Origin of the sequence: Paraburkholderia sp. J69-1 (assembly GCF_905220255.1) — a bacterium.
Classification (GTDB): Bacteria; Pseudomonadota; Gammaproteobacteria; order Burkholderiales; family Burkholderiaceae; genus Paraburkholderia.
Genome location: NZ_CAJMZG010000013.1, coordinates 113,728 through 170,818 on the forward strand (window position 1 = coordinate 113,728; position 57,091 = coordinate 170,818).

The following is a 57,091-nucleotide window of genomic DNA, read 5'->3' on the forward strand; positions in this document are numbered from 1 at the left end:
GATCGAACACAACGGTCAATACATCAAGATTCCTAAACGTCCGATTCACCCGAAGCCGTATCAGGATCCGCATCCGCCGATGTATATGGCCTGTACCAATAGCGATGGTTTGCTGCGCGCCGGTCAACGTGGGCTCGGTGCGCTGGTGCTGGGTTTTGGCGGCCCCGACGAAGTGGCGAAAAAGAACGCGCTCTATCGCGAAGCGTGGCGCGCGCGCAAGGCCGAAGATCAGGTGGGTTTCCGTCCGACCGAACATCTCGCGGCGCTGTGCCCGGCCATCGTCATGGCGGACGGCCAGCAGGCCCGCAAGATCGGCATTCGCGGCCAGCGCTACTTCATGGAGTCGCTCGCGTACTGGTACACCGGCGGCGAGCGTCCCGATCCGTCGAGCTGGGGCGACGATCTTGTCCAGGCGGACGGCGGCCAGATGGTGATCCGCTCGCGCTTCGCCTCGGAAGAAGTGGTGGTGGACTTCAGCGATCCGGCGTTGTCGATGATGAACCCGAATCACGCTTACGGCACGGTCGATGACTGCATCGGTTATGTAGGACGCCTGATGGAAGCGGGCGTGGACGAAGTGCTGTTTCTCTGCCAGATGGGTACGGTGCCGCATGAAGCGCAGCTTGAAACCATCCGCAATATCGGCGAACACGTGATTCCGTACTTCAACCGCGTGAAGGCGCGCGCGGTCGCCTGAGACCGACACCGGCAAGCCGGCCACAACATCAAGAAGACACAAGGAGACAGCGGTGCATCGAGAACACGATTCGAACGCCCTTGCGGCCGAACTGATCGCACGCGCACAGGCGCTCGCGCCCGTGCTGGCGCAGCGCGCCGATGCCGCGGAAGCCGAAGGGCGCATTCCGGCGCAAACGCTCGCGGACCTGCAGGCGGGCGGCTTCTTCAAGGTGCTGCAACCGAAGCGCTATGGCGGCTACGAACTGGAGCCGCAGGTGTTCTTCGAAATCCAGATGGCGCTCGCGCGCGGTTGCATGTCCACGGCGTGGGTGTATGGCGTGGTCGGCGTGCATAACTGGCAGCTTGCGCTATTCGACGAGCAGGCCCAGCGCGATGTCTGGGGCGACGATCCTTCTACGCTGATCGCCTCGACCTATATGCCGGTGGGCAAGGTCACGCCGGTGGAAGGCGGCTTCCGGCTTTCGGGGCACTGGAAGTTTTCGAGCGGCAGCGAGTTGTGCGAGTGGGTTTTCCTTGGCGCGCTGGTACCGCCCGCGCGCGATGGCGAACCGCCCGAATATCGCACGTTCCTGCTGCCGAAAAGCGCGTATCGCATCGAGCGCGACTGGGACGTGCTGGGTCTGCGCGCGACGGGCAGTCACGACATCGTAGTCGAGGACGTGTTCGTGCCCGCCTATCGCACGCACAAAGCGGTGGACGGCATGATGGGCACGAGCCCCGGGCTCGAGGTGAACGATGCGCCGCTGTTTCGTCTGCCGTTCGCGCAGATTTTCGTGCGTGCGGTGTGCACGGCCTGCATCGGCGCATTGCAGGGCGCGCTCGACGACTTTACCGCTTATGCGGCGAATCGCGTGAGCGCCAATAGCGGCGCGAAAACGACCGATGATCTGGGCGCGCAGTCCGCGTGCGCGAACGCCTCGACGGCCATCGACGAAATGCAGGTGCTGTTGCGCCGCAATTTCGCGGAATTGCTGGCAGCGGCCCAGGGCGGCCCCGAAGTGCCGATCGAGCGACGCGTGCTGTTTCGCTATCAATCGGCGCAGGTGGCCGAGCGTTGCGCGCAGGCGGCCAACACGCTGCTGCGCTATGCGGGCGGCAATGGCATCTATCGCCGCAATCCGCTCGTGCGCCGTTTTCTCGACCTGCACGCGGCGCGCGCGCACTACGCGAATAACGTCGACCGTTTCGGCCAGAACCTGGGTGCAGTGATGCTCGGCCGCCCCAATACCGACTTCTTTATCTGAGGGCGGCGATCATGAGCGAGCAGCCCATGCAGACCGAAACATTCGACGTGGTGATCGTCGGCTCCGGCGCGGGCGGCCTGCTTGCCGCGTGCCGTGCGGCCGATCAGGGGCTTTCCGTGGTGGTGATCGAAAAGAGCGGGGAGTATGGCGGCACGTCGGCGGTGTCGGGCGGCGGCATCTGGGTGCCGTGCAATCACCATATCGCCGAAGCGGGCGGCCAGGATACGCGCGAAGCCGCGCGGGTCTATCTCGACGCCTGCACGGCGGGCGCAAGTTCGCGCGCACGACTCGATGCCTATCTGGACACCGCGCCGGAAATGCTGCGCTATCTGGAAGCGCGTACACCTGTGCGTTACCAGTCGCTGCCGCATTACGCCGATTATTTTCAGGCGCTGCCGGGCGCCATGCCCGGCTATCGCGCGCTCGATCCGCTGCCGTTCGACGGCGCGCGATTAGGCCATGAGTTTGCGCGTTTGCGTCAGCCATCGCCTGGCACGTTGATTGGCGCACGTGTGGCGGTGACTTCGAAAGAGGCGCATACGCTGCTGTCGAAAGAGCGCGGCTTCATGATGCTCGCGCTGCGCCAATTCGGCCGTTACTGGCTGGATATTCGCGCGCGGCTGCGTTCGCGGCGCGACCGGCGGCTCACGCTTGGCAATGCGCTCGTAGGTGGGCTGCGCTACGCGCTGCTCGAACGCAAGGTGCCGCTTTGGCTCCATACGCCAATGCGCGATCTGATCGAATTCGATGGTCATATCGATGGCGTGCTGGTCGAGCGCGAGGGGCAGATGCTGCGCGTGCTCGCGCGGCGCGGCGTGATCCTGGCTTCGGGTGGTTTCGAGCGCAACCAGTCTTTGCGCGAACGCTATCTGCCGCACCCGACCGATGCGCAGTGGAGCGCCACGCCGCCGCACAACACCGGCGACGGCATGCTCGCGGGCGAACGCGCGGGCGGCGCGCTCGCACTGATGTCCCATGTGTGGGGCGCGCCTACGTTGAACGTGGCGGGCGAAGAGAAGCAGCGCGCCTTATTCGTCGAGCGCAATCTGCCGGGCTGCGTGATCGTCAACGGCCTGGGTCAGCGCTTTGTCGACGAAGCCGCACCGTACTCTGAATTCATCTACGCGATGTATCGCGATCATGCAAAAACCGGCGCCTGTCTGCCCGCGTGGATGATTTTCGATGCGCGCTTTCGCAAGCGTTATCCGTGCGGCCCGATCATGCCGGGTTCGATGATGCCAGATTCGCGTATTCCGAATTCCTATCGATCGTTGTTGCATCGAGCGGATTCGCTCGACGCACTCTCGGCACAAATTGGCGTGGACGCGGCGGGACTGCGCGAGACGATTGCGCGCATGAATGACTATGCAGCCAGCGGTATCGACGAAGAATTCGGTAAAGGCGGCAATCTGTTCGACACGTATTACGGCGATCCCGCTGTGAAGCCGAATCCGTGTCTCGCGCCGATTGGCACAGCGCCGTTCTACGCCGTGCGCATCGATGCGGGCGATATCGGCACCAAAGGCGGCCTCGTCACCGACGAACACGCACGTGTATTGCGCGCCGATGGCAGCGTGATCGCCGGGCTCTACGCGATCGGCAATACGAGCGCATCGGTGATGGGCGCGAGTTATCCGGGCGCCGGTTCGACGCTCGGTCCCGCAATGACCTTTGGCTATCGCGCCGCCGATCATTGCGCGGCGCAAGCCGGCGCTTCCTTCTCTGTTTCAGCCTCGCGCACGGATCGCGAGTTTCGTGGAGTCACACAATGAGCGAACTTTCAATCGAGCCACTGCGCGCCGATATGCTGCTGGCCATGCGCCGCCTTGCGCGGTCGGTCGCGGTCATCAGTTGCTGCGACGGCGAGCGGCGTTATTCGATGTCGGCAACCGCAGTGGATTCGCTGTCGACCGAGCCGCCTTCGCTGCTTATCTGCATCAACCAGTCGTCGTCGATGTATCCGCCGCTCGCGGCCGGTGCGGACTTCTGCGTCAATCTGCTTGCGGCGAGCCAGCAGGATATCGCCATCGATTGCAGCGGCCGGCTCAAAGGCGAAGCGCGCTTTACGAGCGGCGACTGGCAGCGCTCGGAACAAAGCGTGCCGTATCTGGACGGCGCCCAGGCAAACCTGCTTTGCACGCAGGACGGACGCTTCGATTACGGCACGCATACGGTGTTTATCGGCAAGCTGCGCGAGGTGAAGCTTAGCGGCGACATCGAACCGCTGCTTTACGTCGATGGCGCTTATACGACCGCTACGAACGCCGCTACCAGCGCATGAACTCGAGCGCCACGCCTGTGGAAACACCACTCGTTATCGCCGATGCGAATGCGCATCGCTGGGACGACACCTGCGGCGTGCTGATTGCTGGCTTTGGCGCAGCGGGTGCTTGCGCCGCGCTCGAAGCGGCACAGGCGGGCGCACGCGTGCACATCGTCGAGCGCTTCGAAGGCGGCGGTGCGAGCGCAAAGAGCGGCGGCGTGATTTACGCGGGCGGCGGCACGCCGTATCAACGCGAAGCGGGCTACGCGGATACGCCCGAAGCCATGGCCGCGTATCTGCGCAGCGAAGTGGGCGATGCGGTCACGCCTGCCGCGCTCGAACGTTTCTGCCACGGTAGCGTGGCGCAACTCGCATGGCTGGAACGGCACGGCGTTCGCTTTAGCGCCACGATGCCCGAGCGCAAGACGTCGTATCCGCCTGAGCGCGCCTACCTGTATTACTCGGGCAACGAGGCCGTGGGCGACGCACCCGAGGTGCCGCCTGCGCCGCGCGGGCATCGCGTGGTGGCGCGCGGCATGTCGGGGCGCGCGTTGTTCGCCACGCTGCGTCGCGCCGTGGAAGCGGAACCGAATGTCGAGATCGAGCAGCACGCCAGCGTGCGCCGCCTGATCGTCGATACAACGGGGCGCGTGATGGGCGCGCAGGTCTGGAGCGTGAAACCAGGCCGCGCCCGCAGGCATCATGCCCGGCTCGCGCGTTGGGCCGACAAGCTGCACAACGGCTTGCCCGCGCTGGCCGATCGCCTGCGTGCCGCCATTCTCAAGCTGGAGCAGAACGCAGGTGAGGTACGCGACATCCGCGCCAACGCCGTTGTGCTCACAACGGGTGGCTTTATTTTCAACCGCGAGATGGTGGCGCAACACGCGCCGCATTACCTCGCGAACTGGCGGCTTGGTACCACCGCCTGCGATGGTTCGGGAATTCGCCTGGGTGAATCGGCGGGCGGGATTGCCGATTATATGGAGCGTGTTTCCGCGTGGCGATTTATCAACCCGCCGTTTGCATGGGCGCGCGGCTGCGTGGTCGATGCGCGTGGCGAGCGCTTCTGCAACGAGGAAGTGTATGGCGCGAAACTCGGCCATGCGATGTGCGAGAGGCGTGACGGCCGTGCGTGGCTGATTCTGGATTCGGCGCTCGTGCGTGAAGCGTTGCGCGAATGCGTGCGAGGGCGTCTGTGGGCATTCCAGAGCGTGCCCGCTTTGTTGCTGATGCTTGCGAACCGGCGGCGCGCCGATACCCCGGCGGAACTGGCATCGCTGATCGGCGCCGATCCGCTCACGCTCGAACGCACGCTGGCCAACTATCGCGCGGCCTTTGCGCAAGGACGAGATAGCGAATTCGGCAAGTCTGCCGCAATGCTCTCGGCGTTCGCGAGTGCACCGTACTACGCGCTAGATATTTCCGCCGATAGCCGCGTGTTTCCCTGTCCGGCGATCACGTTGGGCGGGCTGCGCGTGGACGAAACCACCCATGCCGTGCTGCGCGCGAACGGCGACGCCATTGGAGGGTTATACGCCGCAGGGCGCGCCGCACGCGGGCTGGCATCGAATCACTACGTAAGCGGCCTGTCTTTGGCCGATTGCATCTGGTCGGGCCGTCAGGCCGGCCGCGCAGCAGCACGTGAAGTGCTGGCCGCGCACGACGCTTCAAACAATAACGTTGCAGGCGCAACCGTTTTACCCCTTCATCCACTGACACACTGACAAAGAGAGAACGAAGATGGGAGACAGACTCAAAGGCAAGATCGCCATCGTGACGGGCGCAGCAAGCGGCGTGGGCAAGGCCGACGCACTGCTGTTCGCAGCCGAAGGCGCGCGCGTGGTGCTGACCGACGTGAACGAGGAAGCGGGCCACGCGGTGGCCGCGCAGATCGGCGATGCGGCGCTGTTCGTGCGTCACGATATTGCATCGGAAACGGGCTGGAACGACGTATTCGGCGCGACGCAAAAGCACTTCGGCACGCCGGACGTGCTGGTGAATAACGCCGCCATCCTGCAGCTTGGCAGCATCGAAGACGCTACGCTCGAACAGTGGCAACGCATCATGCGCATCAATGCCGAAGGCTATTTCCTCGGCTGCCAGGCGGCGGTGCGGGCGATGAAGGAGAAGGGCGGCGCGATCGTCAATATGTCGTCGGTGGCGGCGCTGGGCGGTCTGGGCGCATTCTGCGCGTACTCGGCGAGCAAGGGCGCGGTGACGGCGCTCACGCGTGCGATCGCCGCGCACTGCAAGACGCAGGGCTACAAGGTGCGTGCCAATACGATTCACCCCGACGGCATTCTCACGCCGATGACCGAACCGTTCTTCGGCTCGGCCGAAGCGGGCCGCGCGCAACTCACGGAGTCGGTCGATCCGCGTTCGCGCATGTGCCTGCCCGAAGATATCGCGCAACTGGTGTTGTTCCTCGCTTCCGATGCGTCGCGCTTTATCAACGGCAGCGAATACCGCATCGACAATGCGCAGATGATCATGGGCGTTGCCTGACGCATGCACGCGAGTCCTGCCATGACCGAAGCGCGTTTTCATCGGCTGCGTGTGGCCGAGGTGATTGCCGAAAGCGCCGATGTGCGCTCGTTCGTGTTCGAACTGCCGGGCGCGCTCGCGGATGCATTCGCCTACCGGCCGGGGCAGTTTCTCACGCTGCGCCTGCCGCACGGCGAGGCATCGCTACAGCGCTGCTATTCGTTGTCGAGCGCGCCGGGCGTGGACGCAGCGCCGAAGATCACGGTCAAGCGCGTGCGTGACGGGCGCGCATCGAACTGGCTATGCGATGCCGTGCAGCCCGGCGATGAAATCGACGTGATGACGCCCGCGGGTGTCTTTACGCCGCGCTCGCTCGACGAAGATCTGCTGCTGTTCGCAGGCGGCAGCGGCATTACGCCGGTGCTGTCGATCCTGAAGGCGGCGCTGGTTGGCGGACGCGGCATGCTCACGCTGATCTACGCGAACCGCGATGAATCGTCGGTGATCTTCGGGGCGGCGTTGCGCGAACTGGCGCAGCGCCATCCGGGCAGATTGCGGGTGATTCACTGGCTCGACAGTGTGCAGGGCGTGCCGCAGCAACGTCATCTGGAAGAACTCGCGCGGCCGTGGAGTCAGCAAACCTGCTTTATCTGCGGCCCGGCGCTCTTTATGGAAAGCGCTTTGGCGGCGATGCTGGCGCTGGGTTTGCCGCGCGCGAAGATTCACGTCGAGCGCTTTGCTTCGTTGCCCGATCGCGTTGAGAAAGTTGCGGCCACAACCAGAGAGCCACGCGAAGGCACGCAGGCGCAAGTCGAAACGCAGCTCGATGGTGCGAGCCATCGTTTCACCTGCGAGCCTGGCGAGACCTTGCTCGACGCGATGGAGCGCGCCGGTCTCGCGCCGCCCAGTTCCTGCCGCAACGGCTTGTGCGGCGCCTGCATGTGCCGTGTCGAAGCTGGCGAAGTCGCGCTGAATGCCGAGGCCGCGCTGGACGAAGAAGAACGCGCCGACGGCTGGACGCTGGCATGCAGCGCCAGGCCCGCGAGCGCCCAGATCCGCATCGTATTCCCCGATTAGCGTCACGCTATGTTCCGATTTATCCGCGCCGCCGCAGCTTGTCTTGCGGCGGCGCTCGTCTTTCCGGAGACCCTGGATGAAGCCTAACGGCATTTTCACAACGCCCGCGCTGATCGCACGCGGCGCCGCGCGCTACGGCGCACGCATGGCGATCGAATCCGAAGCGCTCAGCCTCAGCTATGCGCAACTCGACGCCGCGCGGATCGAAGCCGCACGCGCGCTGATGGCGTGCGGCATCGAGCCCGGCAACCGCGTGGCGATCTGGGCGCCCAACCTGGCGGAATGGATCGTCGCGGCGCTGGCGATCCAGAGCGCGGGCGCGGCGCTCGTGCCCGTCAACACACGCATGAAAGGCCTTGAAGCAGGGGCGATTCTCGCCGATAGCGGCGCGCGCATCCTGTTCTGCTGTGGCGAATTTCTTGGCGAGCAGTATCCGTCGATGCTGGCGCCGCATCGGCCCGCATCGCTGGAACGCGTGATCGTATTCGATGGCGATGTCGAGCACGGCTGCGAAAGCTGGCCGACCTTTTTGCAGCGCGCCGGGCAGACGCCGCTCGACGCGGTTCACGCACGCGAAGCACAGGTTGGCCCGGATAGCCTGATGGACGTGATGTTCACCTCCGGCACCACGGGCCGCCCGAAAGGCGTGATGACGACGCACGGCCAGAACCTGCGCGGCGTGCACGACTGGGCGCAGATTGCCACGCTGCGCGAGGGCGACCGCTATCTGATCGTCAATCCCTTCTTTCATGCTTTTGGCTACAAGGCAGGCTGGCTTGCGGCGCTCGCGAGCGGCGCGACCGTGCTGCCGCATGCCGTGTTCGATCCGCAGGCCGTGCTCGAACGTGTGGTGCGCGAACGTATTTCCGTTCTGCCTGGGCCGCCCACGCTCTATTACGCGCTGCTCGATGCGCCGAACCTTGCGGGCCGCGATCTCGCGTCATTGCGCGTGGCGGTGACGGGCGCGGCCGCGATTGCACCCAGCCTCATCGAACGCATGCGCGCGGAACTAGGCTTCGAAACCGTGCTGACCGGTTATGGCCTCACGGAGACCTGTGGCTTCGCCACGCTCTGCCGCCACGGCGACGATGCCCAGACTGTCGCGCAAACCTCGGGCCGCGCGATGCCCGGCGTCGAGATGCACATCGCGGGCGTGGACGGCGCCGCGCTCGCGCCGAACGAAACGGGCGAAGTCTGGGTGCGCGGTTATAACGTCATGCGTGGCTATCTCGACGATCCGGCCGCTACGTCCAATGCGATCGATCCGCAAGGATGGCTGCATACCGGCGATATCGGCTCGCTCGATGAAGGCGGCAATCTGCGCGTGACGGATCGCATCAAGGACATGTTTATCGTCGGCGGTTTTAACTGCTATCCGGCGGAGATCGAGCGTCTGTTCGCGGCGCACGAGGCCGTCGCGCAGATCGCCGTGATCGGCGTGCCGGACGCGCGCCTGGGCGAAGTGGGGCACGCGTGGGTCGTGCTGCGTGCGGGCGCGCAAGCCGATGGCGAAGCGCTCGCGCAATGGGCGCGCCGCAACATGGCCAATTACAAGGTGCCGCGCCGCATCGAAATCGTGCCCGCTCTGCCCACCAGCGCAGCCGGAAAGGTACTCAAGTACCGTCTGCGCGAAGCCTTCGCAGAGGGCGCGAGCGCGTAGTCGAAGCCGGAACATCATAGTCTCAACAGACGATGTTCGTACCGCCCCTCGCGGCCAGAATAGACCTCACTACAACGGGTTTTCTGGAGGGGCGAAGATGAGCGATGTGCGGGCATTGGGCTACGTCGTCGTGCAGTCGGCGGATGCGGGCAAGTGGCGCGAGTACGCGCGCGACGTGCTGGGCATGCAAGCGCACGAGGCCGGTGAAAAAGATAGCGGCGCGTTGTACCTCAAGATGGACGAGCGCGACTTCCGCTATCTGATCGTGCCGGGCAAGGAGGATCGCTACTTCGCCTCGGGCTGGGAACTGGCCGATGAAGCGGCGCTCGCGTCACTGGTGACCAAGCTGGAAAACGCGGGCGTGGAGCCTCACCGCGCGAGCGCTCAGGAAGCCGCGTTGCGCCGCGTGCAGGCGATGGTCTGGTGCCTCGACCCATCGGGCAACCGGCATGAATTCTTCTGGGGCGTGCGGGCGGACTTTCGCCGCTTCGTTTCGCCGGTGGGCGTGCCCGGCTTCGTGACCGGCGCCATGGGTCTGGGACATACGGTGTTGCCCGCGCCGGCCTTCGACGCCACCGATGCGTTTTTGCGCGACGTGCTCGGCTTCGCGCTCTCCGATATCTACCGCGTGCGCTTTACCGCCGATCCCGCGGAACCCGAAAAGCGCATTCACTTTCTCCATTGCGGCAACGCGCGCCATCACAGCCTCGCGATCATGGACCTGGCCGTCCCTTCGGGCTGCATCCACGTGATGGCCGAAGTGGGATCGATGGACGAGGTGGGCCGCGCGCTCGACCGCGTGGCCGCGCATGGCGTGAAGATGTCCGCCACGCTCGGCCGTCACTGCAACGATCGCATGACGTCGTTCTATATGAAGACGCCAGGCGGCTTCGACCTTGAATACGGTTTTGGCGGTCTGGAGGTGGACTGGAGCGAGCACAGCGTCTATGAAGCGACGCGCGTGAGCCTCTGGGGCCACGATTTCAGCATCGGCTTTTAAACAGGGAAGCGAATGAAAACGCTCGATAAACGTCTGAGTGCGCGCGATGTGGTGGCGCAGCTCGAAGACGGTATGACCATCGGCATCGGTGGCTGGGGACCGCGCCGCAAGCCCATGGCACTGGTGCGCGAGATCGTGCGCTCGCCGCTGCGCGATCTCACGGTGGTGGCCTACGGCGGGCCGGATGTGGGCTTGCTCTGCGCGGCTGGCAAGGTGAAGAAGGTGGTGTTCGGCTTCGTGTCGCTCGACGTGATTCCGCTGGAGCCGCATTTCCGCCGTGCCCGCGAGAACGGTGCGATCGACGTGCTGGAACTGGACGAAGGTTTGCTGCAACTCGGCTTGCGCGCTGCGGCTGCACGTCTGCCGTTTCTGCCGACCCGCGTGGGGCTCGGCACCGATCTGCTGCGCCACGCACCGCAGCTTCGCACGGTTCGATCGCCTTATAAGGATGCCGAAACATTGTTGGCGATGCCGGCAATCGAACTCGATGCCGCGCTACTGCACGTCAATGTCGCCGATGCAATGGGCAACACCCGTATCGATGGCCCCGATCCGTTCTTCGACGCCTGGTTTGCGCGCGCGGCCAGGCGCACATACGTGAGTTGCGAGGCGCTGGAAACGTCGCTTGCGAGTGTGGACCTCGAAGCTGCGCGTCGCAATCCGTTCGAGCGTTCGCTGGTGAGCGGCGTGGTGCATGCGCCGTGCGGTGCGCATCCCACTTCCTGCGCGCCTGCCTACGGCTGGGATCTGCCGCATTTGAAGGCTTATTGTGCGGCAGCCGCCGACGAACAGCAGACAGCGGCCTATCTGCGCGACGTAGTCGGCCCCGACGAATCCGCGTGGCTCGCAGGCGCGGGCGGTCCCTCCCACGTAGCGGCATTGCCGCTGCCGATTCTCTGATAGGAGCGCGCGTGAACGACGCTTTGGAATACTCCCTCGCCGAACTGATGATCGTCGCCTCGGCGCGGCTCTGGCGCGACGACGGCGAAGTGCTGGCGACCGGCATCGGCACCGGACCGCGTCTCGCAGCGGGTCTCGCACGTCTCGCCTACAACGCCGGGCTGATGCTCACGGACGGCGAAGCGTATCTGGTCGAATCGCCCGTGCCGCTGGGCCCGCGCGATGACGCGTACCGTGTGGCCGCAAGCGGCTGGATGACCTACGAGCGCGTGTTCGATTGCGTCTGGCACGGCCGCCGCCACGCGCTGGTCATGCCTACGCAGATCGACCGTTACGGGCAGGCGAATATCTCCTGGCTGGGCCGCGATTATGCAAAGCCGAAGACGCAATTGCTGGGCGCGCGCGGTTTTCCCGGCAACAGCATCAATCACGCGAATTCGTTCTTCGTGACCAGCCACACGACGCGAACCTTCGTGGCAGACGAAGTCGATATGGTCTGCAGCGTGGGCTACAACCCGGCGCGCGAGATCGAAGGCATGCGTGCATTCACGGATTTGCGCGCCATCGTCACCGATCTCTGCGTGATGGACTTCGGCGGCGCGGATCATGCGGTGCGGGTCCGCTCGCTCCATCCGGGCGTGAGCATCGACGAAGTGCAGGCGGCAACCGGCTTCGCGCTTCACCAAGCCGATGACATCAGCGTCACTGCCGCGCCGCGCGCCGAAGATCTGCAGATCCTGCGCACGCTCGATCCGCACAATCTGCGCGCGTCGATCCTGCGCGACAATCCTGCGCCCCGGCGCGCGTAACGCGAAGCGAGGCCAACATGCAGCAGACGCTTGCGCAAACCGAAGACGTGGTGCTCTACGCCGTCGATAACGGCATCGCGACCATCACGATGAGTCGCCCTGCGTATCACAACGCGCAGAATTCGCAGATGACCTATGCGCTGGACGCCGCGTTCCGGCGCGCGGCGCACGACGATGCCGTGAAGGTCATCGTGCTCGCCGGTGCGGGCAAGCACTTTTCGGCGGGGCACGATATTGGCACGCCGGGCCGCGATATCGACGTCTCGTTCGAGCGCCAGTCGCTCTGGTACGACCACGTTGGCAAGGAGGGCGGCGAATTCCTCTATGCGCGCGAGCAGGAAGTGTATCTGGGCATGTGCCGGCGCTGGCGCGATCTGCCCAAACCGACCATTGCGATGGTGCAGGGCGCGTGTGTGGCGGGCGGCTTGATGCTCGCGTGGGTGTGCGATCTAATCGTCGCATCGGACGATGCGTTCTTCGCCGATCCCGTCGTGCGCATGGGCATTCCCGGCGTGGAGTATTTCGCGCATGCCTACGAACTGAATCCGCGTATCGCCAAGGAGTTTCTGTTTCTGGGCGAGCGGATGAATGCGCAGCGCGCGCAGCAGATGGGCATGCTCAACCGTGTGGTGCCGCGCGAGACCTTGAGCGCTACGGTTCAGGAGATGGCGGAAAAAATCGCTGCGATGCCGCGCCTCGGACTCGCATTGACGAAGCAGGCGCTCAATCATGTCGAGGAATTGCAGGGCAAACGCGCGGCAATGGATGCGGCTTTCGCCTGGCATCACTTCGCGCACGCGCATAACGAACTCGTGAGCGGCGACCGTCTTGGCGGTTATGACGCGCGCAAAATGGCGCAGTCGCAGCGCGCTTCAGCAGACGATAAGGAATCCAGATCATGAGCGCGACGATCTCCGTATTGCGTACGCCGCTGACCGATCTGCTCGGCTGTCGTTATCCGGTCATTCAGACGGCGATGGGATGGGTGGCCGATGCGAAGCTGGTCGCGGCGACCTGTAACGCGGGCGGCTTCGGCTTTCTCGCGGGCGCGACGCTTGAAGCCGATCGTGTCGAGGCCGAGATTCTGCGCGTGAAGTCGCTCACGGATCGTCCGTTCGGCATCAACTTTCATATGTTCCAGCCGAATGCGGCGCAAGTGGTCGATCTGGCGATTCGCCACCGGCTGCGTGCGGTGAGCTACGGGCGCGGGCCGGATGCCGCGACGATCCGTCGTTTGAAGGATGCGGGCGTGCTGTGCATTCCCACGGTCGGCGCGCCGAAGCACGCGGCTAAAGCCGTCGAACTCGGCGCGGATGCGGTCACGGTGCAGGGCGCGGAAGGCGGCGGCCACACGGGGTCCGTGCCCACCACGCTGTTGTTGCCGCGTGTGCTGGACGCCGTGCAGGTGCCGGTGATCGCGGCGGGCGGCTTCTTCGATGGGCGCGGTCTGGCGGCCGCGCTCGGTTACGGCGCGGCGGGCATCGCCATGGGCACGCGCTTTCTCATGACCGCCGAATCTCCCGTGCCGCAGGCAACGCTCGCGCGTTATGTGGCCGTGAAAGATCCGGCGCAGATTCGCGTTTCCGCGGCGCTCGACGGCCTGCCGCAGCGCATGATCGACAACCCATATCTGCTGCATCTGGAAGCGCTTGGGCCGCTGCGCCGCACGCTCTTTGCGCTTCGCGCGGCGCAGGCGTGGCGGCGGCAGAACGGCTTGTCGCTGGCGCAGATGGCGTCGATCGGCATGAAGGCGCTGCGCGAACACGGTTATACGGCGAGCCAGACGTTGATGGCGGCGAATGCGCCATATCTGATCCAGCGCGCGATCGTCGATGGCATGCCCGACGAAGGCGTGCTGCCGGGTGGCCAGGCCGCCGCGATGATCGGCGCAATCGAACCGTGTGCGGCGGTGATCGATCGCATCGTGCAGGAGGCCGTCGAACGTATCGAGGCAATCTGCGCCTTGCGGGGCGAACTCGCCGAGAACACGCACTGACGCATTTCACGAAACAGGGACGGGTAACATGACACAAGCAAGCCATGACGAAGGGGCCGCGCGCCGACCGGCATTCACGATCGCGCGCGTGGGCACGCAGGGCGCAGTGGCCGAATTGACGCTCGACCGGCCGCCGGTCAATGCGCTCGACAGCGAAGACTGGTACGCGCTGGCCGCCGCCATCGACGCACTGGGCCGTGACGACAGCGTGCGCGTGATCCTGCTGCGCGGCGAAGGCCGGGGCTTTTGCGCGGGCGTCGATATCAAGGAACTGGCGGCGTATCCCGAGCGTATCGTCGCTGTGAATGCGGGCAATTACGCGACGTTTCGCGCAGTGCATCGCAGCACCAAGCCGGTGATCGTGGCGGTGCATGGATTCGTGCTGGGCGGTGGTATCGGCATCTGCGGGGCGGCGGATATCGTGATCGCTTCGCAATGCGCGCGCTTTGGCGTACCCGAGATCGACCGCGGTGCGATGGGCGGCGGCGCGCATCTGCAGAGAATGTTCGGAGTCCAGAAGGTTCGTGCGATGTACTTCACCGGCGATATGGTCGATGCGGACGAAGCCTGGCGACTGGGCGCCGTGGAGCGGGTCGTGCCGCGCGAAGGACTGCGCCACGCGGCGCTTGAACTCGCGCAACGCATTGCGGAAAAGAGCGGTGCGATGCTGGCGCTCGCCAAGGAAGCGCTCAACGGCGTGGAAGACGGCGACCTCGAAGACAAATATCGCTGGGAACAGGGCTTCACGTTGCAGGCCTATATGACGAACGATTCGACCGAAGCACGCAGCGCCTTTGTGGAAAAGCGCAGCGCGCAATTCGACGACGCACGCCAATCGCGCGAGGGCCGCGCATGAAACTCGACTACACGCCGCAACAGCGCGCCTTCCGCGAGGAGATTCGTGCATGGCTCGCCGATCACGTGCTGCGTGCGCCGCTGCCGAGCTTCGACACGGAAGCGGGTTTCGCGGCCCATCGCGACTGGGAGCGCACGCTGCATTCGGGGCGCTGGAGCATGGTCACCTGGCCGCGCGAGCTGGGCGGACGGGGCTGCGATCTGATCGAATGGCTGATCTTCGAAGAAGAATACTGGCGCGCCGACGCACCGATGCGCGTGAACCAGAACGGCATCTTCCTGCTTGGCCCCACGCTGATGGACTTCGGCACCGAAGAACAAAAGGCGCGCTTTCTACCGGCGATGGCCTCCGGCGAGCATGTCTGGGCGCAGGGTTGGTCGGAGCCGAACGCCGGTTCGGACATGGCCGCGATTCGCGCAAGCGCGCTGCGCGACGGCGACGATTATCTGCTCAACGGCCAGAAAATCTGGTCGACGCGCGCGGTCTGGGCCGACTGGTTGTTTGGCCTCTTTCGTACCGATCCGCAGTCCACGCGCCATCATGGCCTCACTTTCCTGATGGTGCCGCTGAACGCCCCGGGCATCACGGTACGGCCGATTCGCCAGTTGAACGGGCAGACCGGTTTCGCCGAAATCTTCTTCGACGATGTGCGCGTGCCGGCAGCAAACCGCATCGCCGGAGAAGGCATGGGCTGGCAGGTGGCGATGGCGACGGCGGGCTTCGAACGCGGCTTGATGCTGCGCTCGCCCGCGCGATTCCAGCGCACCGCCGAAGCATTGCGCGATCTACTGATTGCGCACCCGGAAGCGGCGCGGCGCGATCCGTCGTTGCGCGAGCGCGTGGCGTCGGGCTGGATGGACGCACAGGCTTACGCGCTATCCACGTACATGACGGCGAGCCGCTTGCAGAAGGGCGGGCATATTGGCGCGGAATCGAGCACGAACAAGGTGTTCTGGTCGGAACTGGATCTGCGCATGCATCAGACGGCGCTCGATATTCTGGGCGCGCAGGCGGAGGTGGTGCCGCACAGTGTGCAGGACCGCGTGCGCCTGGGCAACTGGCTCGACGGCTTTCTGTTTGCGCAGGCAGGGCCGATCTACGCAGGCACCAACGAAATCCAGCGCAACATCGTCGCCGAACGCATGCTGGGCATGCCGCGCGGTTAATCCGGCAGTTGAACAGCGGAATACACGACACACCATTCGATATGGATTCCTGATCAAAACATGGACTTTTCATTCGACGATGACCAGGAAGCGTTTGCCGATAGCGCACGCCGCTTCCTGATGACCGAGCTGACGCCCGAACTCATTCGCGAGCTTTGGGAAAGCGAAACCGGCCGCTCGGAGCGGCACTGGGCGCAGCTTGCCGAACAGGGCATGACGGGCGTCACGGTGCCCGAGGCGCAAGGCGGTCTGGGCATGAGCACCAACGAATGGGCCTTGCTCGCGCAAACTTGGGGATATTTTGGCGGACCCGATCCGCTGATGGATACCGCGCTGGTGGCTGTGGCGCTGTTGAATCGTCTGCCCGAAAGCGACTGGCGCGACACCTTGCTCGCGCAGATTGCCCAGGGCGGCGCACGCGTTGCGCTTGGACATCCCGTCAATCCGTATGTGGCCGATGCACATGTTGCACACGTGCTGCTGTGCGAGCGCGACGGCGAGTTGCATCGCGTAACGCCCGCAGCCTGCTCGCTTCAGGGAGTGGAAAGCGTGGACCAGTCGCGGCGTTTATTCGCGCTCGGCTGGACACCCGATGCATCCACGCGCATCGCCAATACGCAAGAAGCCGCACCCTTGCTCGACACCATGCTCGATCACGGCGCGTTTGCCGTAGCGGCGCAATTGCTCGGCCTCACACAGCGCGTGCTGGACGCGGCGATCGATTACACCTCGCAACGCAAGCAGTTCGGCAAGCCTATCGGCGCGTATCAGGCCGTCAAGCACCTGCTTGCCGATGTCGCGATCCGCTATGAATTCGCGCGTCCCGTGGTGTATCGCGCTGCCTGCGCGCTTGCGACCCACGACCCGCAACGTGCGCTTTATGTCTCGCACGCGAAGCTCGCCGCGCTATCCGCAGCACAGCTTGCCGCGCGCAACGCAATTCAGGTGCACGGCGCGATGGGCTACACGTGGGAGCTGGATCTGCAGATTTTCGTCAAGCGCATCTGGGCGCTGGCTGGACATTGGGGCGATACGACGTTCCACCGTGAACGCGTCGCGCGCACGCTGATCGATGCGCGCGCACCTATCGGTCCGGCTCGCACTTTCGAACTGGAGTGAAGATGAAACAGGCCTATATCGTCGATGCGCTGCGTACGCCCACGGGGCGGCGCAAAGGTTCGCTCGCTGCGGTGCACGCAGCGGATCTCGGCGGCTTCGTGCTGAAGGAGCTGGTCGCGCGTAACGCCATTCCTGCCGAAGATTATGACGACGTGGTGTTCGGCTGCGTGGACACCATCGGTCCGCTCGCGGGCAACATCGCGCGCACGTGCTGGCTGGCTGCGGGCTTGCCGCTCACGGTGCCGGGCGTGACGGTGGATCGCCAGTGCGGCTCCTCGCAACAGGCTGTGCATTTTGCGGCGCAGGCCGTCATGAGCGGCGTGCAGGACGTGGTGATCGCAGGCGGTGTGCAGACGATGACGCAGATTCCTATTTCGTCTGCGATGACGGCGGCGGTGTCGCTGGGTTTTAGCGATCCATTTTCGGGCAGCACGGGTTGGCGCGCGCGCTTTGGCGATGCGCCCGTATCGCAGTTCGACGCGGCGCAGCGGATTGCGGATCACTGGGGGCTTTCGCGCGAAGTGATGGAGCGTTACGCGCTGGAGAGTCATCGGCGTGCGGTTGCTGCGATCGAATCGAAGCGTTTTGCCCGTGAAATCGTGCCGTGTTTTGGGCTTGCGCACGACGAAACGCCGCGCCCCGATACGTCTCTGGAGAAGATGGCGACGCTCGAACCGCTAATGCCTGGCGGCTCGTTGACGGCAGCCGTGTCGAGCCAGACCTGCGATGCCGCAGCGGCGCTGTTGATCGTTTCCGAGGACGCATTGCGCCGTTATGGTCTCGTACCGCGCGCGCGTATTCATCACCTGAGCGTGCTTGGCGACGATCCGCTCTGGATGCTCACCGCGACGATTCCGGCCACGCGCCATGCGCTGAAAAAAGCCGGGCTTTCGCTGGCAGATATCGATGTCGTTGAAATCAACGAGGCATTTGCGTCGGTGGCATTGGCCTGGCTTGCGGAATCGGCTTATGACCCTGCACGCACGAATCCGAATGGTGGCGCGATTGCATTGGGTCATCCGCTGGGTGCAACGGGCGCGCGCCTGATGACGACCTTGTTGCATGAACTGGAGCGCACGAACGGACGATACGGACTCCAGACAATGTGCGAAGGCGGCGGACTCGCAAACGTGACGATCATCGAACGTCTTTGAAGCGACGCTTCGAAACGAAAGAGCACTACACAAGAGGTCAGGCATGGGAATCTGTACAGGACGTACCGTCATCGTCACGGGCGCAGGCGGCGGGTTGGGGCGCGAATATGCGCTCGCACTGGCGACGCAAGGCGCGGCGGTCGTGGTCAACGATCTGCGCGCGGAGGCGGCGCAAGCCGTCTGCGACGAGATCGTGCAGGCAGGCGGCCGCGCGCTCGCCAACGCCGCCGACATCACGCGCATGGACACGGCGCAACGTATCGTCGATGCGGCACAAGCGGCGTTCGGCGCCATCCACGCGCTGGTGAATAACGCTGGCGTGTGCCGCGACCGCATGTTCACGAGCATTACGGAAGACGACTGGGACACCGTGATGCGCGTGCATCTGCGCGGCCACTTTTGCCTCGCGCAGATTCTCGCGCGTGGCTGGCGCGACGCGGCCAAGGCTGGCACGCCGGTATCGGCGCGCATTATCAATACGAGTTCCGGGGCTGGCTTGCAAGGCTCGATCGGACAGTCGAACTACGGCGCGGCGAAGGCGGGCATCGCCGCGCTCACGCTCATGCAGGCCGCGGAGTTGCAGCGCTATGGCGTCTGCGCGAACGCGCTGGCGCCATCGGCGCGCACGGCCATGACCGAAACCGTCTTTGCAGACATGATGAAAAAGCCCGAGGACGGCAGCTTCGATGCCTTCGATCCGGCAAACGTTGCGCCGCTGGTCGTGTGGCTTGCGAGCGAGCAGTCGGGCGATGTCACGGGCCAGGTTTTCGAAGTCGCAGGCGGCATGATCTCGGTGGCCGAAGGCTGGCGCAGCGGCCCGCGCGTGGATCGCGGCGCGCGTTGGCCGGCGGGCGAAGTGGGCGCTGCCGTGACGGCGCTGCTCACGCAGGTTCGCCCGGCGCAGCGTGTCTATGGAAGCTGATGCCATGGATCTCGGGCTGAGCGAAGAGGAAGCGCTGATACGCGATAGCGCCGCCGAAGTGCTGGCGCAGCAAAGCGCATCCGCCGATGTACGTCGCGCATTGGAGCGTCATGCGGGCTACGACGCGGCGCTCTGGCAGACGATCGCCGCGGAACTGGGCTGGTGTGGCTTGAGCGTGCCTGAACGGGCGGGCGGCGCGGGGCTGGGCGCGAAGGCACTTGCGCTGGTGATGGAGCAATTGGGGCGTCGGCTTGCGTGCGTGCCGTACTTCGGCACGGCGGTGCTGGCCGCGCAGTCGTTGACGCAATGCTTGCCGCACGAGCGTGCCCATGCAGAACCCAACGAAGAGATCGTGCGCTGGCTCGCGCGGATTGCAGCGGGCGAGACGCGGGCCGCGCTGGCGCTGGCGCAGTCGGCGCCATTCGATGCAGGCGACGCGCAAACGTGGTCTATCGAGGCTCATAAAACGGCCGACGGCTACAAACTCAGCGGAAAAGCGGGCGCAGTGATCGACGGCGTGATGGCCGATTTGCTGCTCGTGCCTGCACGCGATGGCGCTGAGATTGCGCTGTTCGCCGTGGAGACGACCCAGCCTGGCGTTTCGCGCCGGCCGCTAACGACGCTGGACGGCACGCGGCCCTTCGCGTCCATCGCGCTTGAAAACGTGGGCGTTGCGCGTTCGGCCTGCCTCGCGCGCGGCGAGACGGTGCGTGATGCGCTCACTCGCACGGCATGGTTCGCCGCGCTGGCGCTTGCCGCCGAACAACTCGGCGCGGCGCAGCAATGTCTCGATCTCACGCTCGCTTATACGTCGGAGCGCGTGCAGTTTGGCCGCACGATCGCTTCGTTTCAGGCGGTCAAGCATCGCTGCGCGGACATGCTGATCGCGGTGGAAGCGGCTCGATCCGCAGTGCTCGGCGCGGCGGCCGTGTGGGACGCGACGCAGGGCGCGCCCACGGCCGCTGCTTTCGCCGAGGTGGCCGTCGCTAAAGCCAGCGCTAACGATGCGCTGCGCTACTGCGCGCAGGAAGCCATTCAATTGCACGGCGGAGTAGGATTTACCTGGGAGTACGATCCACAGCTTTATTTCAAGCGTGCGCAGGCATCTGGCGCGCTGTTTGGATCGACGCCGCGTTTGCTCGACTGGCTGGCGCACCACGTAATCGACGTTGCAGGAGCACACGCATGAACGCACGCATCGATGAATACCGCAGCGAGCGCCATCTGCGCGAATCCATCGCCGCATGGATGGAAGCGCATCTGTGTGGCGAATTCGCCTGCCTGCGCTTTCGCGGCGGCCCCGGCGACGAAGACGCATTTCCCGCGTTGCGCAAGGCATGGGAACGCGAACTGGCGGCGGGCGGCTGGACGGGGCTGGGCTGGCCGGTGGAAGCCGGCGGGCGCGGCTGGAGCGTGGCCGATCAGGTGATTTTTCACGAGGAATATGCACGTGCAGGCGGACCCGGCCGCATGGGCCATATCGGCGAAGGGCTGCTCGGCCCCACGCTGATTGCCTGCGGTAACGCCGACCAGCACGCGCGTTTTCTGCCCGGCATTCTCGCCGGCACGCAGTTCTGGTGTCAGGGCTATTCGGAGCCCGGCGCGGGGTCCGATCTCGCCAACGTACGCACGCGCGCCGAACGCCAGCCGGACGGCGCCTGGCGTATCGACGGGCAGAAGGTCTGGACTTCGCTCGCGCACGACTCCGAGTGGATTTTCGTGCTCGCGCGCAGCGATCCGCAATCGCGCGGCAACAAGGGGCTGTCGTTTTTCCTCGTGCCGCTCGATCAGCCTGGGATCGACATTCGCCCGATCCGGCAGATGAATGGCGGTGCGGAATTCAATGAAGTCTTTTTCGACGCTGCGCGCGCCGAAGCGGCCGATCTGGTGGGCGAACCCGGCGACGGCTGGCGTATCGCCATGACGCTGCTCGGTTTCGAGCGCGGCATTTCCACGCTGGGTCAGCAGATGCAGTTTATTCGCGAGCTCGACTGGGTGATCGAAGCCGCGCGCGAGGCTGGCATGGCAAACGAGCCTTCGATTCGCGCGCGTATCGCCCAGGCGTGGGCCGGGCTGCGTGTCATGCGCCATAACGCGGTGCGGATGCTGGGCGCGGCAAACGCAGACGGCGCTCAGGACAAGGCGGCGCTGATCTACAAGTATTACTGGTCGAACTGGCATCGCGATCTGGGGCAACTGGCGATGGACGTGCTGGGCGAGCAGGCGAATTTCGTCGACGCCGCCGATGCGGGTCATACGAAACGCAGACGCCTGCAAGGCGTATTTCTCTTCTCGCGCGCCGACACAATCTACGCCGGCACCAACGAAATCCAGCTCAATATCATCGCCGAGCGCGGGCTCGGCATGCCGAAAGAACCTCGAGGTCAAGCATGAACGCAGAACATCGTCTCGCCGTTGCACCGGCCTATGTAGCAGGGCATCAACTCCTCGCAGGCAAGAGCGTGCTGATTACGGCCGCTGCGGGCGCGGGCATCGGCTTCGCGGCGGCGAAGCGTTGCGCGGAAGAAGGCTGCCGCGCGCTGATCGTCTCCGATATCCACGAGAAGCGCCTGAGCGATGCGGTAGCGAAGTTGCGCGACGAAACTGGCCTTGCCGACATCCACGGCCAGCTTTGCGACGTCTCGAACGAAGCCGACGTGCGCGCGCTGGTGGCCTATGCGGAAGCGCAAACGGGCGGCGTGGACGTGCTGATCAACAACGCGGGGCTGGGCGGCTCGTGCCGTCTAGTCGATATGGACGATGCGCAATGGTCGCGCGTGCTCGACATTAGCCTGACTGGCACGTTTCGCATGATGCGCGCGATGCTGCCGCCGATGCAGGCGCGTGGGCGCGGTGTGATCGTCAATAACGCTTCTGTGCTGGGCTGGCGCGCGCAGGCGGAGCAGGCGCACTACGCCGCGGCCAAGGCTGGCGTAATGGCGCTCACGCGCTGCACCGCGCTGGAAGCAGCGCCTTATGGCGTGCGCATCAATGCGGTTGCGCCCAGTATTGCGCTGCACGATTTTCTGAAGAAGTCGGCTCCGGCCGAATTGCTCGAACAACTGGCGTCGCGCGAAGCTTTCGGGCGCGCCGCCGAAGTCTGGGAGGTGGCCAACGTGATGGTGTTTCTCGCAAGCGATTACGCGTCGTATCTCACGGGCGAAGTGCTTTCCGTGAGCAGCCAGCACGCATGATGAACGCTACCGATCTTTATGAAAGCGGCGCGCCGGTGCGTGTATTTGCGCAACCGGGCGACTTGCTCGATGCGGTGGGCGAGCGCCTGGGCGAGAGCCCGTGGTTGGCCATCGACCAAACGCGCATCGATCTGTTCGCCGATGCCACGCTCGATCATCAATGGGTTCACGTCGATCCCGCGCGTGCGGGTAGCGGGCCATTCGGCGGATGCATCGCGCACGGCTATCTGACGCTTTCGCTCGTCAATTATTTTCTGCCGCAGATCGTGCGTATCGATGGTGCAAGCATGGGCGTGAATTACGGCTGCGAGCGCGTGCGTTTTCCCGCGCCGGTACGGGTGGGCGCGCGCGTGCGCGGGGTGGCTGAACTCTTGCGCGCCGAGGCGCTGGAAGGCGGCGTGCAGGCGTGGATACGCGTGAGCGTGGAGATCGAAGGCGAGTCGAAACCGGGCTGCGTCGCCGATACCATCAGCCGCTATTACTTCTGATTTCAACCCAATTCTATTGGGTCATTTGCAACAGGAAAGCATTCGATGAACGAAGCCGTGATTGTTTCGGTGGCGCGTACTCCCATCGGCAAAGCCTACCGGGGCGCCTTCAACGATACCGAGGCGCCCGCGCTGGGCGGCCATGTGGTGCGCGCCGCCATCGCGCGAGCGGGGCTGGAAGGCCGCGAGATCGACGATGTCATCATGGGTTGCGCCGCGCAACAGGGTACGCAGGGCTATAACATCGGGCGGCTTTCAGCGGCGGCCGCCGGCTTGCCAGCGAGTGTGCCGGGCATGGCGCTCGATCGCATGTGCTCGTCGGGCTTGATGTCGATTGCCGTGGCTTCGCGCAGTATCGCGAGCGGCGACGCCGATATCGTCGTGGCCGGCGGCGTGGAGTCGATCACGCTCACGCAGAATCGCCATAAAAACAGCTATCGCGCGCGTGCCGAAAGCGTGCTTGCGCATCAGCCCGCCGCCTATATGGCGATGATCGAAACGGCGGAAGTGGTGTCGCGCCGCTACGGCATCAGCCGCGCGGATCAGGATGCGTTTTCGCTGGAAAGCCAGCGTCGTACCGCAGCCGCGCAGGCGGCTGGGCGATTCGATGCGGAGATCGCGCCGATGCACGTGCGCCGCGCCTTGTTCGACAAGGAAGGCAACATCACAGGTCACGAAGATCTGCGGGCCACACGCGACGAATGCAATCGCGCCGATACCAGCGCCGAAAGTCTGGCCGCGCTCAAGCCGGTATGGAGCGGCGGCGAGGCCGTGGCACAAGGCGAATTCATCACCGCGGGCAATGCTTCGCAGCTTTCGGACGGCGCGGCGGCGGTGGTGGTGATGAGCGCACAAAGCGCGCGCGCGCGAGGACTTGCGCCGCTCGGCATCTTTCGCGGTCTTGCGGTGGCGGGTTGCGAAGCCGACGAAATGGGGATCGGCCCGGTGTTTGCGGTGCCGCGTCTGCTCGAAAAGCATCGCCTCAGCGTGAGCGATATCGGCATCTGGGAACTGAATGAAGCATTCGCTTGCCAGGCCATCTATTGTCGAGATCAATTAGGTATCCCAATGGAGCGATTGAACGTCGATGGCGGGGCGATTTCGCTGGGGCACCCGTTCGGCATGTCGGGCACGCGTATGACGATGCATGCGCTGATCGAAGGGCGGCGGCGCGGTGCGCGGCTGGCCGTGGTGACCATGTGTATCGGCGGCGGGATGGGCGCGGCGGCGTTGTTCGAGATTCCCGCATAAAACGCAGCGCAGCATCAAGAAAGCAGCACACGACAACATCGAGGAGACACCCCATGAAAACTTCGCTTCCGGGCTTGCTGATGTCGGCGGCGGTGCTGGGCGCGGCGCTCTTCGCGTTTGCGCCACGGCCTTTGCCCGCGTTTCCCGCGAGCGCGATTGCGGCCAACCGGCTGCAGATCAACGGACTCGCGCAGGCGGGCTCGCGCACGGTGGCGGTGGGCGAGCGCGGCGTGATCCTGCTGAGCGACGATGCGGGGACGAACTGGCGGCGAGCAGCGGTGTCGCCGGATGAAGCCTCGACGCTCACCGAAGTGTTCTTCGTCACGCCGCGCGTGGGCGTGGCCGTGGGGCACGACGGCTGGATCGTGCGGACGGTCGATGGCGGCGAACACTGGCAGGAAGTGCGTTTCGATCGTCGCCATTCGGACCCGCTGCTCGCGATCTGGGGGCGTGCCAACGGGCCGATGTTCGTGGTGGGCAGCTTCGGCCAGTTGCTGGTTTCGCAGGATGAAGGCGCGACCTGGCGTGTGGAAAAGACTCCGGCGGCCGACCGCCATCTCAATGCGATTGCCGGTGACGCCGATGGCCGTATCGTCATCGCAGGCGAAACGGGCACGCTGCTGGTTTCGAGCGATGGTGGTGCGAACTGGGAAAAGCGCGACTCGCCTTACGCGGGTTCGCTCTTTGGCGTTTTGCCGCTGGGTAATCGCTCGTGGCTGGCCTATGGCATGCGCGGCAACGTGCTGCGTTCGAACGACGACGGGCAGACGTGGGCGCATATCGACAGCGGCGTCGGTGTTTCGTATTTCGGCGCAACGGAATTGCCAGGCGGGCGTCTGGTGCTGGTGGGCCAGGGCGGTGCGATCGTCACCTCGGACGATGGCGGCGAACACTATGCCGTGCGCAAGGCAGGCGGTGTGCAAAGCCTGGCTGCCGTGCTGGGCGAGGCTCCGGGGCAAGGGGCAGGGCAGGTGCACCTGCTCGTAGCTGGCGAAGCGGGCGTGACGCGCTGGGCGCTGCCTGCATCGGCCGCAAAGGCTCATACGCCATCCTGAAGCCGGGCTGTTTATCTATACCTCGTACTGCGAAATAAAAGGCTAGCACATGACCGCCAATTCCCGACTTTCCGCGCTCGCGCGCTTCGTGGACCGCTGCGCCGGCGCGATCATGCGTCATCGTCTCGCGCTGATCGCCATCTGTATGGCGCTGACGGCTGCATTCGGTTATTCGGCCACGCGGCTGCGGCTCGATCCGGGCTTCAACAAGATGATTCCGATGGAACACCCGTATATGCAGGTGTTCAATCGCTACGCGAGTGCGTTTCCGGGCGCGAACACGGTCCTCGTGAGTCTGCGCTGGAAGGGGCAAGGCGATATCTACAACGAGCCGTTCATGGACGCGCTGCGTCACGCGACGGACGATGTGTTCTTTATTCCGGGCGTGAATCGCTCGCGCGTGTTTTCGCTTTTCACGCCGAACGTGCGCTACACGGAGGTGACGGAAGCAGGTTTTCGCGGCGACGTGGTGGTGCCCGGCCAGTTCAGCAGCAACAATCCGAACGACCTTGCGAAGGTGCGCCGCAACGTGGCGCGATCCGGGCAGATCGGCCGGCTGGTGAGCAACGACCTGAAGGCCGCGCTGATTCGTGCGGAATTGCGCGAGACCGATCCCGTCACTGGCAAGCGGCTCGACTATAGCGCGGTGGCGAAGCAACTCGAACAGATTCGCACGCGTTATGCCGGGCAGAATGTCGAAGTCGATATTATCGGCTTTGCGAAACTGGTGGGCGATGTGGAAGCGGGTATTGCGGGCGTGATGGTGTTTTTCGGCATTGCGTTTGCGATTACGGCATTGCTGCTGCTGGCCTATACGCGTTCGCTGCGCACGACGGCGCTTGCGTTGTGCGTGGCGTTGCTGCCGGTAGTGTGGTTGTTGGGCGCATTGCCGATGCTCGGGCTAGGTATCGATCCGATGTCGATACTCGTGCCGTTTTTGATTTTTTCGATCGGTGTATCGCATGCGGTGCAAATGACCAATGCGTGGAAACAGGCCCTTGCGACTGGACTCAATTCGAGCGATGCGGCGCGCGACGCATTTCGAAAACTCTTTGTGCCGGGCACCGTTGCGCTGCTCACAAATGCGCTGGGCTTTATGGTGATCATGCGTATTCGCATCGATATCGTGCGAGAACTGGGCATTACGGCATGCCTGGGCGTGTTGCTGATGATCGTCACCAACAAGGTGTTTTTGCCGATTCTGCTTTCGTACACGCGTCTTGAACGCAGTGCATTAGCGCGTGCGCAGCGTCGCGCGGTGCGTGGCCAGAGCGGTGCTAAAGCGGATGGCTGGGCGCGCTTTGGTGTCTTCGCGAGGCCGCTGCCGGCGCTGGGCGTATTCGCATTGGCGCTCGGTCTGCTGGCGTTTGGCGCACAGGCATCGCGTGCATTGCAGATCGGCGATATCGGTTCGGGTGCGCCCGAATTGCGTGCGAATTCGCGCTATAACGTGGACAACGCGCGCATCACGAGTCAGTACAACATCGGCGTGGATGCGCTCGCCGTGATCGTGGAAACGCAAGGTTATGACGATGCCTGCCTTCATTACCCGGTGATGAGCGCGATCGAGCGTTTTGAAATGCAGATGCGTGGCGTGGCCGGTGTGCAGTCGGTGGTGAGTGTGCCGTCGCTGGCCAACGTGTCGATTGCCGCGTTTAACGAGGGCAATCCGCACTGGGCAGCGTTGCCGCGCTCGAGCGATGGTTTGACGCAGGGCGCGAGCGCATTCGATCCCGACAACGGCATGAACACCGAAAACTGCCAGGCGATCCAGGTGCTGATCTACACCGATAACCACGAAGGGCGCACGATCGCGCACATCGTCGACGAGATCAAGCGCTTCGCTGCCGAGGACGAAACAAAGGGCGTGGCGTTTCGCCTGGCGGGCGGCAACGTGGGCGTGATGGCGGCGACCAACGAAGCCGTTGCCGATGCGGAAATCTCCATGCTGTTGTCGATCTTTGGCGCAATCGCGCTGCTGTGTTTCGTGACGTTCCGCTCGTGGCGCGCGGTATTGTGCATCATCGTGCCGCTGACGATTGTTTCTATACTCTGCAATGCGGTGATGGCCTGGTTGGGTATCGGCCTCAAAGTGGCGACGTTGCCGGTGATTACGCTTGGCGTGGGTGTGGGCGTCGATTACGGAATCTATCTGTACGAGCGGTTGCAGCACGAATTGCGCGCGGGCGCGCCGCTGCCAGAGGCGTTTGGCGCGGCCATGCGCCAGCGTGGCACGGCGGCGCTGTTCACGGCGGTGACGATGTTTATCGGCGTGGGTACGTGGGCGCTTTCCGCGTTGAAGTTTCAGATGGATATGGGCGTGCTGCTGGCCTTCATGTTCCTGGTCAACCTGTTTGGCGCGGTGTTTCTGCTGCCGGCGCTGGCAGCGTGGCTCGGTGTCGAGCGCGCGGAGCGGCGCGAGGTGCTGGGCAGCCAGCAAACGGTGCGCGGCGCGGCGGTGGTGCAGGCGGGCCAGTAAGGACTTCGCTGTGACCCGGGCGCGATGCCGTTAGAATCGAGGCTTCGCATCGATTAACGTGATTCGCGCCATGAAATACCTTGCTTCAGTTTTCGCCGCCCTTGCTGCGGCCGTTGCCATCGGCAGTCCGCTCGCGCATGCTCAGAGCGCGAGCGACGCGGCATCATCGCAACAGGAATGCTCGATTGGCCGCGCTAGCGGAGTGGCGGGCGCGGCGGCCAGCATGCGCGAATATCTGGCGTTGCCCGAGCGCGACCGCTACCGCTATTTCGCCGATCACCAGATCGACTGCAGTGTTGGCGACGACGGGCGCGCCACGGGTTGCGTGGGCCTCGTCAACCTGCGCAACGACAAGGTTAGCGTGTACGACGACAGCGACCCGGTGACGACCACGGTGGTCGCGCGCATCGAACTCGAACACGGTACTTATCCGCTCATCATCGTGGTGCGCAAGCAGGACATCAAGTGCGATGACTGAGTGAACCAGCGGTCATATTCTCCTCGTTCGTCCCTAGTCCGTCGGGACGATGAATGGTGCGCGGCGCGCGATTAAGGTGGCATGAGCAATCTTATATGCCACGCGCTCCATTCAAACAGGAGGAGAACCTATGTCCGCACGTCCCTACAAGATCGAAGCCCAGCCGCTCGTACAACGCTACGCCCGGGGCTGGCACTGCCTTGGCCTCGCAAGCGAGTATCAGGACGGGCAGCCGCACACGCTGAATATATTCGGCCGACGGCTCGCGGCGTTTGCCGATTCTACGGGCCGCATTCGTATCGTCGACGGCTTTTGTCCGCATATGGGCGCCGATCTTTCAACCGGCCGCGTTGATGGCGATACGCTGGTATGTCCGTTTCACGGCTGGCAATGGGACGGAGATGGGCAATGCCAGTCGATACCTTATTGCAAACGCATTCCACCGAAAGCAAAGATCGGCACATGGCATACGTGTGTGCAGAATCAACTGCTGTTTGTCTGGCACGATCCCGAAGGCGGTGAGCCGACCGCCGATGTGGCGATTCCTGCGATTGCCGCGTGTGAATCCGATGAGTGGTCGGATTGGGTTGTCGACAAGATGGTGATCGGCACGAATTGCCGCGAGCTGGTGGATAACATCTCCGATATGGCGCACTTCGGGACCGTGCATGGCGCGCCGGTTGATTACTTTGCGAATCTCTTTGAGGATCATAAGGCGACCCAATTGCTGGTGGGGCGTAGCGAGCGGCTGGGCGGCGATGAGCTGGTGGCGTTGTCGACTTATTTCGGGCCGGCTTATCACATTACCGAAATGACTGGGCAGAGTGGCGGGTATCCTGTTCACTCGATTTTGCTGAACTGTCATGTGCCGATCGATATGAATAGCTTCGAGCTGCGCTATGGGGTGATGGTCAAGAAGATTGCCGGGGTTTCCGAGGAGCAGAATCTTGAGATCGCCAGGGCTTATGTGGCGCAGGCGCAGGCCGCTTTTTATGAGGATGTGGCGATCTGGGATAGTAAGACGCGGATCGATAATCCGCTGCTTTGTGAGGGGGATGGCCCGCTTTATCAGATGCGGGATTGGTATGGGCAGTTTTATCTTGATGTGGGGGATGTGCGGGTTTCTAGTCGGCAGAGGAAGGTGTTTGAGATTACCGTTAGGGACGGCGGGAGTGTGCCGCCTTTGCATCATGTTTTTGAGGGGTGATTTTTTTCGCATCTCTGGCGGTGGCGCGTATCCTTGTGTTCGTGTCGGTCTATTAGCGTCGCCCCTGTGCGGGGCGGCACCTACTTTTCTTTGCAGCGGCAAAGAAAAGTAGGGCAAAAGAAAGCCGCTCACACCGCCAGTGTGACGCAGTCCACAAACAGCCGTTAAGGGGGAAAGGTATAGGAGCATCCGGTCCCTCGCACCATACCACTAAGTGACAAGGCGCCCGCCCACCCGGGGGCGCTATGCGCCCCGAGAGGCATAACGCAAACCGAAGGTTTGCTGGTTTCCGTGGCAGACCCAACCGTTGCGCGCGCAGCGAGCAACGGGATGAATGACGGCTTTGTCACTACCTTTGAAGGTGCGAGGTGACGGACGCCCCTATACCATTCCCCGCGTAAGGCTGGTTGTGGACTTCGTCACATTGGCGGTGTGAGCGGCTTTCTTTGCCTACTTTCTTTGCCGCCGCAAAGAAAGTAGGTGCCGCCCCGCACAGGGGCAACGCTAATAGACCGACACGACCACAAGGAAATGCCAACCCCCCAATTAAACAAAAGAAAAACTAAAAAGCAACCCCACGCCCCAAAAGATAATTCCGCCGAATCAAATCAACATCAACATGCAGCACATCGCGCAAATACCGTTGCATCCCACCATACCGCGCATCAATAACCTGCATCGCAGCGCCAATATAGTCAGCATCCACCTCAAGCAAAGGCAAGGCCACCGCCGGCTCCACCCCAATTTCCCGCAACTGCGCAATCGCCAAAGCGTTATAACCCGCATTAACCCGATTAGACTCAAGGTAGTTAGCAACGACAGTAGCGCGATCCACCCCTAACGCAGAAAGCAGCAAAACAGTCGCAAACCCAGTCCGATCCTTCCCTGCGGTACAGTGAAAGAGCAAAGTCTGATCGGCCTCAGCACGCTTCAAAAAGCGCGTAAACTGCTCCTGATAGTCCACCGGAAACTGCCGATAAATCCCCACCATAAACGCATGCATTTGCGCAGGCGTAGACCGCTTGAGCATCGGCACGATCGCAGCCGGCGACAGATCGCCAGCAAGCACAGGATCGGCACGCCACGGAAATCGCTCAGCAAAAGCCGCTTCAGCCGAAGTCTTTTCGCTATCGGCCCGAAAATCGACCACCGCGTCGAGCCGCATTGCATCGAGCCGCTCAAAATCCCCAGCCGTCCCTAACGCAGGATTGCCGCTGCGATAAAGTCGATGTGGCGCGATCACCTTGCCGTCGGCGCCCACAAGGCCGCCCAGATCGCGCAGATTCTGGATATGCTGCATAGGAACCGGGCGATCGGAATCCTGAGCGAATGCACCGCCCGCAGCCAATCCGATGCAAAGCGACACACCCGCAATCTGAAGCTTGAATAGAGTTCGAGTCATAAATTCCGCAAAAAAAGAAAAAACGCGCACCATCCAGCGACAGCGCGCGTATCCGAAATAGCAGGCAAAAGAAGCAAAAGAAACAAAACAATCAAACAGCAACACTCAAACCACGCTCGCGTGCCAACGTAATCGCGGTGTCCTCGATCATGTCTTCCTGGCCGCCCACGAGCCGCTGTCGCCCCATCTCTACAAGAATGTCCCGCGCCGGCACGCCATATCGGGCTTCAGCACGCTTGGCAAACAGCAGGAACGACGAATAAACCCCGGCATAACCCAGCGTCAGCGCATCGCGATCAATACGAATTGGCGCATCCATGATCGGCATGACGAGGTCTTCGGCAACATCGGAAATCGCAAAGACATCCACTCCCGTTTCAATGCCCATGCGCTCGCATACGGCCACGAAAACTTCCATCGGCGTATTGCCTGCGCCCGCGCCAAGTCCAGCGGCCGCCGCATCGATACGATTCGCGCCAGCGGCAATCGCCGCGAGTGAGTTGGCAATCCCCATCGCGAGATTATGGTGGCCATGAAAGCCGAGTTCGGTCTCCGGCCGCAGTGCTTCGCGCACGGGCACAAGGCGCGCGCTCACGTCATCGGGCAGCATGTAGCCCGCCGAATCGGTAATGTAAATGCAGTTCGCCCCATACGATTCCATGAGCTTCGCCTGCTGCACGAGCAATTCTGGCGGCGCCATGTGCGCCATCATCAGAAAGCCCACGGTATCCATGCCCAGTTCGCGTGCGAGGCCAATGTGCTGGCCCGATACGTCGGCTTCCGTGCAATGCGTCGCCACGCGGATCGTATTCACGCCCAGGCCGTGCGCCATGCGCAGATGTTCGACCGTGCCGATGCCCGGCAGCAATAACGCCGATACCTTCGCCTGTTTCAATTCGCCAATCACCGCTTCCAGATAGGCTTCGTCGCTATGCGCCGGAAAGCCGTAATTGACCGATGCCCCGCCCAGGCCGTCGCCGTGCGTGACTTCGATAAGCGGCACGCCAGCGGCGTCGAGTCCTCGTGCAATGGCGCGCATCTGATCCAGCGAGATCTGGTGGCGCTTGGGATGCATGCCGTCGCGTAGCGTCATGTCGTGCACGGTGATGCGTTTGCCAGCGAGCGGGTGAGTGGCTTTTACAGCGTCTTTTTCAGCAGTTTTTTGCATCGTCGTTCCCTCGTGTGCGATTTCAGACCGCAGCCAGCATCTGCTCGGCGAAGATCTCGCCGGTACGCGCCGCGGCGGCCGTCATGATGTCGAGATTGCCCGCGTAGCGCGGCAGGTAATCGCCCAGGCCCGCGACTTCCATGAATACGGAGACGCGTTTGCCGTCGAACACCGGGCCGTTCTTGAGCGTGTAGCCCGGCACGTAGCGCTGCACTTCTTTCACCATCGCATGCACCGATGCGGTAATCGCTTCGACATCAGGTTCGTCGACGGTCAGGCAGTGAATCGTGTCGCGCATGATGAGCGGCGGCTCGGCGGGGTTGATGACGATGATGGCTTTGCCGCGCTGCGCCCCGCCCACGGTTTCGATCGCACGCGAAGTGGTGCGCGTGAATTCGTCGATATTTTTACGCGTGCCCGGACCAACCGAGCGCGATGACACCGTCGCGACGATCTCGCCATAGGCCACAGGCTGAACGCGTGCGACGGCGTGCACGATCGGAATCGTCGCCTGGCCGCCGCAGGTGACCATGTTGACGTTAGGCGTGTCGGCCAGAAACTCGCCGAGATTAACGGGCGGCACGCAAAACGGGCCGATGGCAGCAGGCGTGAGGTCGATCACGCGCACGCCGCGCGCCGTGAGTTTGTCGGAGTGCTCGCGGTGTACATAAGCCGAAGTGGCGTCGAAGGCGATACGGATGCCGTCGGCTTGCAGATGCGGCAACAGTCCGTCGATGCCCTCGGCAGTGGTCTTGAGGCCCAGCGCCTGGGCGCGTGCGAGTCCATCGGAAGACGGATCGACGCCCACCATCCAGACGGGGTCGAGCACGGCGCTACGGCGCAGTTTATAAAGCAGATCGGTGCCGATATTGCCAGGGCCGATCAGCGCGCATGGAATTTTGCTCATGGAGTGTCCTTGTCGAAATCCTGTTTCAAATCATTCGGATTGCTGATGAGTTATTTGCCGGTCAGACGAAACTCACTTCACAGCCGCCGATACCTTCGATCTGCATCGATAGCCGGTCGCCCGTCGTCACCGGAATCAGCGCGGCCAGCGCGCCCGACAGCACGACTTCGCCCGCAAGCAGCGGCATGCCCAGCTCGCCGAGCGTGTTGGCCAGCCAGGCGACGGCATCGGCGGGGTGGCCCAGTGCGGCCGCGCCTATGCCTTCACCCGCGTTTGCGCCGTTCTTGTCGATACGCATGCGGCAGGCTGCGAGGTCCACGGCATGCGGCGCGACGCGCTCGCGGCCGAGCACATACACGCCACTGGAGGCGTTATCGGCCACGGTATCGCCGATGCGGATCGCCCAGTCGCGAATCCGCGAATCGACGATCTCGAAGCAGGCGCCCACTGCTTCGGTGGCTTCCAGCACTTCGGTGCGGTCGACGCCTGGGCCGCACAGGTCGCGGCGCAGATAAAACGCGATCTCGCCTTCGGCGCGCGGCTGGATCAGCGTATCGGCGCGAATCGCCGCGCCGCTTTCGTACTGCATGCCGGAAAGCAGCATGCCGAAATCGGGCTGGCGCACATCGAGCATGTCCTGCACGGCCTGGCTCGTCACGCCGATCTTCTTGCCGACGACGGTTTCGCCTGCGGCCACGCGGCGTGCGATGTAGTGTTGCTGGATGCGATAGGCGTCGGAGAGCGGCAGCGCGGGTAGACGCGCGCTAAGCGGTGCGATGGGCGTGCGCTCGCGCCAGGCGGCGTAGAGCGCGTCGCCAAGCGCCGCGAGTTGGGCTGATGTCATGACGATGGGATGAAAAGCGCTTCGTTCGAAGCGTGAAAACACGTGAAAGCACGTGAAAACACGTAAAAGCACGTGAAAACACGTAAAAGCGCCCACCTGCGTAAAGACAGGCGGGCGTGAGAGGGCGGCTGACGTCAGACGCCGTCGCCGCGAATCGCGTCGGGCGAGTAATAGGCCTCGTTGGTCTGCGTGGTGGGCGTGAGAACCGGCATCGGCTCCTGATTCGTCAGGCGGTCCGCGTAATAGGCGCCCGAGATCAGGTCGTGATAGAACACCGAAGTCGAATAGAAGGTCTTCGCATCGAACGCGTAAAGCGTGGGCGCGAAGTTGGTGCGCCAGAGCGTGCCGCGTGCGTCGTAGTTGTCGGCGGCGACGGCGTTCCAGGTGTCCTCATCCAGATACAGCACGCGCTTGGCGTATTGATGGCGGAAACCCGGTTTGAGCGTGGCTTCGAGTACCCAGACGCGATGCAGTTCGAAGCGCATCGTCTGCATGTCTTCATGGCCCTTGGTGAGCAACGCGGTGTACTTGATCGACGGGTCCATCATGCGGTAGTTGTCGTACGGCACGTAAATTTCACGTTTGCCGGCGATCTTCCAGTCGTAGCGTTCACCCGAGCCGTTGAAGAGACGGTCGTCGTCCACCGTGCGGAAACCGCCCGGACCTTCGGGCTGGTCGAAACCGAATTCGGGCGACTGGCGCACCCGCCGCGTGCCGGGGTTATACGACCAGGTACGGCGCGTGTCTGAGCCTTCCTGATCCCACATTTCGTAGCCCGTAATAATCGTGCCGCGATCGGAAAGCGGCAGCACCGTGGTCTGGCGGAAGAAGCTACGGCCATTGAGTTTGCTGTCCGACTGGAAGGGCACCGTCGCGCGCGGCCCGTAAATCGAATATTGCACCTTGCCCCAGGCGATATTGCCGTCTGGATAGACCACCGCCTGATCATAGGTGGCGTTTTCCGATTCGATCATCGAGGCGAAGCGCAGATCCCACATCGCCTCTACGCCGTTCTTCGGCACCGGAAAGGGCGTGACGGGCGGGAAGTCCTTCAGGCCGTTCTGGTCTTTCGTCATCACCGTGTTGGGCGCGTAGGTGCGAATCGCCTTGTAGACGGCGTCCGGATACGCGAAGTCGCGGTGGCTCGGATAAACGGTGATCTTGAAGGTATCCGGGTACTTCTTGAACAAAGCCTTTTCGCCGTCGCTCAGGCGCGCTGCGTATTGCTGCATGTTTTGCGCGGTGATCGTGAAAAGCGGCTTGTCGCTCGCATACGGATCGGGATAGCGCTCGCCAGCTTTGTAGTTGACACCCGCGGGCGTGCCGACATACTTGCCGGTCCACGCGGGAATACTGCCGTCGGCGTTGCCGGCGCGTTCCGCGCCCATCGGCGTGAGCGTGCTGTCGAGTTTCGCGAGATCGGCGGCGCTCGTTTTGGCAAACGTGCCTGCGGCAAGCGCGACGCCCGCCGCGAGGGCGCAGGCTTGCATGGCGTAATGAAAGGTTCTGCTCATGACCATTCCTCTTGCAGTGAAAATAAGGCCGGTATTCAGAAGGAATACGTGGCGGTAGCGAGTACGTAATCGCGATCGGCGAGCGGACGCTGTACCGGGTCCGGCGTGCCGAGGAACTTCGCGTAGACCAGCGAGAGTTTGAGATTCGAGAGGCGCGTGAAATCGACGCCTACCGTGAAGCGATGGTCGCCCACGCCGGTGAGCGAGCCGAGCGCGCCGGACAGCGCCGATTTACCCGTGAAATCGTCGGAGTAGGTGAGCGGCACATCCATATCCCAGCCGTTGAATACGTTCTTGTAGCTGAGCGTCCACGCCAGTTCGAATGCGGCGGCGTTGCGCGTATTGGCGAGCGTGGTCGAGCCATTGACCGGCGTGACGTTGCCGGTGTGAACATAGGAGACTTCCGCGACCAGCGTTTGCGAGGCCGCGAGAAATGTCGGGCCGATCGAATAGATGGCGGAAAGATTCGATTGCCAGACATCGCCGCGCGTGGCGGTGGCGCCGGTTGGCGCGTTGACCAGCACGGCCGCGCCCTGGCGATAAGACGTTTCGCCCGCGATATTCACGCCCGCCGCTTCGGTCGAAAAGCTCAAGCCAGTGAGTTTGATGTGATCGAAATACTTTTGCTGATACTGGAGTGTCGGGTAATAACTGAATACGACACTCGGATTCATGTCGTTGTAATGCAGATAGTAGGCGCCGATTTCCGTATCGCCGAATACACGCCAGCGCGCACCGATACCCCACTGGTCGTTGTTATTCGGCTTGATGTCCGCGCCGCGAGGAATCAGCGTACCGCCCGGTCCGATCAGGAATTGCGCGCCGGGGCCGGTCACATCCGAATAGCTGAAATAGCTGCCCGGCGCAGTGAGATCGTTGTGCTCGAAAGCAAATTGCCAATAGCCGAGCAGGCTGAAATTGGTGGCGAGTTGCCATTGCGCCGAAATCTGCGGAACCGGCAGCAGAATGTCTTTGACTTCGGCGCCGGCGACATAGGATTTCGTGGCGTCCGCGGGGCCTTGAGCGCCTGCGATATTCGGGAAGAACACGCTTTCGCCCCATGCGAGCACCTGGTCGCCCACCTTCACATTGAGGTTGGTTTTGCCGATGTGAAAGGTGTTGTACGCATAGGCGGCCAGCAATTGCGGGCGCGCGCCAGCCCAGTAACTCGTATCGCCGGTGAACTGGTTATAGGCGCCCGAGTGATTGACGGTGTCGGGCGCGTCGTTGTAGTTCGGGCGGTGATAGACCTGATCGTAGAACGCATCGGCACGCACGAATACGCCCCAGTCATCGTGTTTGAGATTGACTTCACCGAGGATATTGGCCTGGTTCTGCATAAGCTTGCCGGACTTGAAGTTACGGTCGCCGTCGTCGCCGTTGATATTGTCCGGGCCAAGCAGATTGCCGCTGGGCGAATGCGTGCGGATGCCCAGTCCGTAGCCGATCGTGAAGTTGTAGTCGAGCGTGGTGTTCGCGCCGAGTGCGAGCGTGTCGCCCGCCCAGGCAGGCGCCGCGGCGCTCACGCACGCGGCAGCCAGGGCGAGCCGGCAGGCGGCAGTGATCGGTCCCAATGCGATCGGTCGTAATGCGCGCGGTGTGTCGATTCTCATTGCGTCTCCTCTGAGGCTCCGTTGTGGTTTTGTCGTGGCGTCGGTGTGCTCAGAGGTTAGGGGGCGCGTGCGCAGCGAGAATCGTCAAAACGGACTACCTGGTTCCCCTCAGTGATCGTGTGCAGCGATGGCGGTCGATCTGTGCTTATGCACGCTCGAAGGCGTTTCCTGCGGCCGTGGCCGCGAGAAACGCGGGCACTTCGCCACCGCCTTCCAGCACGAGATTCGAGCCCGACGCATACGACGCCTCGCGAGACGCGAGAAAGAGGCAAGCCTGCGCGACGTCATCGGGTATCGCGAGACGACCGGCGGGCACGGTGGCCGCCGCCGCGAGCAGACTTTCCTCGCCGATGTGGTCTGCGGTTGCAGCGTCCGTTTGCACGAGGCTCGGGCTCACGGCGACGACGCGGACCTTCGGCGCCCATTCCACCGCGAGCGAACGCACGGCGTTGAGCACGCCGGCTTTCGCCGCGCCGTAGGCTGCCGTGCCCGGCGACGCACGCAAGCCGCTCACGCTGCCCACGAACAGCAGCACGCCGCCTTCGGGCTGGCGCTGCATGACGGCGTTGGCGCGTTGCGCGAGCCAGAGCGGCGCGATCAGATTCAGGCGGATCACAGATTCGGTGAAGCGCGGCGACGCCTGCGCTGCGAGCGCGAAGGGCGCGCCGCCCGCGTTGCTCACGACCACGTCCAGCCGGCCGGTTTCGGCGTCGATGCGGGCGATGAGCGCGTCGATGGCATCGATGTCGCGCACGTCGGCGGCGATGGCGCGTAGCGGGTGCAAGCCGGTTTCATCGGCGCAATCGGTGTTATGGGTTGGCTCGGGCACGCTGCGTCCGCAGACATAAACGATGGCACCTGCACGGCGGAACGCGTGCGCAATCGCGGCGCCGATACCGCGTGTGCCGCCCGTCACGAGTACGGTTTTGCCGCTGTATTGACTGTTTGAATCGAAGGCTGTCATGGCCCGTCTCCAGAAGAAGAAAAGATCGAGGCCGATGGTAGAGAAAAGCCCGGGTGGTTTCTTAGTCTGAAAAGACGATGCGGCGCGTGCTCGTGCCCCCGATCATCGTTGGCAGGCCGGTCCCGCGCTGCCGCGGCGAGGCGGGCCAGGCAAAAAACAGGAGACACGCGCGCATGACAGCAACCCCGAATACTGCATTGCCCGCTGGCGCTATCGGCGCATACACCGATGCCCCAGGCGGCCTGAAACTGCATCATGTCGAAGCGGGCAGCGGCGAGCCGGTCGTGTTCATACACGGCAGCGGCCCCGGCGCCAGCGGCATCAGCAATTTCCGCCATAACTATCCGCAGTTCGCGGCGGCGGGCTACCGCGTTATCGTGGTGGATCTGCCGGGTTATGGTGCATCGTCGAAACCCGCGGATGCCCAGTACACGCTCGACTACTTCGTGGCCGCATTGCGCGCGCAATTGAGCGCATTGGGCGTGGGGCGCGCCACCTTGCTCGGCAATTCGCTGGGCGGGGCGATCGCGCTCAAATACGCGCTCGATTACCCGGACGACGTTTCTGCGCTGATCATGATGGCGCCAGGCGGCGTGGAGGAGCGCGAAACCTACTTCCGCATGGAAGGCATCCAGAAGATGGTGACGCTGTTCACCAATCGTCAGATGAACCGGCAGACGATGCGTTATCTGCTGGAGCTACTGGTGCATGACCGTGCGCTCGTGACGGATGCACTGGTGGAAGAGCGCCTCAAAGTGTGCGAAACGCAGCCGCCGGAAGTGCTCGCGACGATGCGGGTGCCGAACCTGACCGAACGGCTGGCGGAATTGCGTTGCCCGGTATTGGGTTTCTGGGGCACCAATGACCGTTTTAATCCGGTGAGTGGCGCGATGCATTTTCTGGAGCATTGCGAAGACGCGCGATTCGTGTTGATGAACCGTTGCGGGCATTGGGTGATGGTGGAGCATCGCGACTACTTCAATCGCGAGTGCCTGGATTTTCTGGCGGGGTTGCAGACCGCGCCGGCGAGCATTGAACACAACGACAAGGAGACAGCATGAGCAACCTGCAGACGATCACGCAGCAACTCTTCGATATGAGCGGCAAGGTGGCGGCGATTACGGGCGCGGCGCGCGGCATTGGCGCGCAGACGGCGCGTACTTTAGCGGCGGCTGGAGCCGCGGTGGCGGTGCTCGATGTGTCGCCGCACGGCGAGGAACTGGCGGCCGAGATTGTGGCTGCGGGCGGGAAGGCTTATTTCTGGCGGCTCGATGTCACGCAGGAAGCGGAAGTCGAGCGTGTATTCGGGGAGATTGTTACGCGCTTTGGGCGGCTTGATGCGCTGGTGAATAACGCTGGGATTGAAGGGGCGAATGTGCCTACGCATCAGATGTCGCTTGAGCAGTGGCGGCAGGTGATGGATGTGAATGTGACGGGCGTTTTTCTTTGCACCAAGCACGCGATTCCGGCTATTCAGAATGTGGGCGGCGGGTCGATCGTCAATCTGTCTTCCATGTATGGGCTGGTGGGTGGGCCGGATGTGCCGGCTTATCATGCTTCTAAAGGGGCGGTGCGGTTGATGGCTAAAACCGATGCCATGCTGTATGCGGCGCAGAATATTCGGGCTAATTCTGTGCATCCAGGGTTTATCAGGACGCCGTTGATTGAGGAGGCTTTTGAAAAGCTGGGCGATCCTGAGCAGATTTTTGGGCAGATGAAGATGATGGTGCCGATGGGGAAGATTGGTGATCCGCAGGATATTGCGGCGGGGATTCTTTATCTTGTTTCGTCGGCGGGGAGGTATGTTACTGGGACTGAGCTGGTGATTGATGGGGGGTATACGGCTCGTTGATGTTGTTTTTCTTGGGGTGTTGGCATTTCCTTGTTTTCGTGTCGGTCTATTAGCGTCGCCCCTGTGCGGGGCGGCACCTACTTTTCTTTGCAGCGGCAAAGAAAAGTAGGCAAAAGAAAGCCGCTACAAACGCCAGAATGACGCAGTCCACAAACAGCCTTTAAGGGGGAAAGGTATAGGAGCATCCGGTCCCTCGCGCCATACCACTGAGTGACAAGGCGCCCGCCCACCCGGGGACGCTACGCGCCCCGAGAGGCATAACGCAAACCGAAGGTTTGCTGGTTTCCGTGGCAAACCCAACCGTTGCGCGCGCAGCGAGCAACGGGATGAATGACGGCTTTGTCACTACCTTTGAAGGTGCGAGGTGACGGACGCCCCTATACCATTCCCCCTTAAAGGCTGGTTGTGGACTGCGTCACATTGGCGGTGTGAGCGGCTTTCTTTGCCTACTTTCTTTGCCGCCGCAAAGAAAGTAGGTGCCGCCCCGCACAGGGGCAACGCTAATAGACCGACGCGAACACAAGGAAATGCCAACCCCGCAATTAAACAAGCAAAAAGCAATTACTAAGCACCCCAAATAAAGAAAAAGAGCAAACCAAAATGAAACCCACCCTCCTGAACTACATAGAATCCTTCAACGCCTCCGACACCCCCCGCATCGTGTCGCTGTTTTCCGAAGACGCCACAATAGAAGACCCCGTAGGCACCCCCTTAAAACGCGGCAGAGCAGAAATAACCGCCTTCTACGCTCACGCCACCTCACTAGGCGCCCGCCTCGAATTAATCGCCCCACCGCGAGGCTCCCACTCGAACGCGGCGACGATCACCTTCAAGGTGCATATAAAAGGCCCAGAAGGCACCCCAGCCCACATCGACGTCACCGACGTCATGGAATTCAACACCGAAGGCAAGATCACAAGCATGCGCGCCTACTGGGGCCCAGACGACTACCACATTGCGGAAGAAAAATGACCGCAGACCTCGACCCAGAGCCCACCCCATTCAGCCCACTAAAACTCGGCCCACTCACCCTACGCAACCGCTTCATCAAATCGGCGACAAACGAGGGCATGGCGCCGCACGGCGTCCCATCGCAAGCCTTGCTGAACCTGCACGAAGCCACCGCAGCAGGCGGCGCAGCCCTCACCACCGTCGCCTACTGCGCAATCAGCCCGGACGCCCGCACCTTCATCGACCAACCCCAACTGAATGGCAGCACCCGCACCGCATTCCGCGCACTCACCGACGCAGTGCATCGCCACGGCGCAGCAGCCAGCGCACAGATCACGCATGGCGGCTGCTTCACATTCCTGCCGGAGCTCTCCACCAAACGCCCGCTAAGCGCATCGGGAGGCATCAACAAAGTCGGCCTGATGAGCGGCCGGTTCTTCAAGCTGGCGATGAACGAAGCGCACATGCAGGCATGCGCAGCCCAGTTCGCCCAGGCTGCGTGCCACGCCCGCGATGCGGGTTTCGACGCCGTGGAAATCCACATGGGCCACGGCTATCTGCTCAGTCAGTTTCTCTCGCCGCTCTATAACCGGCGACGCGATGCCTACGGCGGCACGGCCGCGCAACGTGCGCAGTTTCCCTTGCGCGTGCTGCGCCAGGTACTGGACGCCGTCGGCCGCGATTGCGCCGTGCTCTGCAAGATCGGCGTGACCGAAGGCGTGAAAGGCGGCAGCACCGCCGAAGACGCGGCAGAAGTCGCGCAACGGCTGGAAGCCGAAGGCGCGCACATGCTGGTGCTCAGCGGCGGCATGAACGTCGAATCCGTCTGGCAGCTTTTCGGCAGTCCATTGCCGGCCGAGGCGCGCGCGAATGTTGCAAATCCCATCGTTCGCGCAGCCATGCACTTGCAGAAACTCACCGAGCCGCGCTTCGACGGCTTTCGCGAGATGTATTTCCTCGAGCATTCCCGCAAGGTGCGTGCTGCAGTCGATTTGCCGCTGGCTTATCTGGGCGGCGTGCGTTCGGCGGCCAATGTGGCGCAGGCGATGAACGAGGGTTTCGACGCCGTAGCGCTGGCACGCGCGCTGTTATTCGAGCCCGGCTTCGTCAATCGGCTAAAAAGCGAAACAGAAGCGGTCTCAGGCTGCACGTCCTGCAACCGTTGCGTGGTCAGCATGTACACGCCAGGCGGCACAGCCTGCGTGCTGCAAGGCGAGAACGATCCCGCACCGAACCGCATCCCCGCCGGCACAAGCGCGATCTGAATGGCAAAACGCAGCAAAGAAGCGGCGCAGGAAACCCGCACCCGTCTGCTCGATAGCGCTGAAACGCTGTTCGCCCTGCATGGCGTCTCGCACACCACGCTGGCCGATATCGCCGATGCCGCGAGTCTCACGCGCGGCGCGATCTACGGGCACTTCCGCAATAAGGCCGATCTGCTCGAAGCGCTGCTGGAGCGCACGCGTTTGCCGCTGGAAGAATTGATCGGCGCGTCCATCGATCCGCAGGCGCAGGCGCCGCTGGCCGCGATGCAGCGCGCGATTCTCGTCTGTCTGCGCGATGCCCAGTGCGATGCGCGTCGCCGCCGGGTCGCCGAGATCGTGTTCAATCGCTGTGAACTGGTCGACGACATGGCGCCGGTGGCCAGCCGCATGCGCGAATACGCACGCGATGGTCTGGAGAATCTGGAGCGCGGTCTGAGCAATGCGAAGCATCGCAAGCAGCTTGCGCCCACGCTCGATGTGCGCCTCGCCGCCGCGCTGCTGCATGCTCAGGTGTCAGGTCTGATTCGCGACAATCTGCTCATGCCGCAACATGTCGATTTCGTGCGTGACGGCGCGGCCATGGTCGCGGCGATGTTCGAGATGCTGCAGCACGTGCCAGCCCTTCATCACGCGCCGCCGCGCGCATCGGATCAACGCACGCGCGCGCCGCGCCAGTCCGAACTCCGCGCGAGTTCGACGAATGCGCCGAGATAATCGATCGATGCATCGGCCTCGCGCGTGCCCAGAAAAATCTGTTTGGCGATGCCTTGCTTGCCCAGCTTCACGCTCACCACCGGCATGCGCTCGGCGTATTCGTCGGCGAGCCAGCGCGGTAGCGCGGCCACGCCGCGATCGCTCGCCACCATCTGCAGCATGATGTCGGTGGTTTCGATGGTTTTGTGCCGGCGCGGCGTCACGCCCGCCGGGCGCAGGAACTGGTTGTAGATGTCGAGCCGGTCGGTCTCGACGGGGTAGGTGATAAGGGTTTCGTCGGCGAGTTGCTCGGGTTTCACGTGGCGCGCGCCCGCGAGCGCGTGACGCTCGGAGACCACCAGCACCTGTTCGTAGTCGAACACGGGTTCGAAGTGCAGGCCGGGGCGCATGAGCGGATCGGGCGTCACCAGCACGTCGATGTCGTAACCGAACAGCGCGCCGATGCCGCCAAACTGGAAGCGCTGCTTGACGTCCACATCGACATCGGGCCAGCGCGCCAGATACGGCGACACCACTTTCAGCAGCCACTGGTAGCACGGATGGCATTCCATGCCGATGCGCAACGTGCCGCGCTCGCCGTCGGCGTATTGCTTCATGCGCGCTTCAGCGTGCTCGAATTGCGGCAGCAGGCGGTTGGCGAGCGCGAGCAGATAATGCCCCGCCTGCGTGAGCCGCAGGCTGCGCCCCTCACGATCCCAGATGGGCGTGCCGAGCTGCTGCTCGATTTTCTTGACGGTATGGCTCAGCGCCGATTGCGTGAGAAACAGCGTGCCGGCGGCGGCTGTGAGCGAGCCCTGACGCTCGACTTCGCGAATGATCACGAGATGGATGCGTTCGAGCATCGCTGCGGCCTCCGGGTGCGGTCATGCGGGATAAGCATGAAAAAAGCTAATCGATGAGCGGTGAACCCAGCATTCTAGTTCATCGAACTCATCGATCGGCTTCGCCGCAACCCGGCTTTACGCGTGCATCCTCACTCGTCCATCAGGCGCGCACGCACCTTCTTGCCCTTGACCTTGCCGGCGTTGAGCTTGCGCACGGCGTCGCGCGCGATGCTGCGCTCGACCGCCACATAGGTCGAGAATTCCGTCACGTTGATCTTGCCGATCTGCGCGCCGGTGAAGCCGGCTTCGCCCGTGAGCGCGCCGAGCACGTCGCCCGGACGGATCTTTTCCTTTTTGCCGCCCAGAATCTGCACGGTTTCCATCGGCGGCAGCAGCGGGGTGTTGCTGGCGGGCTTGAGTTCGGCGATCGGATGCCATTCGACTTCGCGCTTGATCGCCTGTTCGATGCCGCCCACGCGGCCCATTTCGTTCATGGTCGCCAGCGACAGCGCCCAGCCGTCCTGATCCGCGCGGCCCGTGCGGCCGATGCGGTGCACGTAGACTTCCGGGTCCGGCGTGACATCCACGTTGATAACGGCTTCGAGCTGGGCGATGTCGAGACCGCGCGCGGCCACGTCGGTCGCCACCAGCACCGAGCAGCTACGGTTGGCGAACTGGATCAGCACCTGATCGCGCTCGCGCTGGTCGAGTTCGCCGTGCAGCGCCAGCGCGTGAAAGCCCTGCGCGCGCAGCACGTCGAGCAGATCGCGGCATTGCTGCTTGGTGTTGCAGAACGCGATCGTGCTGACCGGGCGGAAATGGTTGAGCAACTGGCCGACGGCGTGCAGGCGGCCGGTTTCTTCCACTTCGTAGAAACGCTGGCGGATCTTGCTGTCGTCGTGACGTTCCTGCAGCTTGACTTCCTTCGGGTTGCGCAGGAACTGCTGGCTCAGCTTGGCGATACCTTCGGGATAGGTCGCCGAGAACAGCAGGGTCTGGCGATCCTTCGGGCACTGGCGCGCGACCTTGGCGATATCGTCGAAGAAACCCATGTCAAGCATGCGGTCCGCTTCGTCGAGCACCAGCGTGTTGAGCGAGTCGAGCGAGAGGATGCTGCGCTCCAGGTGGTCCATGATGCGGCCAGGCGTGCCGACGACGATGTGCGCGCCGTGTTCGAGGCTGGCGATCTGCGGGCGCATCGGCGTGCCGCCGCAAAGCGTGAGCACCTTGACGTTTTCTTCGGCGCGCGCGAGGCGGCGGATTTCCGTCGCGACCTGGTCGGCCAGTTCGCGCGTGGGGCAGAGGATCATCGCCTGGACGTCGAGGCGGCGCACGTCGAGCTTCGCGAGCAGCGCCAGCGAAAAGGCGGCAGTCTTGCCGCTGCCGGTCTTGGCCTGCGCGATGAGGTCGTGGCCGGCGAGCGCGATCGGCAGGCTGGCGGCCTGGATCGGCGTCATTTCGGCGTAGCCGAGCCGGCTGAGGTTCTCGAGCGTGGCGGGCGCGAGCGCAAGCTCGCTGAAGGACGTGGCGGTGGGTGTATTCGTCATGCTGGGTCTCGCGCCCCGGTTGGGGCGGATGCCGCGCAAAGGCGGCAGGAATGGATCGGGCGGCGCTGAACGGACTGATCGATGGATCGGGGGTTCGCGCCGCGCGTGCCGCGATTTTAACGGATACGGACCGCAAAGCCCCGAGATTGGCCGGGAAAGGCGGGCAAGTGTGGTGCGGATGTCGTAGGAAGCCTAGCCGCGCGCGTGCTGCGCGCCCAGTTCTTCCAGATCGAGATCGTGTTCGACGGCGTGCAGCAAGGCGTCGCTGATCAGCCCGGCGCGGTGCATGCGCAGGATTTCCGTGCGGCCCGCGTGCACGGCGGCGAGCACGACATCGTAATGGGCGGTGCGGACATCGACGGGCAGGGTTTCGGCGTGCTCGAACTGCTGCGAGATGGTTGCGCGGTAGGTGTATTGCTCCAGCAGGCGCGGATGGATCACGCTGCCGTCCGGCCCGTGCACGAGCGGCCGGATCGTTTCGAGCTGCACGGCCAGCATGCGGGCCCAGACCTGCGGCTCGCTCAGGTAGGCCGCGCCGGCCTGGGCGTCCTGCAGCGGGCGCACGAGGCGGATCAGCGGGCCGATCGTCACGCCCTGAAGCAGCACGGTGAAAAGAATCACGGCGAACGCCGCGAACAGGATCAGGTCGCGCCCCGGCAGGCTCTCGGGCAAGGTCAGCGCGATCGCCAGCGTGACCACGCCGCGCATGCCCGCCCAACTGACGACGGCGGCGGCGCGGAAGTCGGCGTCGAGCACGCGGCGCGGCATGAGGCGATGCGCGAACGCTCGGATCGCTTCGATGCCGAAAGTCCAGATGCAGCGCGAGAGCACCACGGCCGCCACCACAGCCAGCGCGGCGGGACCGAGCTGGGCGAAAGCCTCGCCCGCGCCGCCCAGCCGCACGATCACGCCGCGCAGCGAGAGCCCGATCAGCACGAACACCAGCGCCTCCAGCACGAACACGAGCACCTGCCAGAACGCGGTGCCGCGCATGCGTACGCGGGCGGTGAAGATGTCGTGCTGATGCCAGCCCAGATACATGCCGCAAGTGACGGTGGCGATCACGCTCGAGACATGCGCCATGTCGCCGGCGATATAGCTGAACCAGCCGGCGCTCACGGCAACCGTGATGATCAGATAGTCGTCTTCGAGCAGGCGCAGCAGATTGACCGCGAGATAGCCGACCAGCCAGCCGACCGCGATCCCGCCGATGGCGAGTCCCGCGAAGGTCAGCAGGGCGCCCGAGGTGCTGAAAGCGCCGGTCAGCGCGGCGGCCACGGCGAAACGGAACAGCACGAGGCCGGCGGCGTCGTTGAGGAGGCTTTCGCCTTCGAGCAGGACCATGATGCGGCGCGGCAGCGCGAGGCGCTCCAGCACGGCGCGCGCGGCCACGGCGTCGGGCGGCGAGACCACCGCGCCCAGCGCGAAGCACACGGCCCACGGCAGCGCGGGCACGACCCAGTGGGCGACCAGGCCGACCGCCCAGGTGGTGAACGCCACCGCGCCGATCGCGAACAACAGGATCGGCGTGATATGACGTTTGAAGTCGGCCCAGACGAAGAAGTAGGCGCCGTCCATCAGCAACGGCGGCAGAAACACGATCAGCACGAGATCGGGATCGAGCACGACGGGCGGCAAGCCCGGTGCGAACGCCATGGCCGCGCCGCCCATTAGCAGCGCCGCAGCGGGCGGCAGGCGCAGCCGCCGCGCCAGCAGTTCCAGCGCCACAATCGCGATCAGGGAAAGCAGGACGAGCTTGAAGGCCGAAACGGCGGTCATGTGAATTCCCCGGGTGATGGTTCGATCTGCGTCGATCGCCCGTCGCTGCCTCGTGGCGCCAGCTGTCTGCGCTGACGCTGACTTTTGGTCTTACTCTTCGCCTTCCTCTTGCGGCTCCGCCAGAATCTGCCGGATTGCGTTTTCGAACGTTTCGACCGGCTGGCCGCCGTTGATCAGATATTGCTGATTGAACACGATGGCCGGCACCGACTGGATGCCCATCGCCTGCACCTGGGCTTCCTCGGCGCGCACTTCGTCGGCGAAAGCGTCGCTCTCCAGCACCTTGCGCGCGGCATCGGCGTCGAGGCCGACCGACTGGGCGGTCTGCACCAGGACGTCGTGGTTGCTCACGTCGAGGCAATCGCCGTGATAGGCGCGCAGCAGCGCCAGTTTGAGCGAAAGCTGCTTGCCTTCGAGACCGGCCCACTGCAGCAGGCGATGCGCGTCGAAGGTGTTGTAGACCCGCGTGCGCGGGCCGAAAGCGAAGCCCACGCTGGCGCCGCGCTCGCGGATCGCTTCCTGGGTTTCGGCGATCTGTTCGGGCGTGCGTCCGTACTTCTTGCCGAGGTAGTCGACCAGCGAGGCGCCGCCCGCGGGCATATCGGGCGTCAGTTCGAAGGGATGCACGACAACGCGCGCGTCGGCGGCATCGCCGAGGTTTTCAAGCGCACGTTGCAGCGAGGCGAGACCGATCGCGCACCACGGACAGGCGATATCGGAGATGAAGTCGATTTGCAGCGGCTGGGCTGCGGGAGATGCTTGGGACATGGTGGTTCCAGAAATGGGGCGCTTGAGCGCATCCGGCGATTCTCTCACGCCGGCATGAAGCACGTGGCTGGCGGGTTGCGTCGCGTCTGCCCGCTGTCAAGCCGGTCGCAAAGAAGCGATCACCACCAGCGCGAGCGCCGCATTCTCGGGCAGTTGCGTCTGGGAAAACGCCGAGCGCGCGTGCCCGGCCTTGTCGCGCAGCACCTGCGCGAACAGTTCGGATGCGCCGTCGAGCACGGCCGGTTGATCGTAGAAACCTTCGGTGCTGCTCACGTGGCCTTCCACGCGCACGATGCGCTCCAGTCGCTCCAGTTGCGCCACGCCGCCCACGTGCCGCGCGATCTGCGCCAGCACGTTGAGCGCCGTGATGCGCGCCGCGGCGCGGCCGTCTTCGAGACTCAGGTCGCGCCCAATCTGCCCGCTGAAAGCCATCTTGCCGTTCACGAGCGGCACCTGGCCCGAGATGAACAGCAGCTTGCCGGCCTCGCTCGCCGCCGTATAACTGCCGAGCGGCTGCGGCGCTTCGGGCAGCGTCAAGCCGAGTGCCTTGAGGCGGGTTTCGATCGTCATTCAGCGTTCCTCTTTTTGCTGCTTCAGATGCCACGCACTCTAGCCGTGACGACTCGCTGCAGCCAGCCCGTGCCGCGCATGTCTCTTTCAACGCCATGTAACAAGTCAAGTGCGGCGAGCGGGATGGATCGGCGCCTGGCTGCGGTTACCATGACGAACCGATGTCACGGCTGTCACGAATCCATGCAACGCAATTTCGACGATCTGTTACTGGGCAGCATCGAACTGTTCTGCCTTGCGGCCGAACTGGGCAGTTTCACGCTGGCGGCCACGCAGGCGAGCGTGACGCCCGCGGCGGTGAGCCGGTCGGTGGCGCGTCTGGAAGCGCGGCTCGGCGTGCGTCTGTTCGTGCGCACCACGCGCCAGATCCGTCTGACCGATGGCGGCCGGCGCTACTTCGAACAGTGCCGCGACGCGCTCGCGCAACTCGTCGATGCCGAGCGCGAAGTCACCGGCCAGCAGACGACGCCCGCCGGCATGCTGCGTATCAGCATGCCGACGCCGTATGGGCACTATCGCGTCCTGCCGCTGCTGGCGAGCTTTCGCGCGCGGTATCCGCAGGTGCAGGTGGAAACGCATCTGAGCAACCGCAACATCGATTTCGCCGATGAGGGCTTCGATCTGGCCATCCGCGGCCGCGCCCCCGACGATTCGAATCTCGTGGCGCGCAAGCTCGAAGACGCGGAACTGGTGATCGTCGGCACGGGCGCATATCTGAAGCGCGCGGGCAAGCCGCGCAGCATCGAGGATCTGCAGCACCACGAGTGCATTCAGTTCGAACTGCCCAGCAGCGGCCGACATATTCCGTGGCTTTTCAACGAAGGCGGCAACGAACTCGAACTGGCCACCCTGGGCGGCTATGGCACATCCGGCGACGTGCTGGCGGGCGTCACGCTCGCGCGGCATAGTGCGGGTCTGTTCCAGACCTACCGGTTTATCGTCGAAGACGATCTGGCGGCGGGGCGGCTCGTGGAAGTGTTGCCCGACAAGGGCGGCTGCTCGCGGCCGTTCTTCCTGCTGTATCCGCACGGCCGTTATCTGACGTCGCGGGTGCGCGTATTCGTCGACTTTCTGGTCGATCAGCTGGGCCCGAAGCCAAAACGGCGCACGCGCTAGCATGCCGCGCGCGTAACGGACGATTAACGAACGAGGTGTATCGATGAACGCAATGCCCATCCGCCTGCTCGACAGGCTCCAGATGACCCGTCCGATCGTGCAGGCGCCGATGGCCGGCGTCAGCACGCCCGCGCTGGCCGCCGCCGTGTCGAACGAGGGCGGCCTTGGCTCGCTGGGCATCGGCGCGATGAATGTCGAAACCGCGCGCAAGACGCTGCGCGAAACCCGCGCGCTGACCAGCCGGCCATTCAACGTCAACGTGTTCTGCCACCGGCCGGCGCGCGTCGATGCCGATGTCAACCGCCACTGGACCGAGTGGCTCGCACCGCGTTTTGCGCAGTTCGGCGCGCAGCCGCCCGCATCGCTCAAGGAAATCTACGTGAGCTTCGTCGACGATGCCGCGATGCTGGCGATGTTGATCGAGGAGCGTCCGGCGGTGGTGAGTTTCCACTTCGGCTTGCCGCCGCAAGCGGCCATCGACGCGCTGCATGCCGTCGACATTCTTCTGTTCGCCACCGCGACCAACCCGGACGAAGCCGCGCAGGCCGTGGCGGCGGGCGTGGATGTGCTGGTCGCGCAGGGCATCGAGGGCGGCGGTCATCGCGGCGTGTTCGACCCTGACGCACGCGACCCGTTGCTCGGCACCTTCGCGCTCACGCGGCTGCTGGCGACGCGCTTCGACGTGCCGGTCGTGGCGGCGGGCGGCATCATGGACGGCGCGGGCATTGCGGCGGCGCTGGCGCTGGGCGCGCAGGCCGGGCAACTGGGCACGGCCTTCGTCGCGAGCCCGGAGACCGCCATCGACGATGGCTACCGGCGCGCGCTGATTGGCGACGGCGCTCGGCTCACCACATTCACGTCGGCAATATCGGGCCGGATGGCGCGCGGCCTCGTGAACCGGTTCACGGAACTGGGCGAGCTGGCGGACAAACCGGCGGTGCCTGCCTATCCCGTCGCCTACGATGCGGGCAAGGCGCTCAACGCGGCAGCGAAGGCGCACGGCGAAGCGGGCTACGGCGCGCAATGGGCGGGGCAGGCGGCGACGCTCGCCCGCGCATTGCCGGCCGCCGAGCTTGTGCGCACGCTGCAGCGCGAAACCGAAGCGGCGCTGGCCGACCTGCGTGCCCGGATTGCTGGTTGAACTGCGGCGGGTTGAACTCTGGAACCGGTATTTCAGCGGTTAAAATCGTCCGGTGCGCAATCGTCTTGCGACCCTTATAGGACAGTCGCTACCGGGTTGCGCGTCTATCGGGCGAATAGCTCCCTGTAAACCCGGCTTTTCGGCCGATCAAGCAGGCGGCCGTTCCCGGACAATCTTTCGTATTGCGGGGGTGATACTGCGCCCACCCACCGATCGGCGAACGGTCTTCGCCACTCTTACTTACGCGTTATTGAGGCAGATATGTCTAGCAGCATTGCGATCACGGACGAACTCGTTGCGGAAATTGCGGACCGGATGGCTGAAGAAGGTCAGACGGTCTCGCCTGTGGCCATCTGGTCCGAAGTCCACACCGGATCGGTGGTGTCCGTCGCTGCGTCGCTGCGCAAGTGGCGCGAAGCGCGTGCTCCGCGCCCGCAGCAGGTCATCGAGCGTCCGGCTTTGCCCGCGACCGTGACCGACACGATGCGCGACGCGCTCGACCGCCTCTGGACGTCCGCGCAGGACGAGGCTGAACGCGCGGTCGCGCGCCGCCTGGCGTCGATGCGCCAGCGCGTCGACGATGCGTGCAGCGAACGCGACGACGCACTGTCGGAATTGCAGAACACGGTTCAGGAACTGGATTCGTTGCAGGTCCAGCTCGACCGCCTGACGGCGGCCCAGGACGCCAAGGTCGATTCGACCTCGGGCCTGGAAGACGATATCGCGCAGGCCGTCCAGCGTACCGACGCCGCTGAAAAGCGCGCGCAGGAACTGGTCGAACGCGTGGAACAGCTCGAAGCGGATCTGGCCCGCGCGCTCGAAGAACTGGCGCAGGAGCGCGCGGCACGCGAAGCGGCTGTGGCAGAAGCCGAAGCGGCTGCCGCAGCGGCTGCAGAAGCTGCCGCCGCAGTCGAAGCCGCGGCCGCGGAAGCCGCCGCTGTTGCCGAAGCTGCTGCTGCGGAAGCGGCTGCGCGGGAAGCCGCCGCTGCTGAAGCGGCAGCGCAGGAAGCTGTACCGCAGGAAGGCGAGGAAATCGCGCAGAGCGCCGCTCACGACGCCATCGACGAAGAAGCGCTGCGCGCAGAGTACGACGCAAAAGCCGATGCAAAGGCCGAGGCAGCCGCCGCAGCCGCGCGTGAGGAGCACGAATCGCAGCGTACGGCGCTCGAAGCCTCGCACGCCGAAGCGGTCACGCGCCTCGAAGGCGAGCTGGAAGCGATCCGCGTCGCCCTGCAGGCAGAGCAGGAAGCGCATGCAGCCCAGCGCGAAGCGATCGGCGACGCCCATGCAGCACGCGACGCCGCGGCGCTCGAACTGCAGATGGCGCAGGCTCAGGTCACCAATCTGACGAACGAGCGCGACGCGGGCGCGACGGAAATCGCCCGCCTGTCGGCCAGCCTGACCGAAGTGCAGGAACACGCGGCCGAACTCGTCGCGCAGAGCATGGCGGCCGGCGAAAAGGTCGAGCACGAAGCGGCAGCGCCGACGGGTCTCGACGAAGAAGCCGTCGAAGCCCTGAAGAGCCAGTTCGCGCAGGAAGCGCAAGTGCAGGCAGCGGCCATCGCCGAAGCGCACGACAACCTGAAGAAGTGGTCCGATTACGCCAACAACCTGAAGCAGCAACTGGTGCAGGCCAACGAAAAGATGATGCTCGTGCATGCGCGCGGCGTGGGCGAAGCCTCGCTGAGCCGCCGTCTGGCGACCGAACTCGGCGAGATCAGCCCCGAGAACGATCTGCTGCGTAAGGAAGTCCAGCAGCGCGTGATCGTCGAAACGATGAGTGCCCAGCTCGGTCAGCAGGGCTATCACTACGACGTGAGCACCGGCGCGGTCACGAAGGCGAACGTGGAAAACGCCACGGCGTAAGGCTGTAACAGGCGCTCAGGCGAAGGTCTGCGCGACTTTCGTCGTACAAAACGCGCGGCTGAGCCGCGCGTTTTCCGCTTTATGGGGGGCTCTTTCGTCCGGCAACGCCCTGCGTCCTTTGCGCCGGGACTGACGAAACTGCTTGACGGGTCTCCAGATAGCGCGTATGTTCACCAAGATAATCTTTCAGCTGTGTCTGCTCATCAATCGCCGCAACTCGCGGCTTTCGTTGACCTCTACCGCTTGAGCCTGATTTGAATTCGCCCTGTCCAGGTGCGAGTGTTTTTATTTGTTTTTTGAGGATTTTTTAGTGGAAACCGGTACCGTCAAATGGTTTAACGACAGCAAGGGCTTTGGCTTCATCACTCCGGACAAGGGCGGCGACGATCTGTTCGCTCACTTCTCGGAAGTGCGTGGCACGGGCTTCAAGACCCTGGCAGAAGGCCAGAAGGTCAGCTACGAAACCAAGCGTGGTCCTAAGGGCCTCCAGGCTTCGAACATCACCCCGCTGTAAGGTGTTTGCGTCGCGCCGGCCCAGCCTTTGAGGTTTTCCTCTCAGGCAATCAGGCGGCGCGATTGCCCTGTCTCAGACCGTGGCACTTCGGTGCCACGCGTATCTTGTGCGTGTTCTTGCGCACGTGTTCTCTGCGCTCGCAGTCGGATCACGTCGCCCGCATACGCGCCCGATGTTTGTCTCCGCGGTTGGGTCCAGGTCAATGCTGGCGATCCGTTCCCCGGTTGGCTCATCAAGAGCACAAGTTGCCCGGCATCGGCGAAATTTGACGCGCTTCTGGGGTTCCCAGAATCAGTCGAAAGTGGCTCGCCATTGGGCAATGGACTGCGCGTCTCGTGGACGCGGCATTGGAAATTTCTGGAGGAATGGATTTGGCGAAGGAAGAGTTGCTTGAACTCGACGGCGTTGTCGACGAAGTGCTGCCGGACAGCAAATATCGCGTCACGCTCGAAAACGGCGTGGTCGTGAATGCATACGCATCGGGTCGTATGCGCAAGAATCACATCCGTATTATTGCTGGCGACCGGGTCACGCTCGAGTTGTCGGTCTACGATCTGACTAAGGGTCGTATCAACTTCCGTCACAAGGACGGTTCGTCCGGTGGTGCGCAGCCGCGCCCCGGTATGCGTCGCCGGTAATAGCCGGCTGGATTGCTCGCCGACGCCTTCGGGCGTGTTCTCGTGCGCGCCCTGTGGCGCAGCGTGAGCGCGGGCGATCCTGGATGGCCTGTTCTGGATTGGCCTGTCTTTAGCGTCCTTCACGAGTCTCCGCGAAGGACAGCTTCAACGTTGCATGCGTGCCGCTTCAGGTGCGCTCAGCGATTCACATCGACGACGATACGTCCGCGCACGCGCCCATCGAGCAGATCGTGCGCGGCCGGAATCGCCGCGTCGAGCCCGACTTCCTGCGTAAGCGTATCGAGCATGGCCAGATCGAATGTCTCGGCCAAAACCTGCCACGCCTGCTGACGCTCGGCGAAAGGACGCGTCACGCTGTTCACGCCCAGCAGGCTCACGCCACGCAGGATAAACGGCGCGACCGTGGCGGGAAGCTCCATGCCTTGCGCGAGGCCGCAGGCGGCGACGGCGCCATCCGCGCGCAGGCTTGCGCAGACATTGGCGAGCGTATGACCGCCGACCGAATCGACGGCCGCCGCCCAGCGTTCCTTTTGCAAGGGCTTTCCGGGCGCGGAAAGCGTCGCGCGATCGATGACTTCGGCGGCGCCCAGTTGCTGCAGGTAGGCGGTTTCGTTGAGCTTGCCGGTGGAGGCCACCACGCGATAGCCGCGCTGCGCGAGCAGGGCGATCGCAAAACTGCCGACGCCGCCACTTGCGCCCGTCACGAGCACATCGCCCTGATCGGCGCGAATACCGTAACGTTCGAGCGCGAGCACGCACAGCATGGCCGTGTAGCCCGCGGTGCCCACCGCCATCGCTTGTCGTGCAGTGAGGCCTTTGGGCAGCGGAATCAGCCAGTCGCCGCGCACGCGCGCCTTTTGAGCGAGCCCGCCCCAATGCTGTTCGCCCACGCCCCAGCCGTTGAGCACGACCGCATCGCCCACGGCGTAGCGCGGATCGTCGCTATGCGCGACCACGCCCGCGAAGTCGATGCCCGGCACCATCGGAAAGCTGCGCACGACCGGGCCTTTGCCCGTGATCGCGAGTCCGTCCTTGTAGTTCAACGTGCTGTACTGCACATCGACGAGTACGTCGCCTGCGGGCAGACTCGCTTCGTCGATTCCGGTCACTTTCGCCGAATATGCTTCGGATTCCTTCTCAATGAGAATGCCTTTGAACATGGTGTGTCTCGCGTGTTGATTCAACGGTGAGCGAGCCGGAACGCAAGGCGCCCGGCTGAAGAGGGATTATTGCGGCCGGGCCGTGCAGCCAAGCCCGGCGATGAAGCCGCGAAAAAACGTGTCGAGCGGTGCCGCATCGCGCACGACCCGCGCGCGCAGTACGGCGCCTTCCCAGCCAATCCAGAAGAACGCGGCCAATGCGTCGAGATCGGCATCGCTGGCGACGTGGCCTTCGCGCTGGGCATCGGCGAGACACGCGCGCACGCGGGCCTGCCAGCCTTGCAGCGCGGCCTCCAGCCGTGTGCGGTAGTCCTCGGGCAGGATGCCCACCTCCAGTCCCAGATTGCCGACCAGGCAGCCGCGCGTGTAGTCGTAGCGCGCCATGCCGGTTTTAGCGTTCTCGACGAAGGCGGCGAGGCGATCCAGCGCGGGCTGTGTATCGTCGATCAGCCAGCGGTCGAGCATCGCGCAGAAATAGGCGTCGTAAGCGTCCATCAGCGCACGGCCGAACGCTTCCTTGCTGTCGAAGTAGTGATAGAACGAGCCCTTGGGAATGCCGGCGAGCTTGAGCACAGTGTCGAGGCCCGTGGCGGCGAAACCCTGGCTCGTCAGTAGTTCCATGCCTGCGCGAATCAGCATGTCGCGCGTGTCGCCGTGCGCGCGCGGATCTTTAGGCGGGCGTCCGCGACGAGGCTTGAGGGTGGGGTTGGTGTCCATGCGATGGATATTAGACCGATCGTCTCTAAAATTCAAGTCTGCTGTTTTCGCGCGAAAATCGCGTCCCGCGGTATACCTTTTGTGCCTACACCACAAACTTCTGCCTTCTTCAATTTTTCCCGCGACTGCGCGATAGTGCGGCCTGCACCTCGCACCTGGAAACATGAAGGAAATCCATGAAGCTCTATCACGCACCCGGCAGTTGTTCTCAAGCAGTCCATATTGTTTTACTCGAAGCCAACATGGACGCGGAACTGGTCGAAGTCGATGCACGTCGCCATGTGATCAAAGGCGGTGGAGACTATTACGAAATCACGCCGCTGGGCTACGTTCCGCTGCTCTATGCGGTGGCTGCGGGGAAATATGTCGACACGGCGCGGCCCAAACTGCTTGCACGCTTCAAGTGGATCGACCGGCAACTCGAAGGCAAGCGCTATCTCATGGGCGAAACATTCACGCTAGCCGATGCCTATCTTTTCGCGCTGACCGGCTGGGCCAAGGCCACCTGGATAAAATCCGTCTATCACGCCGATATCGACTTGAGCGGCTTTGAGAATCTGCAACGTTGGTACGAGGGCGTGCGAGTGCGGCCCTGCGTTCAGACGGTGTTGGCGAGAGAAGGCCTCGCCGATTGAACCCGTCGCGCAGACTGCGCTGCGCGACGGCGCGAACATTTACCGATCCGGCGCGACCACGAAGAACACATACTGGCGCGCGGCCAGCTCACGTCCCCACGCGTGCTTGTGCACCGTGACCGGGTCGGGTTGCTCGCCGGTGATCCAACGCGCCTGCACGATGCAGGGCACGTCGTTCGCGCGGCACACGAACAGGGCGCCGTGTCGATCCAGTTCGCCAAGTTGCAGCCACGGCGTCGTCTGCGGCTCGCCCATGCTCCAGAACTGCGTGTGCCCGTGGCTATAAAAGGCCACGGATTGCGCTTCGTGGACCGATCCCGCCACGCTCGGGACGTCGCTGCCAAAGCGCTGCTTCCACATGTCCTGCGCGGCGGCCGCGAGTTCGGCGCGCGGTTCGGCGGCGGCGTCGCTGTTGTGACGCGCGCCCAGGTAGCCGACCGTCGTCGTCGCCGCGAGCACGATCAGCCAGTAGCCGCCCAGCACGCGCACGGCGCGCGCCGGTTCGAGCCGGATGCCGGCGCGATGCAGCACGGTCAGCCACAACGGCGCGACGGCGAACCACTGCGCCATACCCCAGACCGAAGCCATCTGCGTGCGAGCGGCGCAGGCGATCAGGCCGACGGCGAACAGCGGGGCAAGCGTCAGCCACCAGAGGTCGGGACACATCGACGGTTTGACGATGCTGGCGGCCATCAGTTTTGCTGCTTTGCCGCGGCGCTTGCGCACCATCAGCAGCAAGGCGACGAAGCTCAGCGCCAGGTAGCCGATCTGCGCGAGCGTGTAGATGCCGAAGCGGCCGATCGCGGCGGCGAAGGTCCCGCCCGTGCGTTTATCGGCGTAAGCGAAGGTGGGGAAGTGATTGACCACGAGCCAGTGCACGTGCGGTGCGAGCACGGCCGCGAACGCGGCGGCAACCAGCAGCGTGCGCCAGTCGATCAGGCGCGCGCGCCAGTCGGGCCGCGCGAGTGTCGCGAAAGCCAGTGCGAGCAGCAGCACGATCGAGAAATATTTGCCCAGCACCGCCGCTGCGGCAAGCGCGCCGAGCGCCAGCGCCGATGCCCAGCCGCGCGTTTGCATGTAGCGCACGAAAAAGTACGCGGCCCACGGCCAGATGGAAAGCA

53 protein-coding genes (2 of these 53 running past the window's edge) are annotated in these 57,091 nt (G+C 63.8%); 38 read left to right on the forward strand and 15 right to left on the reverse strand.

Annotated features, from left to right (window positions below):
* From U5A67_RS23620 to U5A67_RS23750, 27 genes are all read left to right on the forward strand, one after another.
* On the forward strand, positions 1–697 hold the 3' portion of the coding sequence (locus U5A67_RS23620; RefSeq protein WP_321816079.1) for an LLM class flavin-dependent oxidoreductase. The gene continues 443 nt to the left of window position 1, outside the view; only the last 697 of its 1,140 coding nucleotides appear in the window; its start codon lies off the left edge, out of view; it ends in the stop codon at positions 695–697.
* Positions 698–749: 52 nt separating this feature from the next.
* Positions 750–1,943 carry an acyl-CoA dehydrogenase family protein gene (locus U5A67_RS23625; RefSeq protein ID WP_321816080.1) on the forward strand — a complete coding sequence of 398 codons (1,194 nt, stop codon included), beginning with the start codon at positions 750–752 and terminating at the stop codon, positions 1,941–1,943.
* A gap of 11 nt (positions 1,944–1,954) precedes the next feature.
* Positions 1,955–3,715, forward strand: a complete 1,761-nt coding sequence (locus tag U5A67_RS23630) for an FAD-dependent oxidoreductase (RefSeq protein ID WP_321816081.1) — start codon at positions 1,955–1,957, stop codon at positions 3,713–3,715.
* Positions 3,712–4,224 carry a flavin reductase family protein gene (locus U5A67_RS23635; RefSeq protein WP_321816082.1) on the forward strand — a complete coding sequence of 171 codons (513 nt, stop codon included), beginning with the start codon at positions 3,712–3,714 and terminating at the stop codon, positions 4,222–4,224. The genes U5A67_RS23630 and U5A67_RS23635 overlap by 4 nt, the downstream gene beginning before the upstream one ends.
* 17 nt (positions 4,225–4,241) lie before the next feature.
* On the forward strand, positions 4,242–5,930 hold the full coding sequence (locus tag U5A67_RS23640) for an FAD-binding protein (protein ID WP_415767912.1): 1,689 nt from the start codon (positions 4,242–4,244) through the stop codon (positions 5,928–5,930).
* A gap of 16 nt (positions 5,931–5,946) precedes the next feature.
* Positions 5,947–6,711, forward strand: coding sequence for an SDR family oxidoreductase (locus U5A67_RS23645; RefSeq protein ID WP_321816084.1), 765 nt, complete (start codon positions 5,947–5,949; stop codon positions 6,709–6,711).
* A 21-nt stretch (positions 6,712–6,732) separates the two neighbouring features.
* Positions 6,733–7,767: a ferredoxin--NADP reductase gene (locus tag U5A67_RS23650; protein WP_321816085.1), complete on the forward strand. Its 1,035-nt coding sequence runs from the start codon at positions 6,733–6,735 to the stop codon at positions 7,765–7,767.
* 76 nt (positions 7,768–7,843) lie between these two features.
* On the forward strand, positions 7,844–9,427 hold the full coding sequence (locus tag U5A67_RS23655) for a FadD3 family acyl-CoA ligase (protein WP_321816086.1): 1,584 nt from the start codon (positions 7,844–7,846) through the stop codon (positions 9,425–9,427).
* Between the two features lie 97 nt (positions 9,428–9,524).
* The gene (locus tag U5A67_RS23660; RefSeq protein WP_321816087.1) at positions 9,525–10,427 is read left to right on the forward strand and encodes a VOC family protein; all 903 of its coding nucleotides are present in this window, start codon (positions 9,525–9,527) and stop codon (positions 10,425–10,427) included.
* 12 nt (positions 10,428–10,439) lie between these two features.
* Positions 10,440–11,327: a CoA transferase subunit A gene (locus tag U5A67_RS23665; RefSeq protein WP_321816088.1), complete on the forward strand. Its 888-nt coding sequence runs from the start codon at positions 10,440–10,442 to the stop codon at positions 11,325–11,327.
* Between the two features lie 47 nt (positions 11,328–11,374).
* The gene (locus U5A67_RS23670; RefSeq protein ID WP_415767916.1) at positions 11,375–12,136 is read left to right on the forward strand and encodes a CoA-transferase subunit beta; all 762 of its coding nucleotides are present in this window, start codon (positions 11,375–11,377) and stop codon (positions 12,134–12,136) included.
* A gap of 17 nt (positions 12,137–12,153) precedes the next feature.
* Positions 12,154–13,038: an enoyl-CoA hydratase gene (locus tag U5A67_RS23675; RefSeq protein ID WP_321816090.1), complete on the forward strand. Its 885-nt coding sequence runs from the start codon at positions 12,154–12,156 to the stop codon at positions 13,036–13,038.
* On the forward strand, positions 13,035–14,132 hold the full coding sequence (locus U5A67_RS23680; RefSeq protein ID WP_321816091.1) for a nitronate monooxygenase: 1,098 nt from the start codon (positions 13,035–13,037) through the stop codon (positions 14,130–14,132). The genes U5A67_RS23675 and U5A67_RS23680 overlap by 4 nt, the downstream gene beginning before the upstream one ends.
* Positions 14,133–14,160: 28 nt before the next feature.
* Positions 14,161–14,988: an enoyl-CoA hydratase family protein gene (locus tag U5A67_RS23685; protein WP_321816092.1), complete on the forward strand. Its 828-nt coding sequence runs from the start codon at positions 14,161–14,163 to the stop codon at positions 14,986–14,988.
* Entirely contained in the window at positions 14,985–16,154 is a 1,170-nt protein-coding gene (locus U5A67_RS23690; RefSeq protein ID WP_321816093.1) for an acyl-CoA dehydrogenase family protein, read from the forward strand. The genes U5A67_RS23685 and U5A67_RS23690 overlap by 4 nt, the downstream gene beginning before the upstream one ends.
* A gap of 60 nt (positions 16,155–16,214) precedes the next feature.
* Positions 16,215–17,273, forward strand: coding sequence for an acyl-CoA dehydrogenase family protein (locus U5A67_RS23695; protein ID WP_321816094.1), 1,059 nt, complete (start codon positions 16,215–16,217; stop codon positions 17,271–17,273).
* Between the two features lie 2 nt (positions 17,274–17,275).
* A complete protein-coding gene (locus U5A67_RS23700; RefSeq protein ID WP_321816095.1) occupies positions 17,276–18,427 on the forward strand; it encodes an acetyl-CoA C-acetyltransferase in 1,152 nt (383 codons plus the stop codon).
* 43 nt (positions 18,428–18,470) lie between these two features.
* A complete protein-coding gene (locus U5A67_RS23705) occupies positions 18,471–19,349 on the forward strand; it encodes an SDR family oxidoreductase (protein WP_321816096.1) in 879 nt (292 codons plus the stop codon).
* Positions 19,350–19,353: 4 nt separating this feature from the next.
* Complete coding sequence (locus tag U5A67_RS23710) at positions 19,354–20,538, forward strand: acyl-CoA dehydrogenase family protein (protein WP_321959744.1); 1,185 nt, start codon at positions 19,354–19,356, stop codon at positions 20,536–20,538.
* Positions 20,535–21,743 (forward strand): acyl-CoA dehydrogenase family protein, encoded by a 1,209-nt coding sequence (locus tag U5A67_RS23715; protein WP_321816098.1) that lies wholly within the window; start codon positions 20,535–20,537, stop codon positions 21,741–21,743. The genes U5A67_RS23710 and U5A67_RS23715 overlap by 4 nt, the downstream gene beginning before the upstream one ends.
* A complete protein-coding gene (locus U5A67_RS23720; RefSeq protein ID WP_321816099.1) occupies positions 21,740–22,543 on the forward strand; it encodes an SDR family oxidoreductase in 804 nt (267 codons plus the stop codon). The genes U5A67_RS23715 and U5A67_RS23720 overlap by 4 nt, the downstream gene beginning before the upstream one ends.
* Entirely contained in the window at positions 22,540–23,031 is a 492-nt protein-coding gene (locus U5A67_RS23725) for a MaoC family dehydratase (RefSeq protein WP_415767913.1), read from the forward strand. The genes U5A67_RS23720 and U5A67_RS23725 overlap by 4 nt, the downstream gene beginning before the upstream one ends.
* Before the next feature lie 45 nt (positions 23,032–23,076).
* A complete protein-coding gene (locus tag U5A67_RS23730) occupies positions 23,077–24,282 on the forward strand; it encodes an acetyl-CoA C-acyltransferase (protein WP_321816100.1) in 1,206 nt (401 codons plus the stop codon).
* Between the two features lie 53 nt (positions 24,283–24,335).
* Positions 24,336–25,337 carry a YCF48-related protein gene (locus tag U5A67_RS23735; protein ID WP_321816101.1) on the forward strand — a complete coding sequence of 334 codons (1,002 nt, stop codon included), beginning with the start codon at positions 24,336–24,338 and terminating at the stop codon, positions 25,335–25,337.
* A 49-nt stretch (positions 25,338–25,386) separates the two neighbouring features.
* On the forward strand, positions 25,387–27,816 hold the full coding sequence (locus tag U5A67_RS23740; RefSeq protein WP_321816102.1) for an efflux RND transporter permease subunit: 2,430 nt from the start codon (positions 25,387–25,389) through the stop codon (positions 27,814–27,816).
* A 70-nt stretch (positions 27,817–27,886) separates the two neighbouring features.
* Positions 27,887–28,294, forward strand: a complete 408-nt coding sequence (locus U5A67_RS23745) for a hypothetical protein (RefSeq protein WP_321816103.1) — start codon at positions 27,887–27,889, stop codon at positions 28,292–28,294.
* Positions 28,295–28,424: 130 nt separating this feature from the next.
* On the forward strand, positions 28,425–29,501 hold the full coding sequence (locus U5A67_RS23750) for a Rieske 2Fe-2S domain-containing protein (protein WP_321816104.1): 1,077 nt from the start codon (positions 28,425–28,427) through the stop codon (positions 29,499–29,501).
* Between the two features lie 562 nt (positions 29,502–30,063).
* On the opposite strand, the gene U5A67_RS23755 is transcribed toward U5A67_RS23750, so the two are convergent.
* From U5A67_RS23755 to U5A67_RS23785, 7 genes are all read right to left on the reverse strand, one after another.
* Entirely contained in the window at positions 30,064–31,008 is a 945-nt protein-coding gene (locus tag U5A67_RS23755) for a tyrosine-protein phosphatase (protein WP_321816105.1), read from the reverse strand.
* Positions 30,995–32,071 carry a 4-hydroxy-2-oxovalerate aldolase gene (gene dmpG / locus U5A67_RS23760; protein WP_205987769.1) on the reverse strand — a complete coding sequence of 359 codons (1,077 nt, stop codon included), beginning with the start codon at positions 32,069–32,071 and terminating at the stop codon, positions 30,995–30,997. Before dmpG ends, U5A67_RS23755 begins: the two co-directional genes overlap by 14 nt.
* Before the next feature lie 22 nt (positions 32,072–32,093).
* Complete coding sequence (locus U5A67_RS23765; protein ID WP_321816106.1) at positions 32,094–32,978, reverse strand: acetaldehyde dehydrogenase (acetylating); 885 nt, start codon at positions 32,976–32,978, stop codon at positions 32,094–32,096.
* Between the two features lie 61 nt (positions 32,979–33,039).
* Positions 33,040–33,822 carry a 2-oxopent-4-enoate hydratase gene (dmpE, locus tag U5A67_RS23770; RefSeq protein WP_321816107.1) on the reverse strand — a complete coding sequence of 261 codons (783 nt, stop codon included), beginning with the start codon at positions 33,820–33,822 and terminating at the stop codon, positions 33,040–33,042.
* A gap of 134 nt (positions 33,823–33,956) precedes the next feature.
* Positions 33,957–35,336, reverse strand: a complete 1,380-nt coding sequence (locus tag U5A67_RS23775; RefSeq protein WP_321816108.1) for a DUF1329 domain-containing protein — start codon at positions 35,334–35,336, stop codon at positions 33,957–33,959.
* Between the two features lie 35 nt (positions 35,337–35,371).
* Positions 35,372–36,949 (reverse strand): DUF1302 domain-containing protein, encoded by a 1,578-nt coding sequence (locus U5A67_RS23780; RefSeq protein WP_205987765.1) that lies wholly within the window; start codon positions 36,947–36,949, stop codon positions 35,372–35,374.
* Positions 36,950–37,094: 145 nt separating this feature from the next.
* Positions 37,095–37,913, reverse strand: coding sequence for an SDR family oxidoreductase (locus U5A67_RS23785; RefSeq protein ID WP_321816109.1), 819 nt, complete (start codon positions 37,911–37,913; stop codon positions 37,095–37,097).
* A 173-nt stretch (positions 37,914–38,086) separates the two neighbouring features.
* On the opposite strand from U5A67_RS23785, the gene U5A67_RS23790 reads away from it, so the two are divergent.
* The 5 genes from U5A67_RS23790 (at position 38,087) to U5A67_RS23810 (ending at position 42,695) form a co-directional block, all read left to right on the forward strand.
* Positions 38,087–38,974: an alpha/beta fold hydrolase gene (locus U5A67_RS23790; protein ID WP_205987763.1), complete on the forward strand. Its 888-nt coding sequence runs from the start codon at positions 38,087–38,089 to the stop codon at positions 38,972–38,974.
* Positions 38,971–39,765, forward strand: a complete 795-nt coding sequence (locus U5A67_RS23795) for a glucose 1-dehydrogenase (RefSeq protein WP_321816110.1) — start codon at positions 38,971–38,973, stop codon at positions 39,763–39,765. The genes U5A67_RS23790 and U5A67_RS23795 overlap by 4 nt, the downstream gene beginning before the upstream one ends.
* A 600-nt stretch (positions 39,766–40,365) precedes the next feature.
* Positions 40,366–40,737 (forward strand): nuclear transport factor 2 family protein, encoded by a 372-nt coding sequence (locus tag U5A67_RS23800; RefSeq protein ID WP_321816111.1) that lies wholly within the window; start codon positions 40,366–40,368, stop codon positions 40,735–40,737.
* Entirely contained in the window at positions 40,734–41,981 is a 1,248-nt protein-coding gene (locus U5A67_RS23805) for an NADH:flavin oxidoreductase (protein WP_321816112.1), read from the forward strand. Before U5A67_RS23800 ends, U5A67_RS23805 begins: the two co-directional genes overlap by 4 nt.
* On the forward strand, positions 41,982–42,695 hold the full coding sequence (locus U5A67_RS23810) for a TetR family transcriptional regulator (protein ID WP_321816113.1): 714 nt from the start codon (positions 41,982–41,984) through the stop codon (positions 42,693–42,695).
* On the opposite strand, the gene U5A67_RS23815 is transcribed toward U5A67_RS23810, so the two are convergent.
* The 5 genes from U5A67_RS23815 to U5A67_RS23835 all read right to left on the reverse strand — a co-directional run bounded on the left by U5A67_RS23815 (position 42,632) and on the right by U5A67_RS23835 (position 48,183).
* Positions 42,632–43,537 (reverse strand): LysR family transcriptional regulator, encoded by a 906-nt coding sequence (locus tag U5A67_RS23815; RefSeq protein ID WP_321816114.1) that lies wholly within the window; start codon positions 43,535–43,537, stop codon positions 42,632–42,634. The two genes, U5A67_RS23810 and U5A67_RS23815, sit on opposite strands and share 64 nt — an antisense overlap.
* A gap of 131 nt (positions 43,538–43,668) precedes the next feature.
* Positions 43,669–45,066 carry an ATP-dependent RNA helicase DbpA gene (gene dbpA, locus U5A67_RS23820; protein ID WP_321816115.1) on the reverse strand — a complete coding sequence of 466 codons (1,398 nt, stop codon included), beginning with the start codon at positions 45,064–45,066 and terminating at the stop codon, positions 43,669–43,671.
* 192 nt (positions 45,067–45,258) lie between these two features.
* Positions 45,259–46,845, reverse strand: coding sequence for a Na+/H+ antiporter (locus U5A67_RS23825; RefSeq protein WP_321816116.1), 1,587 nt, complete (start codon positions 46,843–46,845; stop codon positions 45,259–45,261).
* 90 nt (positions 46,846–46,935) lie between these two features.
* Positions 46,936–47,613 (reverse strand): DsbA family oxidoreductase, encoded by a 678-nt coding sequence (locus U5A67_RS23830; RefSeq protein ID WP_321816117.1) that lies wholly within the window; start codon positions 47,611–47,613, stop codon positions 46,936–46,938.
* Between the two features lie 96 nt (positions 47,614–47,709).
* Positions 47,710–48,183 carry a RidA family protein gene (locus U5A67_RS23835; RefSeq protein ID WP_321816118.1) on the reverse strand — a complete coding sequence of 158 codons (474 nt, stop codon included), beginning with the start codon at positions 48,181–48,183 and terminating at the stop codon, positions 47,710–47,712.
* A gap of 183 nt (positions 48,184–48,366) precedes the next feature.
* Between U5A67_RS23835 and U5A67_RS23840 the strand changes: the two genes are divergently transcribed.
* From U5A67_RS23840 to infA, 5 genes are all read left to right on the forward strand, one after another.
* Entirely contained in the window at positions 48,367–49,299 is a 933-nt protein-coding gene (locus tag U5A67_RS23840; protein WP_321816119.1) for a LysR family transcriptional regulator, read from the forward strand.
* Positions 49,300–49,342: 43 nt separating this feature from the next.
* Complete coding sequence (locus U5A67_RS23845; protein WP_321816120.1) at positions 49,343–50,440, forward strand: nitronate monooxygenase; 1,098 nt, start codon at positions 49,343–49,345, stop codon at positions 50,438–50,440.
* 261 nt (positions 50,441–50,701) lie between these two features.
* Positions 50,702–52,306: a DNA-binding protein gene (locus U5A67_RS23850; RefSeq protein WP_321816121.1), complete on the forward strand. Its 1,605-nt coding sequence runs from the start codon at positions 50,702–50,704 to the stop codon at positions 52,304–52,306.
* 310 nt (positions 52,307–52,616) lie between these two features.
* Positions 52,617–52,820, forward strand: a complete 204-nt coding sequence (locus U5A67_RS23855) for a cold-shock protein (protein ID WP_065064791.1) — start codon at positions 52,617–52,619, stop codon at positions 52,818–52,820.
* Between the two features lie 371 nt (positions 52,821–53,191).
* A complete protein-coding gene (gene infA, locus U5A67_RS23860) occupies positions 53,192–53,458 on the forward strand; it encodes a translation initiation factor IF-1 (protein WP_205987770.1) in 267 nt (88 codons plus the stop codon).
* Between the two features lie 176 nt (positions 53,459–53,634).
* Here the strand turns inward: infA and U5A67_RS23865 are convergent, their stop codons facing one another.
* Positions 53,635–54,618: an MDR family oxidoreductase gene (locus U5A67_RS23865; protein ID WP_321816122.1), complete on the reverse strand. Its 984-nt coding sequence runs from the start codon at positions 54,616–54,618 to the stop codon at positions 53,635–53,637.
* Positions 54,619–54,684: 66 nt separating this feature from the next.
* Positions 54,685–55,335: a TetR/AcrR family transcriptional regulator gene (locus U5A67_RS23870; protein WP_321816123.1), complete on the reverse strand. Its 651-nt coding sequence runs from the start codon at positions 55,333–55,335 to the stop codon at positions 54,685–54,687.
* Positions 55,336–55,511: 176 nt separating this feature from the next.
* On the opposite strand from U5A67_RS23870, the gene U5A67_RS23875 reads away from it, so the two are divergent.
* Positions 55,512–55,970, forward strand: coding sequence for a glutathione binding-like protein (locus tag U5A67_RS23875; protein ID WP_321816124.1), 459 nt, complete (start codon positions 55,512–55,514; stop codon positions 55,968–55,970).
* 39 nt (positions 55,971–56,009) lie between these two features.
* Here U5A67_RS23875 and U5A67_RS23880 read toward each other — a convergent pair whose 3' ends face one another.
* Positions 56,010–57,091, reverse strand: the 3' portion of a protein-coding gene (locus U5A67_RS23880) for a glycosyltransferase family 39 protein (protein WP_321816125.1). 445 nt of this gene lie beyond the right edge of the window; 1,082 of the gene's 1,527 nt are visible here — the last part of the coding sequence; the start codon falls outside the window, past its right edge — the gene reads right to left on this strand; the stop codon is at positions 56,010–56,012.

Excerpts from the sequence above, each read along its gene's own strand:
- U5A67_RS23765 (WP_321816106.1), bottom strand. The coding sequence starts at position 32,978 with ATGAGCAAAATTCCATGCGCGCTGATCGGCCCTGGCAATATCGGCACC.
- U5A67_RS23835 (WP_321816118.1), bottom strand. The coding sequence starts at position 48,183 with ATGACGATCGAAACCCGCCTCAAGGCACTCGGCTTGACGCTGCCCGAA.
- U5A67_RS23710 (WP_321959744.1), top strand. The coding sequence starts at position 19,354 with ATGGATCTCGGGCTGAGCGAAGAGGAAGCGCTGATACGCGATAGCGCC.
- U5A67_RS23800 (WP_321816111.1), top strand. The coding sequence starts at position 40,366 with ATGAAACCCACCCTCCTGAACTACATAGAATCCTTCAACGCCTCCGAC.
- U5A67_RS23740 (WP_321816102.1), top strand. The coding sequence starts at position 25,387 with ATGACCGCCAATTCCCGACTTTCCGCGCTCGCGCGCTTCGTGGACCGC.
- U5A67_RS23700 (WP_321816095.1), top strand. The coding sequence starts at position 17,276 with ATGAAACAGGCCTATATCGTCGATGCGCTGCGTACGCCCACGGGGCGG.
- U5A67_RS23775 (WP_321816108.1), bottom strand. The coding sequence starts at position 35,336 with ATGAGCAGAACCTTTCATTACGCCATGCAAGCCTGCGCCCTCGCGGCG.
- U5A67_RS23815 (WP_321816114.1), bottom strand. The coding sequence starts at position 43,537 with ATGCTCGAACGCATCCATCTCGTGATCATTCGCGAAGTCGAGCGTCAG.
- U5A67_RS23720 (WP_321816099.1), top strand. The coding sequence starts at position 21,740 with ATGAACGCAGAACATCGTCTCGCCGTTGCACCGGCCTATGTAGCAGGG.
- U5A67_RS23790 (WP_205987763.1), top strand. The coding sequence starts at position 38,087 with ATGACAGCAACCCCGAATACTGCATTGCCCGCTGGCGCTATCGGCGCA.
- U5A67_RS23840 (WP_321816119.1), top strand. The coding sequence starts at position 48,367 with ATGCAACGCAATTTCGACGATCTGTTACTGGGCAGCATCGAACTGTTC.
- dbpA (WP_321816115.1), bottom strand. The coding sequence starts at position 45,066 with ATGACGAATACACCCACCGCCACGTCCTTCAGCGAGCTTGCGCTCGCG.
- U5A67_RS23805 (WP_321816112.1), top strand. The coding sequence starts at position 40,734 with ATGACCGCAGACCTCGACCCAGAGCCCACCCCATTCAGCCCACTAAAA.
- U5A67_RS23725 (WP_415767913.1), top strand. The coding sequence starts at position 22,540 with ATGATGAACGCTACCGATCTTTATGAAAGCGGCGCGCCGGTGCGTGTA.
- U5A67_RS23865 (WP_321816122.1), bottom strand. The coding sequence starts at position 54,618 with ATGTTCAAAGGCATTCTCATTGAGAAGGAATCCGAAGCATATTCGGCG.
- dmpE (WP_321816107.1), bottom strand. The coding sequence starts at position 33,822 with ATGACATCAGCCCAACTCGCGGCGCTTGGCGACGCGCTCTACGCCGCC.
- U5A67_RS23645 (WP_321816084.1), top strand. The coding sequence starts at position 5,947 with ATGGGAGACAGACTCAAAGGCAAGATCGCCATCGTGACGGGCGCAGCA.
- U5A67_RS23690 (WP_321816093.1), top strand. The coding sequence starts at position 14,985 with ATGAAACTCGACTACACGCCGCAACAGCGCGCCTTCCGCGAGGAGATT.
- U5A67_RS23730 (WP_321816100.1), top strand. The coding sequence starts at position 23,077 with ATGAACGAAGCCGTGATTGTTTCGGTGGCGCGTACTCCCATCGGCAAA.
- U5A67_RS23870 (WP_321816123.1), bottom strand. The coding sequence starts at position 55,335 with ATGGACACCAACCCCACCCTCAAGCCTCGTCGCGGACGCCCGCCTAAA.
- U5A67_RS23670 (WP_415767916.1), top strand. The coding sequence starts at position 11,375 with ATGATCGTCGCCTCGGCGCGGCTCTGGCGCGACGACGGCGAAGTGCTG.
- U5A67_RS23660 (WP_321816087.1), top strand. The coding sequence starts at position 9,525 with ATGAGCGATGTGCGGGCATTGGGCTACGTCGTCGTGCAGTCGGCGGAT.
- U5A67_RS23705 (WP_321816096.1), top strand. The coding sequence starts at position 18,471 with ATGGGAATCTGTACAGGACGTACCGTCATCGTCACGGGCGCAGGCGGC.
- U5A67_RS23675 (WP_321816090.1), top strand. The coding sequence starts at position 12,154 with ATGCAGCAGACGCTTGCGCAAACCGAAGACGTGGTGCTCTACGCCGTC.
- U5A67_RS23745 (WP_321816103.1), top strand. The coding sequence starts at position 27,887 with ATGAAATACCTTGCTTCAGTTTTCGCCGCCCTTGCTGCGGCCGTTGCC.
- U5A67_RS23750 (WP_321816104.1), top strand. The coding sequence starts at position 28,425 with ATGTCCGCACGTCCCTACAAGATCGAAGCCCAGCCGCTCGTACAACGC.
- U5A67_RS23850 (WP_321816121.1), top strand. The coding sequence starts at position 50,702 with ATGTCTAGCAGCATTGCGATCACGGACGAACTCGTTGCGGAAATTGCG.
- U5A67_RS23825 (WP_321816116.1), bottom strand. The coding sequence starts at position 46,845 with ATGACCGCCGTTTCGGCCTTCAAGCTCGTCCTGCTTTCCCTGATCGCG.
- U5A67_RS23630 (WP_321816081.1), top strand. The coding sequence starts at position 1,955 with ATGAGCGAGCAGCCCATGCAGACCGAAACATTCGACGTGGTGATCGTC.
- U5A67_RS23845 (WP_321816120.1), top strand. The coding sequence starts at position 49,343 with ATGAACGCAATGCCCATCCGCCTGCTCGACAGGCTCCAGATGACCCGT.
- U5A67_RS23665 (WP_321816088.1), top strand. The coding sequence starts at position 10,440 with ATGAAAACGCTCGATAAACGTCTGAGTGCGCGCGATGTGGTGGCGCAG.
- U5A67_RS23810 (WP_321816113.1), top strand. The coding sequence starts at position 41,982 with ATGGCAAAACGCAGCAAAGAAGCGGCGCAGGAAACCCGCACCCGTCTG.
- U5A67_RS23695 (WP_321816094.1), top strand. The coding sequence starts at position 16,215 with ATGGACTTTTCATTCGACGATGACCAGGAAGCGTTTGCCGATAGCGCA.
- U5A67_RS23735 (WP_321816101.1), top strand. The coding sequence starts at position 24,336 with ATGAAAACTTCGCTTCCGGGCTTGCTGATGTCGGCGGCGGTGCTGGGC.
- U5A67_RS23635 (WP_321816082.1), top strand. The coding sequence starts at position 3,712 with ATGAGCGAACTTTCAATCGAGCCACTGCGCGCCGATATGCTGCTGGCC.
- U5A67_RS23875 (WP_321816124.1), top strand. The coding sequence starts at position 55,512 with ATGAAGCTCTATCACGCACCCGGCAGTTGTTCTCAAGCAGTCCATATT.
- U5A67_RS23650 (WP_321816085.1), top strand. The coding sequence starts at position 6,733 with ATGACCGAAGCGCGTTTTCATCGGCTGCGTGTGGCCGAGGTGATTGCC.
- U5A67_RS23715 (WP_321816098.1), top strand. The coding sequence starts at position 20,535 with ATGAACGCACGCATCGATGAATACCGCAGCGAGCGCCATCTGCGCGAA.
- U5A67_RS23785 (WP_321816109.1), bottom strand. The coding sequence starts at position 37,913 with ATGACAGCCTTCGATTCAAACAGTCAATACAGCGGCAAAACCGTACTC.
- U5A67_RS23795 (WP_321816110.1), top strand. The coding sequence starts at position 38,971 with ATGAGCAACCTGCAGACGATCACGCAGCAACTCTTCGATATGAGCGGC.
- U5A67_RS23680 (WP_321816091.1), top strand. The coding sequence starts at position 13,035 with ATGAGCGCGACGATCTCCGTATTGCGTACGCCGCTGACCGATCTGCTC.
- U5A67_RS23830 (WP_321816117.1), bottom strand. The coding sequence starts at position 47,613 with ATGTCCCAAGCATCTCCCGCAGCCCAGCCGCTGCAAATCGACTTCATC.
- U5A67_RS23780 (WP_205987765.1), bottom strand. The coding sequence starts at position 36,949 with ATGAGAATCGACACACCGCGCGCATTACGACCGATCGCATTGGGACCG.
- dmpG (WP_205987769.1), bottom strand. The coding sequence starts at position 32,071 with ATGCAAAAAACTGCTGAAAAAGACGCTGTAAAAGCCACTCACCCGCTC.
- U5A67_RS23685 (WP_321816092.1), top strand. The coding sequence starts at position 14,161 with ATGACACAAGCAAGCCATGACGAAGGGGCCGCGCGCCGACCGGCATTC.
- U5A67_RS23655 (WP_321816086.1), top strand. The coding sequence starts at position 7,844 with ATGAAGCCTAACGGCATTTTCACAACGCCCGCGCTGATCGCACGCGGC.